Annotated in this window: 55 protein-coding genes (2 of these 55 running past the window's edge); 40 read left to right on the top strand and 15 right to left on the bottom strand. The window is 67.3% G+C overall.

The annotated features are described in order from the left end of the window. From ACO2SS_RS04530 to copM, 19 genes are all read left to right on the top strand, one after another. Positions 1–174 carry the final stretch of an SCO family protein gene (locus ACO2SS_RS04530; protein ID WP_423276399.1) on the top strand. 363 nt of this gene lie to the left of the window's left edge, so 174 of the gene's 537 nt are visible here — the last part of the coding sequence; its start codon lies beyond the left edge, outside the window; its stop codon occupies positions 172–174. Positions 175–223: 49 nt separating this feature from the next. Next, a complete protein-coding gene (locus tag ACO2SS_RS04525; protein ID WP_423276398.1) occupies positions 224–424 on the top strand; it encodes a hypothetical protein in 201 nt (66 codons plus the stop codon). A 314-nt stretch (positions 425–738) separates the two neighbouring features. Then, positions 739–1,719, top strand: coding sequence for an arsenic resistance protein (locus ACO2SS_RS04520; RefSeq protein WP_423276397.1), 981 nt, complete (start codon positions 739–741; stop codon positions 1,717–1,719). A gap of 218 nt (positions 1,720–1,937) precedes the next feature. Then, positions 1,938–2,357, top strand: coding sequence for a MerR family transcriptional regulator (locus ACO2SS_RS04515; protein ID WP_423276395.1), 420 nt, complete (start codon positions 1,938–1,940; stop codon positions 2,355–2,357). Positions 2,358–2,369: 12 nt separating this feature from the next. Continuing rightward, a complete protein-coding gene (locus tag ACO2SS_RS04510; protein ID WP_423276394.1) occupies positions 2,370–2,543 on the top strand; it encodes a hypothetical protein in 174 nt (57 codons plus the stop codon). Next, positions 2,543–2,914, top strand: a complete 372-nt coding sequence (locus ACO2SS_RS04505) for a hypothetical protein (protein WP_423276393.1) — start codon at positions 2,543–2,545, stop codon at positions 2,912–2,914. Before ACO2SS_RS04510 ends, ACO2SS_RS04505 begins: the two co-directional genes overlap by 1 nt. A gap of 202 nt (positions 2,915–3,116) precedes the next feature. Continuing rightward, positions 3,117–3,521 (top strand): hypothetical protein, encoded by a 405-nt coding sequence (locus ACO2SS_RS04500; protein ID WP_423276392.1) that lies wholly within the window; start codon positions 3,117–3,119, stop codon positions 3,519–3,521. Between the two features lie 17 nt (positions 3,522–3,538). After that, the gene (locus ACO2SS_RS04495) at positions 3,539–3,916 is read left to right on the top strand and encodes a hypothetical protein (RefSeq protein ID WP_423276391.1); all 378 of its coding nucleotides are present in this window, start codon (positions 3,539–3,541) and stop codon (positions 3,914–3,916) included. A 119-nt stretch (positions 3,917–4,035) separates the two neighbouring features. Further along, positions 4,036–5,331, top strand: coding sequence for an efflux RND transporter periplasmic adaptor subunit (locus ACO2SS_RS04490; RefSeq protein ID WP_423276390.1), 1,296 nt, complete (start codon positions 4,036–4,038; stop codon positions 5,329–5,331). An 11-nt stretch (positions 5,332–5,342) separates the two neighbouring features. Next, positions 5,343–8,594, top strand: coding sequence for an efflux RND transporter permease subunit (locus ACO2SS_RS04485; protein ID WP_423276389.1), 3,252 nt, complete (start codon positions 5,343–5,345; stop codon positions 8,592–8,594). Positions 8,595–8,876: 282 nt separating this feature from the next. Beyond that, positions 8,877–10,253 (top strand): TolC family outer membrane protein, encoded by a 1,377-nt coding sequence (locus ACO2SS_RS04480; RefSeq protein ID WP_423276388.1) that lies wholly within the window; start codon positions 8,877–8,879, stop codon positions 10,251–10,253. A gap of 86 nt (positions 10,254–10,339) precedes the next feature. Continuing rightward, entirely contained in the window at positions 10,340–11,503 is a 1,164-nt protein-coding gene (locus ACO2SS_RS04475; protein WP_423276387.1) for an adenylate/guanylate cyclase domain-containing protein, read from the top strand. Continuing rightward, on the top strand, positions 11,500–12,411 hold the full coding sequence (locus ACO2SS_RS04470; RefSeq protein WP_423276386.1) for a cation diffusion facilitator family transporter: 912 nt from the start codon (positions 11,500–11,502) through the stop codon (positions 12,409–12,411). Before ACO2SS_RS04475 ends, ACO2SS_RS04470 begins: the two co-directional genes overlap by 4 nt. A gap of 3 nt (positions 12,412–12,414) precedes the next feature. Beyond that, the gene (locus ACO2SS_RS04465) at positions 12,415–12,690 is read left to right on the top strand and encodes a hypothetical protein (RefSeq protein ID WP_423276385.1); all 276 of its coding nucleotides are present in this window, start codon (positions 12,415–12,417) and stop codon (positions 12,688–12,690) included. Between the two features lie 177 nt (positions 12,691–12,867). Then, complete coding sequence (locus ACO2SS_RS04460) at positions 12,868–13,263, top strand: hypothetical protein (protein ID WP_423276384.1); 396 nt, start codon at positions 12,868–12,870, stop codon at positions 13,261–13,263. 63 nt (positions 13,264–13,326) lie between these two features. Then, positions 13,327–15,033, top strand: coding sequence for an efflux RND transporter periplasmic adaptor subunit (locus ACO2SS_RS04455; RefSeq protein WP_423276383.1), 1,707 nt, complete (start codon positions 13,327–13,329; stop codon positions 15,031–15,033). 13 nt (positions 15,034–15,046) lie between these two features. Then, positions 15,047–18,202: an efflux RND transporter permease subunit gene (locus ACO2SS_RS04450; RefSeq protein ID WP_423276382.1), complete on the top strand. Its 3,156-nt coding sequence runs from the start codon at positions 15,047–15,049 to the stop codon at positions 18,200–18,202. Positions 18,203–18,222: 20 nt separating this feature from the next. Beyond that, positions 18,223–18,597 carry a hypothetical protein gene (locus ACO2SS_RS04445; protein WP_423276381.1) on the top strand — a complete coding sequence of 125 codons (375 nt, stop codon included), beginning with the start codon at positions 18,223–18,225 and terminating at the stop codon, positions 18,595–18,597. A 46-nt stretch (positions 18,598–18,643) separates the two neighbouring features. Then, positions 18,644–19,069, top strand: a complete 426-nt coding sequence (gene copM / locus ACO2SS_RS04440) for a CopM family metallochaperone (RefSeq protein ID WP_423276380.1) — start codon at positions 18,644–18,646, stop codon at positions 19,067–19,069. 438 nt (positions 19,070–19,507) lie between these two features. On the opposite strand, the gene ACO2SS_RS04435 is transcribed toward copM, so the two are convergent. From ACO2SS_RS04435 to ACO2SS_RS04395, 9 genes are all read right to left on the bottom strand, one after another. After that, positions 19,508–21,949, bottom strand: a complete 2,442-nt coding sequence (locus ACO2SS_RS04435; RefSeq protein ID WP_423276379.1) for a heavy metal translocating P-type ATPase — start codon at positions 21,947–21,949, stop codon at positions 19,508–19,510. A gap of 487 nt (positions 21,950–22,436) precedes the next feature. Further along, a complete protein-coding gene (locus tag ACO2SS_RS04430; RefSeq protein WP_423276378.1) occupies positions 22,437–23,621 on the bottom strand; it encodes an MFS transporter in 1,185 nt (394 codons plus the stop codon). After that, on the bottom strand, positions 23,618–25,051 hold the full coding sequence (locus ACO2SS_RS04425; protein WP_423276377.1) for an FAD-dependent oxidoreductase: 1,434 nt from the start codon (positions 25,049–25,051) through the stop codon (positions 23,618–23,620). Before ACO2SS_RS04425 ends, ACO2SS_RS04430 begins: the two co-directional genes overlap by 4 nt. Positions 25,052–25,158: 107 nt before the next feature. Continuing rightward, entirely contained in the window at positions 25,159–25,479 is a 321-nt protein-coding gene (locus ACO2SS_RS04420; RefSeq protein WP_423276376.1) for an ArsR/SmtB family transcription factor, read from the bottom strand. Between the two features lie 63 nt (positions 25,480–25,542). Further along, the gene (arsB, locus tag ACO2SS_RS04415) at positions 25,543–26,595 is read right to left on the bottom strand and encodes an ACR3 family arsenite efflux transporter (RefSeq protein ID WP_423276375.1); all 1,053 of its coding nucleotides are present in this window, start codon (positions 26,593–26,595) and stop codon (positions 25,543–25,545) included. An 8-nt stretch (positions 26,596–26,603) separates the two neighbouring features. Continuing rightward, positions 26,604–27,026 carry an arsenate reductase (glutaredoxin) gene (arsC, locus tag ACO2SS_RS04410; protein WP_423276374.1) on the bottom strand — a complete coding sequence of 141 codons (423 nt, stop codon included), beginning with the start codon at positions 27,024–27,026 and terminating at the stop codon, positions 26,604–26,606. Continuing rightward, positions 27,026–27,553: an arsenate reductase ArsC gene (locus ACO2SS_RS04405; RefSeq protein WP_423276373.1), complete on the bottom strand. Its 528-nt coding sequence runs from the start codon at positions 27,551–27,553 to the stop codon at positions 27,026–27,028. The genes arsC and ACO2SS_RS04405 overlap by 1 nt, the downstream gene beginning before the upstream one ends. Continuing rightward, the gene (locus ACO2SS_RS04400; RefSeq protein WP_423276372.1) at positions 27,546–27,905 is read right to left on the bottom strand and encodes an ArsR/SmtB family transcription factor; all 360 of its coding nucleotides are present in this window, start codon (positions 27,903–27,905) and stop codon (positions 27,546–27,548) included. Before ACO2SS_RS04400 ends, ACO2SS_RS04405 begins: the two co-directional genes overlap by 8 nt. A gap of 211 nt (positions 27,906–28,116) precedes the next feature. Next, positions 28,117–28,941: a transporter gene (locus tag ACO2SS_RS04395; RefSeq protein WP_423276371.1), complete on the bottom strand. Its 825-nt coding sequence runs from the start codon at positions 28,939–28,941 to the stop codon at positions 28,117–28,119. Between the two features lie 189 nt (positions 28,942–29,130). On the opposite strand from ACO2SS_RS04395, the gene ACO2SS_RS04390 reads away from it, so the two are divergent. The 6 genes from ACO2SS_RS04390 to ACO2SS_RS04365 all read left to right on the top strand — a co-directional run bounded on the left by ACO2SS_RS04390 (position 29,131) and on the right by ACO2SS_RS04365 (position 35,935). Further along, on the top strand, positions 29,131–31,341 hold the full coding sequence (locus tag ACO2SS_RS04390; protein ID WP_423276370.1) for a heavy metal translocating P-type ATPase: 2,211 nt from the start codon (positions 29,131–29,133) through the stop codon (positions 31,339–31,341). 4 nt (positions 31,342–31,345) lie between these two features. Then, positions 31,346–31,699, top strand: coding sequence for a hypothetical protein (locus tag ACO2SS_RS04385; protein WP_423276369.1), 354 nt, complete (start codon positions 31,346–31,348; stop codon positions 31,697–31,699). 251 nt (positions 31,700–31,950) lie between these two features. After that, positions 31,951–33,321, top strand: a complete 1,371-nt coding sequence (locus ACO2SS_RS04380; protein ID WP_423276368.1) for a phospholipase effector Tle1 domain-containing protein — start codon at positions 31,951–31,953, stop codon at positions 33,319–33,321. Positions 33,322–33,679: 358 nt separating this feature from the next. After that, positions 33,680–33,973: a hypothetical protein gene (locus ACO2SS_RS04375; RefSeq protein WP_423276367.1), complete on the top strand. Its 294-nt coding sequence runs from the start codon at positions 33,680–33,682 to the stop codon at positions 33,971–33,973. 335 nt (positions 33,974–34,308) lie between these two features. Continuing rightward, a complete protein-coding gene (locus ACO2SS_RS04370; RefSeq protein ID WP_423276366.1) occupies positions 34,309–34,656 on the top strand; it encodes a helix-turn-helix domain-containing protein in 348 nt (115 codons plus the stop codon). Continuing rightward, the gene (locus ACO2SS_RS04365; RefSeq protein ID WP_423276365.1) at positions 34,646–35,935 is read left to right on the top strand and encodes a type II toxin-antitoxin system HipA family toxin; all 1,290 of its coding nucleotides are present in this window, start codon (positions 34,646–34,648) and stop codon (positions 35,933–35,935) included. Before ACO2SS_RS04370 ends, ACO2SS_RS04365 begins: the two co-directional genes overlap by 11 nt. Positions 35,936–36,086: 151 nt before the next feature. On the opposite strand, the gene ACO2SS_RS04360 is transcribed toward ACO2SS_RS04365, so the two are convergent. From ACO2SS_RS04360 to ACO2SS_RS04350, 3 genes are all read right to left on the bottom strand, one after another. Continuing rightward, positions 36,087–36,314 (bottom strand): hypothetical protein, encoded by a 228-nt coding sequence (locus tag ACO2SS_RS04360; RefSeq protein ID WP_423276364.1) that lies wholly within the window; start codon positions 36,312–36,314, stop codon positions 36,087–36,089. Positions 36,315–36,762: 448 nt separating this feature from the next. Continuing rightward, positions 36,763–37,650, bottom strand: a complete 888-nt coding sequence (locus ACO2SS_RS04355; protein ID WP_423276363.1) for an Abi family protein — start codon at positions 37,648–37,650, stop codon at positions 36,763–36,765. A 347-nt stretch (positions 37,651–37,997) separates the two neighbouring features. After that, entirely contained in the window at positions 37,998–38,915 is a 918-nt protein-coding gene (locus ACO2SS_RS04350; RefSeq protein ID WP_423276362.1) for a DNA-binding protein, read from the bottom strand. 245 nt (positions 38,916–39,160) lie between these two features. On the opposite strand from ACO2SS_RS04350, the gene ACO2SS_RS04345 reads away from it, so the two are divergent. The 15 genes from ACO2SS_RS04345 (at position 39,161) to ACO2SS_RS04275 (ending at position 54,562) form a co-directional block, all read left to right on the top strand. Further along, a complete protein-coding gene (locus ACO2SS_RS04345; RefSeq protein WP_423276361.1) occupies positions 39,161–39,454 on the top strand; it encodes a hypothetical protein in 294 nt (97 codons plus the stop codon). Positions 39,455–39,898: 444 nt separating this feature from the next. Further along, positions 39,899–40,681 (top strand): DUF6634 family protein, encoded by a 783-nt coding sequence (locus ACO2SS_RS04340; protein WP_423276360.1) that lies wholly within the window; start codon positions 39,899–39,901, stop codon positions 40,679–40,681. Between the two features lie 74 nt (positions 40,682–40,755). Then, entirely contained in the window at positions 40,756–41,166 is a 411-nt protein-coding gene (locus tag ACO2SS_RS04335) for a hypothetical protein (protein WP_423276359.1), read from the top strand. Next, the gene (locus ACO2SS_RS04330) at positions 41,078–42,880 is read left to right on the top strand and encodes an AAA family ATPase (protein WP_423276358.1); all 1,803 of its coding nucleotides are present in this window, start codon (positions 41,078–41,080) and stop codon (positions 42,878–42,880) included. The genes ACO2SS_RS04335 and ACO2SS_RS04330 overlap by 89 nt, the downstream gene beginning before the upstream one ends. Beyond that, entirely contained in the window at positions 42,877–43,803 is a 927-nt protein-coding gene (locus tag ACO2SS_RS04325; protein ID WP_423276357.1) for a hypothetical protein, read from the top strand. Before ACO2SS_RS04330 ends, ACO2SS_RS04325 begins: the two co-directional genes overlap by 4 nt. A 93-nt stretch (positions 43,804–43,896) precedes the next feature. Beyond that, positions 43,897–44,721 carry a 3'-5' exonuclease gene (locus tag ACO2SS_RS04320; protein WP_423276356.1) on the top strand — a complete coding sequence of 275 codons (825 nt, stop codon included), beginning with the start codon at positions 43,897–43,899 and terminating at the stop codon, positions 44,719–44,721. Positions 44,722–44,895: 174 nt separating this feature from the next. Continuing rightward, a complete protein-coding gene (locus ACO2SS_RS04315) occupies positions 44,896–45,339 on the top strand; it encodes a hypothetical protein (RefSeq protein ID WP_423276355.1) in 444 nt (147 codons plus the stop codon). 330 nt (positions 45,340–45,669) lie between these two features. Next, positions 45,670–45,813, top strand: coding sequence for a hypothetical protein (locus ACO2SS_RS04310; protein ID WP_423276354.1), 144 nt, complete (start codon positions 45,670–45,672; stop codon positions 45,811–45,813). 363 nt (positions 45,814–46,176) lie between these two features. Then, on the top strand, positions 46,177–46,329 hold the full coding sequence (locus tag ACO2SS_RS04305; protein WP_423276353.1) for a hypothetical protein: 153 nt from the start codon (positions 46,177–46,179) through the stop codon (positions 46,327–46,329). Positions 46,330–46,698: 369 nt separating this feature from the next. Next, on the top strand, positions 46,699–47,547 hold the full coding sequence (locus ACO2SS_RS04300; RefSeq protein ID WP_423276352.1) for a hypothetical protein: 849 nt from the start codon (positions 46,699–46,701) through the stop codon (positions 47,545–47,547). Next, positions 47,544–48,272 (top strand): hypothetical protein, encoded by a 729-nt coding sequence (locus tag ACO2SS_RS04295; RefSeq protein WP_423276351.1) that lies wholly within the window; start codon positions 47,544–47,546, stop codon positions 48,270–48,272. Before ACO2SS_RS04300 ends, ACO2SS_RS04295 begins: the two co-directional genes overlap by 4 nt. After that, the gene (locus ACO2SS_RS04290; RefSeq protein ID WP_423276350.1) at positions 48,269–50,590 is read left to right on the top strand and encodes a hypothetical protein; all 2,322 of its coding nucleotides are present in this window, start codon (positions 48,269–48,271) and stop codon (positions 50,588–50,590) included. Before ACO2SS_RS04295 ends, ACO2SS_RS04290 begins: the two co-directional genes overlap by 4 nt. Then, a complete protein-coding gene (locus tag ACO2SS_RS04285; protein ID WP_423276349.1) occupies positions 50,583–51,560 on the top strand; it encodes an ATP-binding protein in 978 nt (325 codons plus the stop codon). The genes ACO2SS_RS04290 and ACO2SS_RS04285 overlap by 8 nt, the downstream gene beginning before the upstream one ends. After that, positions 51,557–53,818: a TniQ family protein gene (locus tag ACO2SS_RS04280; protein ID WP_423276348.1), complete on the top strand. Its 2,262-nt coding sequence runs from the start codon at positions 51,557–51,559 to the stop codon at positions 53,816–53,818. The genes ACO2SS_RS04285 and ACO2SS_RS04280 overlap by 4 nt, the downstream gene beginning before the upstream one ends. A 63-nt stretch (positions 53,819–53,881) precedes the next feature. After that, positions 53,882–54,562 (top strand): hypothetical protein, encoded by a 681-nt coding sequence (locus ACO2SS_RS04275; RefSeq protein ID WP_423276347.1) that lies wholly within the window; start codon positions 53,882–53,884, stop codon positions 54,560–54,562. A gap of 27 nt (positions 54,563–54,589) precedes the next feature. Here ACO2SS_RS04275 and ACO2SS_RS04270 read toward each other — a convergent pair whose 3' ends face one another. The 3 genes in view from ACO2SS_RS04270 to ACO2SS_RS04260 are tightly spaced (at most 50 nt apart) and all read right to left on the bottom strand, a layout consistent with a single transcriptional unit that may run on beyond the window. Beyond that, positions 54,590–56,080 carry an E2 ligase fold family C protein gene (locus ACO2SS_RS04270; protein WP_423276795.1) on the bottom strand — a complete coding sequence of 497 codons (1,491 nt, stop codon included), beginning with the start codon at positions 56,078–56,080 and terminating at the stop codon, positions 54,590–54,592. A gap of 50 nt (positions 56,081–56,130) precedes the next feature. Continuing rightward, a complete protein-coding gene (locus ACO2SS_RS04265) occupies positions 56,131–56,640 on the bottom strand; it encodes a Mov34/MPN/PAD-1 family protein (protein ID WP_423276346.1) in 510 nt (169 codons plus the stop codon). Continuing rightward, a protein-coding gene (locus ACO2SS_RS04260) for a putative metal-binding protein (RefSeq protein WP_423276345.1) crosses the window boundary here: on the bottom strand, positions 56,637–56,898 show its 3' portion. It continues 329 nt past the right edge of the window; 262 of the gene's 591 nt are visible here — the last part of the coding sequence; its start codon lies off the right edge, out of view — the gene reads right to left on this strand; its stop codon occupies positions 56,637–56,639. The genes ACO2SS_RS04265 and ACO2SS_RS04260 overlap by 4 nt, the downstream gene beginning before the upstream one ends.

Genomic DNA, 56,898 nt, shown 5'->3' with positions numbered 1-56,898 from the left:
TACGGCGCCGAATACAGGAAGGTCCCCTTGGGCAGCGACAGCTACACCGTCGACCATACCGCGACGGTCTACGTGATGGACCACGCGGGCCGCCTCGCAACCACGCTCGACATGCACGAGCCGCGGGAGACGCGTCTGGCTAAGCTCCGCCGCATCGCCGGACCGCAGCCGTGACGGAGTCAATCACATTGGCATTCGGGTCATGCGGAATGGGGGAGCGGCCTTGAAGCCGGACGCCGGATCGCTCGGGCTCGCCGTACGGAGTGGCGCGATCTGCGGCGCCCTGCTCGGGCTCGGCCGGCTCCTCGTCGCTCCCGAGCCGAACGCGTCCGGCGCCTTCCTCGCGGGCGTGTTTCTCGGCTGGACGGCGCTCGGAGCCCTGATCGGCGCGACCGTCGCCACGATCAGGAACGGGGGTCGTTAGGAGGCGTCCCGGAGAACGCCGTTGACCTGTTCGGCCTTAGCTGGAGGATCTCCTTACGTCGTCGCATCCTCACGATGCTCCCGTGGGTCTCAACCGTGCGCGCAATCAGCGCTCACGCGGTACACGCGAAAGGGCAGGTTCCGGCACTACGTTCTGCAAAACATGGTAGCACCCTTGCGCACCTCCTTGCTCATGCTTGCCGCGCTGCCCAACAATCCTGCCAAGTGCGCGACCGCGGCACCGTCTTCCTCATCCATGGGTGCGGACGCGTGCAAATCACTCCCCCGGTCAACTAAATATCGTTGCGAGCAGCCATGAGCGCGTTGCGCCAAACACTCGAACACCGGCAGTTGACGATTTACTTTGCAGCAATTTCGGCAGGTGCGCTTGCCGCGCTGACCGTGCCGGGCACACAGTCGCTAGAGACAGTCATCAATCCCGCTCTCGCCTTGATGCTGTTCGTTACCTTCCTGCAAGTACCCCTTTCAGATCTCGGAAGAGCTTTTGCCCGAGTGCGCTTCTTCGCCGCGCTGCTCCTCACCAACTTCGTCGTTCTGCCGGTGTTGGTGGGAGGCTTGATCTACCTGTTGCCCGCCGACCCCATGCTTCGGCTGGGCGTACTCTTGGTGCTGCTCACGCCGTGTATAGATTATGTGGTCACGTTCTCTCACCTAGGGCAGGCTGACGGCAAGGTGTTGCTAGCGTCGACGCCGGCGCTCCTCATCGCGCAAATGGCCCTGCTTCCGGTATACCTAAAGGGCTTCCTTGGTGACGACGCAGCGCGTTACGTCCAGGTCGGGCCTTTCGTGCATGCGTTCGTCTGGCTCATCGTGATCCCGCTAATGCTCTCTGCCGCCGTGCAGGTCTGGAGCCGTCGAAGCCAAGCGGGGCGGCGCACCGCGGACGGGCTGGGCGTGCTGCCCGTGCCCATGACGGCCCTGGTCCTGTTCGTCGTAGTCGCGGCCGTGGTTCCGCAGCTTGGGCCAGCCCTCGGCGACGCTCTGCGTGTAATCCCCGCTTACACGGCGTTCGCTCTGATAGCACCCCTGCTCGGCTGGGGGTTTGGACGTCTGTTCCACCTGGATGCGCCGGCCGGTCGCGCCCTTGCCTTCAGCGCGGCAACTCGGAACTCGCTCGTGGTGCTGCCGCTCGCGTTCGCTGTACCAGGGGGAGTTCCGCTCCTGCCAGCTGTGGTTGTTACACAAACGCTGGTCGAGCTCGTTAGCGAGATGCTCTACGTTCGTTTGTTGCCTAAGCTCGGTGCTCCCAAGCCCGTTCCGGTGCGACCCGCTTAGATGGACCAGCACGGATCGGGCCGGCTCCCCGGTGTTCCGGAGGTGACAGATCCTGCCGTTCCTGGCTCTGGGCGGGATGGTGCTCGGAGCCTGATCGCCACGATCAGGGCCGAGACGCCCGGAAGTGTTGGCGGCCGGTTCAGGGACTGACGGCGGTGGCCGGTTCACAAGCGCCGCGACCGGGATTACTCCGACCGAGGCTTCAGGCGGCAGCGATCATGGACTTCTCGATAGGCGAACTCTCGCGCAGAGCGCAGGTTAAGGTTCCGACGATACGGTACTACGAGCAGATTGGACTGCTGCCTGCTCCACCCCGAACCGAGGGCAAGCAGCGGCGGTACGACGAGACCGACGTAGGCCGATTGAACTTCATCAGGCATGCGCGCGAGCTCGGGTTCGAGATCGACGCCATCCGAGAGCTCCTCGACATGTCCGCGCAGCCGGACGGATCGTGCGAAGAAGCCGACGAGATCGCCCGGCGCCATCTTGGCGAGGTCGACCGTCGCATCGCGAAGCTTTCTGCTCTGCGCGGCGAGCTCACCCGCATGATCTCGGAATGCGGGCACGGCCGGGTGGCCGAGTGCCGCGTTATCCAGGTGCTCGCGGACCACGACATGTGCGAGCACGACCGGCACTGAGCCGAACGTCGGATGAGCAAGAAGCTTCGCCGACAGTCCTTTGGCCATCTGGAGCCGGGCAGGTCCGGCCGGCGCCGGCCGAGAACCTTCATCCTGCGCCGGGCCAACCGGTCCTTGTACCTCGTCGTCATCGGCATCCTGGTCATCATCGTCGTATTCGAGGTGGTGATGGCCTGGCGAAGTTGATGGCGGAGACGTCCCGCCTTACGGTCCCCGTCATGATTTGCGGCAGCCCAACGAGGGAGGGACGGGCGCGTTTCGGCGCTGCCTCGCTTCGCCTGTTTTTGGTCCTTCTGACCCTTGCCGCTCTCCTCAGCTACGCCCCGACCCATGTCTCGGCCCAGGAAGTCGGGGCGGGCTCCGTGCTGACGCTGGAGGATCTCGGCGCCGACCCGGAACGGTCCGAGGCGCATTGTCACTGCATGAAGACGAGCCGACTGCCCGAACAGGCCGAGAGCCACGCCCGGCGCGTGACCTACGCGGCGTTCGGGTCAGGTAGTGACCGCCTGGACGCGGGTCGCACCGTCTCGCCCCCTTTGAAGCCGCCGCAGGCCTGAGTACGCGGGCGCGCATGCGTCCGGCACTCATCCCTCGTCTCAGAGTGCGCTCTCCCGGCAGAGGAGGCGCGCGAACTTCAAGGACATCACCATGCCTTCCAGCTCATTTGCGACATTTGCGCCTTCTCGGAAAAAGGGCCTTGCAGCTCTAGCCGCTAGAGACATTACAAGCCGCTTCGGACCCAGGACAGGAGCCCTTCGCGTGCAGCACCTTCTTCGCACCGCCGTCTTCGCAGCTTCCCTCATGGCGGCGCCGGCCGTGGTCTTCGCCCAGGGCGGACACGGCCACTCGCACGCGGCCCCGAACGGCGGCCAGATCCAACAGATTGGCGCCGTCGAAGGCGAGCTTGTCGTAAAGGGGTCCGACGTGACCCTGTTCCTCGTGGACGAGAAGGAGCAGAAGATCGACGCCGCCGCCTATGTCGCGACGGCGTCCGTCCTGGCGAAGGGCAACCAGCAGAAGACGGTCGAGCTCAAGCCCGCCGGCGACAACAAGCTTGCTGCCAAGATCGACTTCCCTGTGGAGGGCAAGTTCCGCGCGTCCCTAACGCTCAAGAAGGGTACGGCGGAGGTCGGCAAGGCCCGCTACAATCTAGACACCAAGTAAGCGTATAAGCCCGCAGGATGACACGAGTCGCGCAGCAGGGACGGAGCTCCGGGCTCCAGGGGGCGGTCGCCCTCTGGCGTCGTGCGCTCGCTTTGCTGCTCTGCGTGTCGTTCCTGATGGGCGCGCTTCAGCCGGCGACGGCCTCCGACGTGGAGCCACGTCGGGACGGAGTGGTGCTCCTGACCGGTTCAGGCGTGGACCACCACTCCGCGAACGAGCCCTCCCACGCCGGAACGGCTCAGCACTGCGCACACTGCGCCTGCCACCAAGCGGTGCCGCTCGCCGCCGGAGAGCCGGAGTTCGTGGCGCACGCGGTCGAGGTCAAGTTCGCCGCGTTGAATGCGTTCGCGGCGGCCCGCGAGCACGAACCGCCCGCCGAACCCCCTAGAGCCTGACGTTCGCCGGCTTCGGCCGGCGTGAGCGCCGGCGCGCCCGCTTTGGCGCGCCGCTCCCCGTGCTCGTCGTTGTCCGTCCCGGACGGACCCGAGCCGCGCAAGTCACGTCAGGACGTCCCATGAAGAAGATCGTTTTGTGCCTCGCCCTCGTCGGGCTGGGGCTGCTCGTCGGCACCTTCGTGCCCGGGGTCTCGAATTTCATCCGCGAGGTAGCGGGACTTGCCCTGCCACCTCCGCCCAAGGCCGCGGACGGTCACGGCCACGGCCACGGGCACGGTGCCGGCGAGAAGGAGGGACCGGAAGGCCACGTCGTCATGACGGCCGAGCAGGTCGAGGCGGCCAAGATCGGGGTCGCCGAGGTCGGCGGAGGGACGCTCGCCCGCAAGCTTAGCGTACCTGGCACCGTGACGACAGACGCCGACCGCGTCGCCCGGGTCGCGGGCAAGGTCGTCGGGACCGTCGCCGAAATGCGCAAGCGCCTCGGCGAGCAGGTAGCCAAAGGCGAGGTCGTCGCCGTGCTCGACAGCCGCGAGGTCGCCGAGGCTCGAAGCGAATACTTCGCGGCCACCACGAACCTCGAACTGCAGCAGACACTGTTCGAGCGCGAGCAGGCCTTGTGGGATAAGCGGATCTCGGCCGAGCAGCAGTACCTGCGCGCTCGCCAGACCTTCACGGAGGCGCAGCTCAGGGTCGAGCTCGCCTCGCAGAAGCTCCAGGCGCTCGGGTTCTCTGAAGGAGAGGTCGGCGATCTCGCGCGTCGCTCCGCACCGGTGCGTACGGCGTCCGCCGGCGCGTCCGCGCCCGTCGCCCGGACGATGGCGGGACTGCAGAAGTACGAGATCCGCTCGCCTCTCGCCGGGAGGGTCATCGAGCGCAAGGTCGATCTCGGAGCGCCGATCGGCGGGGAGAGCGAGGAGAAGGAGCTCTACGTCGTCGCCGACCTCTCGTCCGTCTGGATCGAGCTTTCCGTCCCGAGCGGCGACCTCGCCGTCATCCGCGAGGGACAGGAGGTCGCCATCTCGGCCGGGAACGGCGCCGAGCCCTCGAAGGGGAAGATCGTCTTCGTCAGCCCGGTCCTGAACCAGGAGACCCGTTCCGCCCGTGTCATCGCGTCGGTCGAGAACAAGGACATGACATGGAGGCCGGGCTCGTACGTCACGGCCAACGTCGTCGTCTCGGAAGAGCCGGTCGAGATGAAGGTCCCGCGCGGCGCGCTGCAGGCCATCGGGGGCGAGCAGGTCGTCTTCGTCCGCAACGAGAAGGGCTTCGAGAAGCGTGAGGTCGTCCTCGGCAAGGGAGACGACGCCTCCGTCGAGATCGTCTTCGGCCTCGACCCCGGCGAAAAGGTCGCGGCCACGAACTCGTTCGTCCTCAAGGCGGAACTCGGCAAGGCCGAGGCCGAGCACGTGCACTGAGGGGCGGGAACGTGATCAGCCGCATCCTCGACTTCTCGGTGCGCCAGCGCTGGCTGGTGCTCCTCGTCTCGCTCGTCGCCTGCGCAGTGGGCGCGTGGTCGTTGACCAAGCTCCCCATCGACGCCGTCCCGGACATCACCAACAACCAGGTGCAGATCAACGCGGTCGTGCCCTCGCTGTCGCCGTTCGACGTCGAGAAGCAGGTCACCTACCCGATGGAGACGGCGCTCGCCGGCATCCCGGGCCTCGAATACACGCGCTCCCTTTCGCGCAACGGTTTCGCGCAGGTGACCGCGGTCTTCAGCGAGAAGACCGACCTCTACTTCGCGCGACAGCAGGTCAGCGAGCGTCTCTCGGAGGCGAAGGCCAGCCTGCCGCAGGGAGCCGAGGTCCACATGGGACCGATCTCGACCGGGCTCGGCGAGATCTACATGTGGACGGTCCACTTCAAGGAACCGGGCGACGGCCGCCCCGTGAAGGACGGCCAGCCCGGTTGGCAGACGGACGGGAGCTATCTCACGCCCGAAGGCCAGCGGCTCCGCTCCGACTTCGAGCGGGCGGCCTACCTGCGGACGGTGCAGGACTGGATCATCGGGCCGCAGCTTCGGACGGTGCCGGGCATCGCCGGCGTCGACGTGATCGGCGGCTACAAGAAGCAGTACCACGTGCAGCCTGAGCCGGCGAAGCTTATCGGGCTCGGTCTCTCCTTCAAGGACGTCGCCGAGGCCGTCGAGAACAACAACCAGAACCGCGGGGCCGGGTACCTGGAGCGCAACGGCGAGGGCTATGTGGTGCGCTCGGCCGGACGCCTGGAGGGCATGGAGGAGATCGGCAACGTCGTCGTCGCGACGCGCGGCGGCGTTCCCGTCCGGGTGAAGGACGTCGCGACCGTGACCATCGGGCGCGAGCTCCGCACCGGCTCGGCGTCCGAGAACGGCAAGGAGGCCGTGGTCGGCACGGCCCTGATGCTCATCGGAGGGAACAGCCGCGAGGTGGCAAAGGCCGTCGACGCCCGTATGCGGGACATCGCGCGCTCGCTGCCGCCGAGCATCGAGGCGAAGACGGTTCTCAACCGCACCCAACTGGTCGAAGCGACCGTGCGGACCGTGGCCAAGAACCTGGCGGAGGGCGCCCTTCTCGTCATCGCCGTGCTGTTCCTGCTTCTCGGCAACATCCGCGCGGCCATCATCACGGCCCTCGTGATCCCGGTCGCCATGCTCATGACCATGACGGGGATGGTTCAGGGCCGCATCAGCGCGAACCTGATGTCGCTGGGAGCCCTCGATTTTGGCCTCATCGTGGACGGGGCGGTGATCATCGCCGAGAACTCGCTCCGGCACCTCGCGGAACGCCAGCACGAGCTCGGGCGGAAGCTGAGCCTGGAGGAGCGGCTGGAGACCGTTCGCCGGTCCGCCGAGGAGATGGTCAAGCCTTCCGTTTACGGGCAGGCGATCATCATCCTCGTCTACGTCCCGCTCCTCACCTTCACGGGCGTCGAGGGCAAGATGTTCGCGCCGATGGCCCTCACCGTCATCATCGCGCTCGCGGCGGCCTTTGTCCTCTCCCTCACCTTCGTCCCGGCGCTCATCGCCATCGTGATCACGGGCAAGGTGCAGGAGAAGGACGTGTTCCTCGTGCGCTGGCTGAAGGCGATCTACCGCCCGGCGCTCGCCGGCTCGATCCGTCATCCGGGGATCGTCGTGACCGGGGCGGTCCTGCTCTTCATCGCGAGCGGCCTACTGTTCCTGCGCCTTGGGCAGGAGTTCATCCCGCAGCTGGACGAGAAGAACATCGCCATGCACGCGATGCGCATCCCGTCGACTTCGCTGACGCAGTCCCAGGACATGCAGCTGGCCGTCGAGAAGGCCGTGAGCTCCTTCCCGCAGGTCGCGTTCGTTTTCGCCAAGACGGGCACGGCCGAGGTCGCGGCGGACCCGATGCCGCCGAACGTGTCCGACACCTTCATCATCCTGAAGCCGGAGGCGGAGTGGCCGGACCCGACCCTGCCCAAGGACAAGCTCATCGCCGAGATCCAGGCGAAGGTGGGGAAGCTCGCCGGCAACAATTACGAGTTCACCCAGCCCATCCAGATGCGGTTCAACGAGCTCCTCGCGGGCACCCGCGGCGACCTCGCCGTGAAGGTATTCGGCGAGGAGTTCTCGACCATGCTGCCCGCCGCGAACCAGGTCGCGACGGCGCTCCGCTCCGTCGACGGCGCGCAGGACGTCCGGGTCGAGCAGGTGACGGGCCTGCCGTTCCTGGAGATCGGCATCGACAAGGCCGAGATCGCGCGGCTCGGCCTGAGCCACTTCGCCGTCCAGGATGTGCTCGGCGCGGCCATCGGGGGTCGCGAGGCGGGCGTTCTGTTCGAGGGAGACCGACGCTTCGAGATCGTCGTTCGATTGCCAGAGAACGTTCGCGACGATCTGGAGGCGCTCAAGAACCTGCCTATCCCGCTTGCGCCAGGCGCTACGGGGAAGGCCGCCACGGTGCCCCTCAAGCAGGTCGCGAGCTTCTCCTTCTCGGAAGGCCCGAACCAGATCTCGCGCGAGAACGGCAAGCGCCGGATCGTCGTGACCGCGAACGTCCGCGGACGCGACATCGCGTCGGTCGTCGCGGAGGCGCAGGCGAAGGTCGCCTCGTCGGTGACACTGCCACCGGGCGCTTGGATCACCTGGGGTGGCCAATTCGAGAACCTCGCGGCGGCGCGCCAGCGCCTCGCCATCGTGGTCCCGGGCTGCTTCTTCCTGATCTTCCTCCTGCTCTACCAGGCGCTCGGTTCACCGAAGGACGCGCTCCTGGTGTTCAGCGCGGTGCCGCTCGCGTTGACGGGAGGAATCCTGGCCCTGTGGCTTCGGGGCATGCCGTTCTCCGTGTCCGCAGCGGTGGGGTTCATCGCCTTGTCGGGCGTCGCCGTTCTGAACGGCCTCGTGATGCTCACCTTCGTCAAGCAGCTGGTCGAGGAAGGACGGCCCAAGCTCGACGCGATCATGGAGGGCGCCATGACCCGGCTGCGGCCGGTCGCCATGACGGCGCTCGTGGCCTCGCTCGGCTTCGTGCCGATGGCACTCGCGACCGGTACCGGCGCCGAGGTCCAGAAGCCGCTGGCGACCGTCGTCATCGGCGGCCTCATCAGCGCGACGCTGCTGACCCTGCTCGTTCTGCCGGCGCTCTACGCCCTGTTCGGGACGGCGGACGCCCCGGCTCGGTCCGAAGCGGAGCCGGAGCACGAGTACCGCCCTATCCCGCTAGCGGCCGAGTGAGGGCACAAGCATGTCGAAGACACTAAGGGTCGCCTTTATCGGCGCCGCCGTCGCGGTCTGCTCGCCTTCGCTGGCCACGACGGAACGTCCGCCGATCAGGACGGAGCGCGGGACGTGCATCCCGGGGCCGCATCATCCGCTTCGGGATCGCAAGCTACCGGGCACGCCGGCCATGTCGGACCGCCACCGCGAGCCGGACGACGACGCATTCGTCCACTGCTCCGAACAATCGCCGGAACCCAAGCCGGCGCGCCGTACCAGACCGAACGCGGAAAAGAGCCGATGACGGTGCGCTCCTTCTTTCGCGCCGCGGCGGTGACGCTGGCGCTCGCCGGCACCGCGACGGCCGAGACGCTGCCGTCAGCCCTGGCCAAGGCCTACATGGGCAATCCGGACCTGAACGCCGGCCGCGCCTCCTTGCGGGCCACCGACGAGAACGTGCCTCGGGCTCTTTCTGGGTACCGTCCGACCGTGGCGGCCTCCGCTACCGCCGGCGCGAGTTACGAGACGGGGCGAACAGGCTCGTCCGGTGCGCTCGTGAATACCCGCGACGCTCTGTTCCCGAGACAGGCCGCGCTCCAGGTCACCCAGAACCTGTTCAACGGATTTCGCACCGTGAACTCCGTCCGCGAGGCGGAAAGCGGAATCCTGGGCGCGCGAGAGACGCTACGGCAGACGGAGCAGGAGACACTGTTCTCGGCCGCGCGATCCTACATGGACGTGCTGCGGGACACCGCCACCCTCGATTTGCAACGCAACAACGTCGAGGTTCTCGAAGAGCAGCTTCGGCAAACCCGCGAGCGGCTCGTGGCCGGGCAGATCACGCGAACAGACCTTGCGCAGGCCGAGGCTCGGTTGGAAGGCGCGCGCTCGCAGGTCAGCGTCGCGCAGGCGAACCTCCAGTCGTCCATCGCCACCTTCCGACGGATCGTGGGCGTGGAGCCCCGGCAACTCGCCCCGGGTAAGCCGCCGGACCGGCTCGTTCCCGCGTCCCTCGCCCAAGCCGTCCGGATCGCGTTGGCCGAGCACCCGGCCGTCCTTTCCGCCCTGCACGCCGTGGACGCGGCCGAACTCCAGGTGAAGGTCGTCGAAGGAGAGCTCGCCCCGAGCCTCAACCTCGTCGGAAGCTTCGGCGGTGGATACGACACGTCCAGCCCGGGAGACAGGACGCTCTCGACGTCGCTCGTCGCCCAACTCTCCGTGCCTATCTACGAGGGTGGAGAGACCTACGCCCGGGTCCGGCAGGCGAAGGAGGTCGCGGGACAACGTCGGATTGAGGCCGAAGCGACCCGGGACGCAGTTCGTTCGGCCGTGTTCTCGGCCTGGGGAGCCTTGGAGGCCGCGAAAGCGACCGTCATCTCCGCGCAGGCGCAGGTAGCGGCCAACGAGGTCGCGTTGACGGGCGTGCGCGAAGAGGCGCGGGCGGGACAGCGTACGACCCTGGACGTCCTGAACCAGCAGCAGGAGCTACTCATCGCCCGGGTGAACCTCATCGTCGCGCAGAGGGACCGCGTCGTGGGAGCGTTCTCGGTGGCCCAGTCGGTCGGCCGTCTCAGCGCCGCGTCGCTCGGCCTGTCCGTCCAGCGCTACCGGCCGGGGCAGCATTACGAACAGGTCAGGGATCTGCCATGGGGGCTCGTGACCACCGACGGACGATGAGCGCCAGCGTCTCGGATACGGGGTCGTCAGGCGATAGCGACCCCGGCGTAGCTCATGCCACAACGACTTTGGTTCCGCGCTTTGTCGTGCTCGCCGTCCTCCTCGCATCGGCGGCCCTGGAGGGTGGATCGCAGCATTCCGCCTCGCACTGGCTGGTCGTGGCGGGCTACGGCCTCTGCACGGCGCTGATCGCGTTCGGCAGCACGCCACGCCGCGACTGGATCGCGACATGCCTCGACGGGCTGTTCGCCGGGTACCTGCTCGCTGAGCACGTTTTCGTCGCGAACGACTTCACGCGCTCGGCCGCGCATACCGCCACCTTGGTCCCGGCGTTCCTGCTACTCCTGGCGAGCGGCTTGGCGCTCGAACCAATTCGTACTGCGGCGTTTGCGGCTTTGGTGGTCTTCCCATGGGCCGGCGCGGTCGCCGTCGCTTGGACCATCGGCATGGCTCCATCGGCCGCGTTGAGTGCGCACCTCTTCAGCTTGGCGAGCTTCGTGGCCGCCTCGGGCTTCGTTTTACAGGGGACGGCACGCCTCAGGACGGCGGTTCGCACCTCGATCCGTTCGGAGCGGGAGCGCGCCTTTCTCTCGCGCTTCGTTCCTCCTGGAACCGGCCCGGCCACTGGCGTTCGCCGCCGGCACGCGTGCCTGCTCGCCATCGACATACGGGGCTTTTCTGAACTGAGCCGGCGGCACGCGCCCGACGAGGTCCTGAGCTGGCTGCTGCAGGTTCGCGCGCTCGTGAACGCCGCCATCGGCGAAGCCGGGGGCAGCGTGGACAAGTACGTGGGCGACGCGGTCCTGGCACAGTTCTTCGACGGTGAGCCAACTCGCCAAGCCACCGCGGCACTGAGCGCCGTGCTGATTATCAGGGCGAGGATCGAAGCCTTGAACGGCGGCCGCGCGGTACGAGGCCTGCCCGAGATCCGGCTCGTCGCCGTACTGCACGCGGGAACGCTCCTCGCCGGCATCCTGGACGACGGCTTTCGCGCGGAAATGACTGTTCTCGGCCCGGCGATGAACGCCCTCGGGCGAATAGAGCGCCGCGCGAAGGAGGAGGATCTCGATCTCGTCGCATCCAGGCGCTTCGTCGCCCTACTCGGGTCCGAACTCCCGAACAGCCTGCTCGTCCGCCCTCTCCCGAGCCGAGATGGGGACCGTGAGACCCCAGAACTCGTCGCACTCGCGACCAGCGCGACCGTTCGCACACCCAGCGGGATGGCAGACATGAGATCCGAGGCGGCATGAGCGGCGGCCACTCCCACGGAGGTTCTGCCGGATCGGCGGCCTCCCGAAACAAGCGGGGCATGACCTGGGCCTTGGCCCTGACGCTGACCTACATGGCCGCTGAGGTCGTCGGCGGACTTGTTACCGGTAGCTTGGCGCTGCTTGCCGATGCGGCCCACATGCTGACCGACGCCGGTGGGCTCGCTTTCGCGCTTCTCGCCATCAAGCTCGGCGAACGTCCGGCCACACCGGAACGCACCTACGGCCTTCTTCGGGCCGAGATCCTGACTGCTCTCGGGAACGCCGTCGTCCTGCTCCTGCTGACGATCTACATCCTCTACGAAGCCTACGAGAGGTTCAGGAACCCGCCAGAGGTGCTCGGGCTTCCGATGCTGATCGTGGCCGCCGTAGGACTCGGGGTGAACCTCGTCAGCATGCGGCTCCTCTCCGGCGGATCGGGCGAAAGCCTGAACGTCCGCGGCGCCTACTTCGAGGTGCTCTCGGACATGCTGGGATCGGTCGGCGTCATCGTCGCCGCAGCCGTCGTGATGCTCACCGGGTGGCGGCTGGCGGACCCGATAATCGGGGCGGGCATCGGGCTCTTCATCGTCCCGAGAACCTGGAACCTGCTGAAGGAAGCGACGGCCATCCTCCTCGAAGCTACTCCTGCGCGTGTGGACGTCCTTCGCCTCGACGACCGCCTGCGAGCGATCCCGGGAGTGATTGCAACCCACCACCTTCATGTCTGGACCATCACCTCAGGCATGGACGCGATGAGTGGTCACCTCGTCGTTGCGGACCCGGCCCAAGCCGGGCGGGTGCTCGCTGATGCCCGCAGGCTTGTCGCGGACGAGTTCGGAATCGGCCACCTGACCATCCAAGTCGAGGACGCGACATCCGGGGACACCGAACCGACGCTGCCCGTCTGACCTATGCATCTCATCAAACCCGCCCTACTCGGCACCCTAGTCGTCCTCGCCTTTCCAACGAACGTGCTGGCCGACCATCACCACCTCAAGCGCGCGCTGCAGGTCGCGCGCTGCCTTCCGCAGGACGTTCGGGAAGTCTCGTCCTCGAAAGAGACGGTTGTCTACGAGGCCTCGTGTCGCGAAGGTTCAGGGCGAGTGGTCACGCTCGTCTGCACCCCGACGCGGTGCCTCGTCGACGACCATTCTCGCCACAGCGATGAGGAGGAGGTCGCAGATTAAGTGGAAGAAGCCCGAACGTGGTGTGGCCAGGTTAGGTCGAAAGGAGCTTGACCTTACCCCTGTTGGAAGGTCTACGCCGGATCGGCCCGGGTGAAGGAGAGGTCTGCTTCACGACGAAGTTCGGAACCGCTTGAACGAAGGCCGTGGGATCGAGTTGTCTCCGGCGAGAGGCCAACGTTGCACCGTACGTGGACACATATTCGACGGCTGGTCGCGAGCTTCATGCTCGTGGCCTTTGTGTCGTTCGTGCTCCACGGCTCGGCCATGGCGCGCATCGCGCCCATGCACCCCACCCCCGCCGTCGCGGACCACCACCACGACGACACGAGCGACCACCACCACCACGGTCCGGGCGCCGACAGCCACGGGGGGACCGCCGAGGGGCGGGATCATCACGGTTCGAAGGGTGATTGCTGCGGCAGCTTCTGCGCCACCGCCATCGCGCCCGTAAGCCGTGACGCAGCGGTTTCGCTCGTCGAGACCACCGCCGCGTTGCCGTCCTTCGTCGCCCGTGGACACGGGATCCTGCACGAAGGTCCCAGGAAGCCACCGAGAACCCCCGACATAGCCTGATCGGGCGACCCGGCACCGCCGGGGCGCTCCCGAAGCCATGTCCGCTTTTCGGGGTTCTCGTCCATGTTTTCGTTGCTGCCCGGCCGCCTCGGCCGGTACGGAGCCGTTCTCGTCGCGCTCCTGCTCCTTTCCGTGCCCGTTCTCGCCCACGAAGGGCATGACCACGGGGCCGCACAGGCCGCTCCCGCCGCACCGGCAAACCCTCGCGTCGCGATGTCGTCCGACATCTACGAGGCCGTTGCCGTCCTGCGCGGGGATCGGCTGACCGTCTACCTCGACCGCTTCGGCTCCAACGACCCGGTCACCGATGCGAAGCTCGTCGTGACGCTGGGCGGGGAAGGCGAGATCCCGGCAGACCTGGGCGCGGACGCCACCTATGTCGTCGCCTCGCCGAAGCTCGCCGGCTCCGGGCCGCTTGAGATCCTCCTGGCGGTCACCGGCCCGGCCGGCGATGACCTGTTGATTGGGACCCTGAACCGTCCCGAGGCCGCCGCCCCGGCGATGGCCGCCCCGACGGCCGTCCGGAAACTGGTCCTTGCCGGAACCGAGATCCCGCTACCTTACGTGGTCGCCGGTGTTGCGCTTGCGCTGGGGTTCCTGCTCGGCCTCGCCGTCCGGGCTCGGGGGCGTATGCTCCCCGTGGCCGGCGTGGCGCTGGTTCTCGTCATCGCTTCGACTGCCTTCGCACTCGCCCACGAAGGCGAGGATCACGGGCAGGCCGCGACGCCCCGGGCTACGGCGGGGGTGCCACCTTCCGGCGACCGGCCCGAGCGGCTTTCCGACGGGAGCGTCTTCCTGCCGAAGCCCTCGCAACGCGTCCTTGACGTCCGGACGGTCCTGACGAAGGCCTCGACCGCCGAGCGATCCACCTCCCTGATCGGACGAGTCGCGGCCGACCCGAACCGGAGTGGTCTCGTCCAGAGCATAAACGGTGGGCGCGTCGGAGCACCGGAAGGCGGACGTCTGCCCCAGCTCGGTCAGGTCGTGCGCCAGGGCGACATTCTCGCAGTGGTCGAGACGCCGATCATCGCGGCCGACCGCGCGACGCTGGCCGAAAAGGTCGGGGACATCGAACAGCAGACCGCGCTGGCGGAAGCCCGCCTCGCCCGCGCCCGCCGGCTGCTGGCCACGGGCGCCGGTACGACGGTGGCCGTCTCCGACGCCGAGCTTGAGGTTGAAGGCCTCAGGCGGCGGCGCGAGGCCGTGCGCGAGATCCGGTCCGCTCCGGAAGTGTTGCGCGCACCGGTGGACGGGATGGTCGCGACGAGCCGCGTCGTGGCCGGCCAGGTCGTGGCCGCACAGGACATCCTCTTCCAGGTGGTCGATCCGAAGAGCCTCTACGTCGAGGCCGTAGTCTTCCACGACAGCGACATGCCGTCTTTGGGTGCCGGTGAGGCGAGCGCGACGACGACCGATGGGACGCAACTTCGGCTCCGCTACCAGGGCACCAGCCGCGCGATGCAGCAGCAATCGGTGACCGTTCAGTTCGCCGTGCTCGATCCGCCGCCGAACTTGAGCGTGGGTCAGCCGGTCACCGTGGTCGCCCCGTCTGGCAAGCCTGAGCACGGGATCGTCTTGCCGCGGGACGCTGTCGTGCGCGGCGGGAACGGCGAGACGCTGGTCTGGCGTCACGCCGAACCGGAGCGCTTCCAGCCCCGGCTCGTCCGTGCCGAGCCCTTCGACGCCGGCCGGGTCATCGTGCGGGCCGGAGTGGCCGAGGGCGAGCGCGTAGTCGTGCGCGGCGCCGACCTCGTCAACCAGATCCGCTGAGGGGGGAAAGGCCGTGTTCAACCTCCTCGTCTCCGCGTCGTTGCGGAACCGCCTCTTCGTGCTCGCGGCCGCGCTCGCGCTCATGGCCTACGGCACCTACGTCCTGCCCCGCCTGCCGGTTGACGTCTTCCCCGACCTGAACCGCCCGACCGTCACGCTCATGACGGAGGCCGAAGGGCTCGCGCCGCCAGAGGTCGAGCAACTCGTCACCTACCCGGTCGAGACCGCCATGAACGGAATGCCCGGCGTGACGCGCGTCAGGTCGGTGTCCGGCGTTGGCCTTTCCGTCGTCTACGTCGAGTTCGATTGGTCGACCGATATCTACCGTTCCCGCCAGCTGGTCGCCGAGAAGCTGTCGCTGGTTCGGGACCAGCTTCCGCGCGGGGTCACGCCTCAGATGGGGCCGGTCACCTCCATCATGGGCGAGATCATGCTCGTCGCGGTGACGGGTGACGACAAGACGTCCCCGATGCAGATGCGCGAGCTCGCCGACTTCGTCATTCGGCCGCAGCTGCTGACGATCCCCGGGGTTGCGCAGGTCATCCCTATCGGAGGCGAGGTTCGCCAATATCGCATCACCCCGAACACTGCGGCGATGCAGGCGCTCGATGTCTCGGCTGACCAGATCGAGACGGCAGCAGCACGCTTCGGAACGAACACCGGCGGCGGGTTCGTCAACCAGCACGGCCGCGAGTACCTCATCCGCAACGTCGGCCTGACAGACCGGCTGGAGGACCTCCGCAATACCGTCGTTGCACCCGGAGCACCCGAGGCCGCCAAAGCCTCCGGTGCGACCGGGACCCGGCAGCCCATCCTGCTGCGGCAGGTCGCCAGCGTGGACTTCGCGCCAGCCGTGAAGCGCGGCGACGCCGGCTACAACGGCAAGCCGGCGGTGATCATCTCGGTCCAGAAGCAGCCCGGGGCCGACACGGTCCCGTTGACGCAGAAGATCGAGGAGGTGCTGCGCGACGTCCAGAAGACGCTCCCGGCCGGCATCTCGGCGACGAACGTCCAGTTCCGACAGGCGACCTTCATCGCGAACTCCGTCGACAGCGTGAGGCGCGTTCTGTTCGAGGCGGCGGCCGTGGTCGCGGTCGTGCTCATCCTGTTTCTGATGAACGTGCGGGCGACGGCGATTTCACTCCTCGCCATCCCGATCTCGATCCTGATCACGGTGGTCGTCTTCCGCGCGCTCGGGCTCACAATCAACACCATGACGCTTGGCGGCCTCGCCATCGCCATCGGCGAGCTCGTCGATGATGCGGTTGTCGACGTCGAGAACATCATCCGGCGCCTGCGCGAAAACCGTGCGAAAGCCGCGCCCGAGCCGGTACTGCGGGTCATCGCTCACGCCAGCCAGGAGGTCCGGTCCGGCATCGTCTACGCGACGATGATCGTGATCCTCGTCTTCGTGCCGCTGTTCGCGCTGTCCGGCATCGAAGGCCGGCTCTTCGCCCCGCTCGGGGTCGCCTACATCGTCTCAATCCTGGCGTCGCTCGTCACCTCCATCACGGTGACCCCCGTCCTCGCCTACTACCTGCTGTCCGGGCGAACGAGCGCGCACGAACGGGACACCTGGCTCGTTCGCCACCTCAAGCGCGGTAATCGCCGCCTTCTCGAATGGGCATTCGGACACCGGGCCGTGCTGCTCGGCGTTACGGGAACGGGGGTGGTCGTCGCAGGGCTGTTCGCGACCACCCTTCCGCGCGCGTTCCTGCCGCCCTTCAACGAGGGGACGCTCACGCTCGGCCTTGCCTACGAGCCCGGCATCTCCCTGGCCGAGAGCCACCGGCTCGGCTTGATCGCGGAGCGCCTCATCCTGCAGGTGCCCGACGTCGTCTCCGTCGGCAGGCGCACCGGTCGCGCCGAGCTCGACGAGCATGCCGAGGGCGTCCACTCGTCCGAGATCGACGTGGACTTGAAGCCCGGCGGCCGCCGCAAGGAAGAGGTCATGGCCGACATCCGGGCGCACCTCGCCGTGCTCCCGGCCGTCCTCAACGTGGGGCAGCCGATCTCGCACCGCCTCGACCACATGCTTTCCGGCGTGCGCGCCGAGATCGCGCTGAAGATCTACGGCGACGACCTCGACACCTTGCGCACCCTCGCCGGCGGCCTACGCGAGCGCTTGTCGCGCATCCCCGGGGTGGTCGATCTCCAAGTCGAGAAGCAGGTCCGCATCCCGCAGCTGAGGATCGACGTCGATTACGGCCGTGCCTCCCTCTACGGGCTCACGCCGGCGGCCATCACCCAGGCCCTCGAAGGGCTGTCGAACGGCCGGACGGTCTCGCAGATCGTGCAGGGCAACCGCCGCTTCGACGTAGTCGTCCGCCTTTCGGACAAGGACCGCTCGACGACCGCACTCGCCGACCTTCTCATCTCGACGCCGTCCGGACGCATACCCCTGCACCTCGTCGCGGACGTCACCGAGACGGACGGCCCGAACCAGATCCTGCGCGAGAACACGCGCCGCCGCATCGTCGTCATGGCGAACACTGACGGCCGCCGGGACATGACGGCCATCGTGGCCGACATCCGCCGCGCGGTCGACGAGAGCCGGCTACCGACGGGCTACGTCGCGGCGCTCGAAGGGACGTTCCAGGCCCAGGAGGAGGCGAGCCTGCGGATCGCGCTGCTCTCGCTCGTCTCTCTCGCCCTGATCTTCGTCGTCCTGTTCTCGCGCTACCGGTCCGTGCCCCTCGCGCTGATCGTGATGGGCAATATTCCGCTCGCGTTGATCGGCGCGGTGGTCGCCCTCTGGATCGCGGGGCAGCCACTCTCGGTCGCCTCCATGATCGGCTTCATCACCCTCGCCGGGATCTCGGCCCGCAACGGCATCCTGAAGATCTCGCACTACCTGAACCTGATCCTGCACGAAGGCGAGACGTTCGGGCGCGAGGCGGTGATCCGCGGCAGCCTGGAGCGACTGACACCGGTGCTGATGACGGCGCTCTCGGCCGGCCTGGCTCTCGTCCCGTTGATCCTGGGCGCCGACGAGCCGGGCCGCGAGATCCTGCACCCGGTGGCGGTGACGATCTTCGGCGGGCTGATCAGCGCGACGCTGCTCGACACCTTCCTGACCCCGATCCTGTTCCTCGCCTTCGGGGAGCGCGCGCTCGAACGCATCCGGGAGAGCCACGACGGCGCGCTCAACCCGGCCGAAGCCTTCTGACAAACCAAGGAGACCCGACCATGAGACGATTGCTGATTGCGAGTGCGATGGCCCTGCTGGCCAGCGGCGTCGGCGCACACGAACTGGCGAAGGGACCGAACGGTGGCCCGGTGGTCGATAGTGGCGGCCACCATGTCGAGATGGTCGCGAAAGGGACGGAGCTCGTCCTGTTCCTGACCGAGCAGGAAGACAAGCCGCTCGCCTCGGCCGGCTCCAAGAACGCCCGCGCGGTCGTTCAGGACGGGGGCAAGACGGCCACGGTCGCATTGCAGCCGGCGGCTCCGAACAAGCTCGTCGGCACGCTCGCCCAGCCACTCGGCAAGGGCGCCCGCGTCGTGGTCACCGCCACCATGGCGGACGGCCACGCCGTCCAGGCCCGCTTCGTCAACAACTGAGTTCACCCCGCCGCAAGCGCGGCCACATCAGCAGGAGAGCATCACCATGAAGACCATCAAGAAATCGCTTCTCGCCGCGACCGTTGCGGCCAGCCTGGTAGGGGGCGCCTATGCGCAGTCGACCCATGGCGGCCACGGCTCCACCTCGGCCACCATGCCCGGCATGGACCCCGAGATGATGTCCATGATGGCCGAGATGCAGCCCAAGCCGACCGACACCGCCTCCACCAAGAACTTCAAGGAGGCGCACAAGAAGATGATGAAGGAGATGCACAAACCCTTCACCGGCGACCCGGACGTGGACTTCCGCGTGCACATGATCCCGCACCACCAGGGCGCGGTCGACATGGCCAAGATCGCGCTGAAGCATGCCAAGGACGCAGACACCAAGAAGATGGCCGAGACCATCATCAAGGACCAGGAGCGCGAAATCGGCGAGATGCAGGCCTGGCTGAAGAAGCACGGCAAGTAAGCGGGCGCGGCGGGCGGAGCTAACGGGCTCCGCCCGGTGCCAGACGGATTCCGACATGACCAATGTTTCTCGCGGGCGGAGAAGCCCTCTTGTGTTGGCGCTCGCGACCCTTACGGCCCTCTCGGTGGGCGGTGCCGCGACCGCCAGCGACGCGCCGCTTCAACACGCCCTTCGGGCCGCCCGCTGCCTCTCGTCGTCGGTCAGGCAGGTCGCGAAGCACAGCCACGTGGTGGTCTACGAGGCGAGTTGCTCCGCACCGGCCGCACGCGTGATGACCTTCAGCTGCGACCGGGTGTCCTGCCGCGCCGACGAGCCTGAGGAGGACGCCGTCCTAGGCCCGAACACGAAGACACGAGGGCGGAACCAACCTGAAATTGCAAGACGGGCTTGCGTACCACGATCGTGTTACGCGCCGTGGAACGTTCGGCTTCCTCGCCGCTATAGGGTTGTCGCCCGAAGCCGAAGCGAGTTGGCGATGACGCTCACCGACGAGAGCGCCATGGCGGCGGCCGCGATAACGGGCGAGAGCAGGATGCCGAGGAACGGGAACAGCACCCCCGCCGCAATCGGCACCCCCGCCGCGTTGTAGATGAACGCGAAGAACAGGTTCTGGCGTATGTTGCCCATCACGGCCCGCGAGAGCCTGAGCGCGCGTACGATACCCGTCAGGTCGCCCTTGAGCAGGGTAACGCCCGCGCTCTCCATCGCGACGTCCGTGCCGGTGCCCATGGCGATGCCGACGTCGGCCGCCGCAAGCGCCGGCGCGTCGTTGACGCCGTCGCCCGCCATGGCGACGACTTTGCCCTGAGCCTTGTAGCGGGCGACCACGTCGGCCTTGCCGTCGGGGAGGACCTCGGCCTCGACTGCGTCGATCCCGAGCTTCGCGGCGACCGCCTTGGCTGTCGTCCAGTTGTCCCCGGTCAGCATCACGACGTGGATGCCCTCCTGGCGCAGCGCCTTCAGCGCATCCGGGGTGGTCGCCTTGACTGGGTCCGCGATGCCGAAGGTGCCGGAGAGTCGCCCGTCGACCGCGGCGAAGATCGCAGTGGCGCCGTCAAGCCGGAGCTTCTCGGCCTGATACGCCAGTCCAGTGACGTCGACATCCTGCTCCCTGAGGAAGGCTTGGCTGCCGAGCGCGATCCGGCGGCCCTCGACGGTTCCGAGTGCGCCCCGACCGACCGGGCTGTCGAAATCGCTCACGGCGGCAAGTGCCAGCCCGCGCTCCTCGGCCGCCCTCACGATGGCCTGCCCGAGCGGATGTTCGCTCGCCCGCTCTACGCTCGCGGCGAGCCGGAGGAGCTCGGCTTCCTCGAAGCCTTGCGCGGGCACCACCGCTGTGACTGCGGGCTTGCCCTCGGTCAGGGTGCCGGTCTTGTCCACAACGAGGGTGTCGACCCTCTCCATCCGCTCCAGCGCTTCCGCGTTGCGGATGAGGACGCCGGCTCCGGCGCCACGGCCGACGCCGACCATAATCGACATGGGCGTGGCTAGCCCGAGCGCGCAGGGGCAGGCGATGATGAGAACGGCCACCGCCGCGAGCAGCGCATAGGTGAACCGCGGCTCGGGGCCGAATGCCCACCACACGCCGAAGGCAACGAGCGCGACCGCGATGACGGCCGGGACAAACCAGCCCGAAACCTGGTCGGCGAGGCGCTGGATCGGGGCGCGCGAGCGCTGGGCTTCAGCCACGAGCTGCACGATTTGCGCGAGCATCGTGTCCCTCCCGACCTTGTCGGCACGGATGACGATGCCGCCGCTCTGGTTCAGCGTCCCGCCGATGACTTTCGCGTCGACGTCCTTGCTGACCGGCATGGACTCCCCGGTGACCATGCTCTCGTCCACTGAGGAGCGTCCCTCCAGGACCGTGCCGTCGACCGGGACTTTTTCGCCGGGTCGTACGCGCAACCTGTTGCCGACCTCGACCGCGTCGAGCCCGACCTCCTCCTCGGACCCATCGGACCGGAGGCGGCGAGCCGTCTTGGGCGACAGATCGAGCAGCGCCCGGATGGCTCCGCTCGTGCTCTCGCGTGCCCTGAGCTCCAGGACCTGTCCGAGAAGGACGAGGACGGTGATCACTGCGGCCGCCTCGAAATAGGCCGGCACCGCCCCATCGTGGCCGCGCAAGGCAGGCGGGAAGAGCCCGGGCGCGAGGGTCGCGACGACGCTGTAGATCCAGGCGGCGCCCGTACCGGTAGCGATGAGCGTGAACATGTTCAGGTTGCGATTGACGAGCGAGCGCCAGCCGCGCTCGAAGAACGGCCAGCCGGCCCAGAGCACGACCGGAGTGGCGAGCACCAATTGCGCCCAGTTCGCGTTCTGCTGGCCGATGCGGTCAGTGATCCCGAGGAGGTGCCCGCCCATCTCCAGCAGGAAGACCGGTACGGTCAGGGCGAGCCCGACCCAGAAGCGACGCGTCATGTCGACGAGCTCTTCGTTCGGGCCGGCGTCGGCGGTAGCGAGAACCGGCTCCAGGGCCATTCCGCAGATCGGGCACGATCCCGGCCCGACCTGCCGGACCTCCGGGTGCATGGGGCAGGTGAAGATCGTGCCCTCGGGGACCGGCTCGGCCTTCGCCTTCTCGGGCGAGAGGTATCTTTGAGGGTCTGCCTCGAACTTGGTCCGGCAACCGGCGGAGCAGAAGTAGTAGGGATGACCAGCGTGCTCGGCCCGGTGCTTGGCCGTGTGCGGGTCGACGCTCATCCCGCAGACCGGGTCCTTCGCCGTCCCGGACACCGGGGCGGCATGCGCGTGGGCGCCGTGGCCGTGGTGATGGTCGTTACCTCCGCCGCCGCAGCAGGACGACTTTGCCGGTGCCGCGGGGTGTTCGTCGGCCTCGCGGTGCCCGCCGCAGCAGGACTTGGGCTTGTGCTCGTGCGCCATGGGAGATCCCCTTCTCCCGACCCATGTGGGGTCTCCCATGATGGGAAGGTCAAGGTTCCGCTATCGTCCTCCCTCTGGCCCGTACGCTCCTAACCTCATCCGAGCATTGTTGCCGGAGCTCCCGCATCCGGAGACTGTTGATTTCCCCTCAAACAGGACGTTGGGGGGCGGCGCCGGCCTGAATCGGCGCTCACCGGATCAGGTCAGCGCCGCGTAGGAGCCGATTGCCCTTGTCGCGCCGCGTGCATCAGCACCTTCTTACAGTACGAGCACCCGCCCGAGCCTTGCGCCAGCGGACCCGGCTGGTTCGGCATCCCCATCTACCTCATGCCGTAGCGGGCGACGGGAGGACCGTCGGATGCAGCATGGAGCAAAGTGGCCTTGGGGATCCGTCCGTCCACTCTCGTCGATGACGTCGCGATGCCGACAATCAGAGAGTTCGACGCCGCGAGTTGCCCAGATCGCCGGCGCACCTGAACAGGCAGCCTCAAACTTCCCGTGCTGGGCGAACATGCCGCCACAGGGCCGCGACCAGAGCCAAGTTAGCCATAGCCAGGATGACCAGTCCGAGATACGCGTCGCCCGCGCCGAAGCGGGCGAGGAGAACGGCCCCGAGCGAGGGAGCAAGCGCCTGCGCGACGAGTCCCGGACCAGCTAGACGACCGGCCAGGGCCGGGTAGCGGTCCGGCCCGAAAAGCGCGAGCGGCAGGGCGCCGCGTGCTATCGAATAGATGCCGTTGCCGCCGCCATACAGGATCAGCGCCAGCGCCGGCAGCGACAGCCCGACCCACAGGAGCAGCAGCCCGAGCGCGATCAGGATCATCGCCGCCGCGAGCGTCCAGAACGGGTGGTGCTTTCCCCCGGCCGCCATTTCGATCACCCGGGCGGCCACTTGCGACGGCCCAACCAGCGCGCCGAGGCCGACCGCGGCCGCGAGCGACAGGCCGCTCTCCTGCAACAGGGTGATTAGGTGGACGGAGACGACGGACGTCGTGGCGCCCGCCACCACCCAGATCCCGGAGAGAAGGAGGAAGGCGCGCCATTCCGACCTGGAGAGAGAGACGGTCGACTTCCGCGTCGCCGTCTTGGGCATGCTGGCGTCCGCCGCAATCGTGCGCAAGGTGACCAGGAGGAGCGGCAGCGAGATCCCGACCTGGATCGCCGCGTAAACGAAGCAGGTGCCGCGCCAGCCGAGCCGCTCCACCAAAAGCGCCGACAAGGGCCAGCAGACCGTACTGGCGAACCCGCCCCACAGGGTCAGGTGCGTGATCGCCGGACGGGCCTTTTCACGGTACAGCCAGCCGAGCGCCGCGAAGGCCGCGTCGTACAGGCCGGCGCCCATGCCCGCCCCGAGCACAGCCCAGGCGAGCAGGTATATCCCGAGGTTTGGTGCGGTCCCGAGCAACGCCAGGCCGAACCCGAGTAGGAGCGCCGAGCCGGCGAGGACCGGACGGCCGCCATGGTCGCCGATAAGCCGTCCGACACGCGGCGATACCAAGCCTGCGACCAGCAGCCCGAGCGAGAGCCCGCCGACAACCCAGGGCAGCGGCCAGCCGGTATCATCTGAGATCGGCACGGCGAGGACCGCGAGGAGGTAGTAGGACGAGCCCCAAGCGAGGATCTGGGTGGTCCCGAGGGCGGTGATGACCACCGCCCGGTCGTGCGCGGTCACGCGGCCTTGCCGCAGCAGCCGGTCCTGACCTTGCCGGGCTCCGGCGTCTTCGCCGGCCCGCAGCCGCGACCCTGCCCGGATGTGGCCTTCGCCGTGGCATCGGCCGCGCAGCACGCGTCGACCTCCGCCGGAGCTGGCCCGCCACAGCAGGACGAGACGACGTTCGCGTCCGCGTTCGGCGCGCCCGTGCATACGCCAGTTTCCGGCAGGACGAGCTCGACGTGGTCCGCCCCCGCCAAGTCGCCCGCCAGCGCCGCGGCGATGGAGCGAACCTGTTCGTAGCCCGTCATCATCAGGAAGGTCGGCGCGCGGCCGTAGCTCTTGATGCCGGCCGTGTAGAAGCCCGGCTCCGGGTGCGAAAGCTCGCGGTGGCCGTGCGGGTACACCGTCCCGCAGGAATGCTGGTTCGGGTCGATCAGTGGCCCGAGCGCCTCCGTGCTCTCCAGCCACGGATCGAGCTTGAGACGGAGCTCGCGCGTCAGCGCCGGATCAGGACGCTGGCCGGTTGCAGCGACGACCCGGTCCACCGGGCCGAGCGAGCGGCGGCCCTCCGCCGTGTCCCCGTCCACGATCAGCCGGCCGTCGTCCTCGCGGATCGCGGCGACGCCAAAGCCCGTGACGAGGGTGACGCGGCCGCTCTCCACGAGAGCCTTCAGCGCCGTCCCGAGCTCGCCCCGCGCTTCGAGCTTGTCATTCGCGCCGCCCCCGAACACCCGCATCAGGTTCGTGCCGCGCGTGGACCAGACGGCGTTCGTGCGCGGATCGCGCTCGGCGAGCCGCGTCAGGTCAATGAGCACGTTCGCGGCCGAGTGGCCGGCTCCGACCACCAGCGTCGTCCGCCCCGCATAGGTCCTGCGGTCCCGCCCGAGTACGTCGGGGATGCCGTAGGCGATCCGGTCTGCGAAGGAGTCCTCGCCTTCAGCCGGCAGCCCGCTGGCCCCGAGCGGGTTCGGGCTCGTCCAGGTGCCGGACGTGTCGATGACCGCCCGCGCGAGATCGCGGCGCCCGCCCCGGTCCGAGCGCACATTCATAACGAAGGGTCGTTCCTCGCGGCCCTTGCTGACGACCTTGTCGATGCCGAGCCGGCCGATGGCGCGGACCTCCGCCCCGGTCTCGACGACGGCGGCGATCTCCGCCGTCTCGGACAGTGGCGACAGGTACGCATCCACCAGATCCTGGCCGGTCGGGTAGAGGTCGGCCGGCGGCTCCTGCCAGCCATGCCGCATGAGGATCGCGCGCGCCGCCGGGTCGACGTTGAACTTCCAAGGCGAGAACAGACGCACGTGGCCCCAGTCGCGCACGTTCGCCGCGACGCTCGGGCCTGCCTCGTAGACCTTCACCGGCAGGCCACGCTGGATGAGGTGGGCGGCGGCCGCGAGCCCGACCGGACCGGCACCGACCACCGCGATAGGAAGCTCTCCATTCGACATCTCTGGTCCTCCTAGAAAAATCGAAATATCACGCGTTGAAAAATCGAAATATCAGGCGTTCCCGTCCGGGACTTGCGGGATCGCGGCGGGCGTGGCCCTCTCGACAATCACGCGGCAGCGTCGGTCGTGACACCCACGCAGGCGGCATCGGCGCAGCACTCGTCGGCCATGAAGCCGAGCAGGGCGTCCATGGCCGTGTAGTTCGCCCGCGAGATCAGGGTGGTCGCCTGCCGCTCCTGGGTCACCAGCCCGGTCAGGATCAGCCGGTGCAGGTGATGGGACAGCGTCGAGGCGGGGACGCCGAGCTTCTCCTGAAGACGCCCGACCGGCATGCCGGCGTGCCCCGCCCGGACGAGCGTGCGGTACACCTCCAGCCGGGTCGGGTTGCCCAAGGCCTCAAGCTGCTTTGCCGCAATTTCGACGTTCATAGAAACATGCTGCAGCCGAGCGGGAGCCCCGTCAAGCGGAAATTCGATGGTTTTGGAAAGAGGTCACTCGGCCGGTCGGAGTGCCGATCCGACGGCGTTCCTCTCGTACCAGCCCTGCGACCGGTTCACGATCCAGACAACGGACAACATGACGGGCACCTCGATAAGGACACCGACCACCGTCGCGAGCGCCGCACCCGAGTTGAAGCCGAACAGGCTGATGGCCGCCGCGACCGCGAGCTCGAAAAAGTTTGAGGCCCCGATCAGCGCGGACGGTCCGGCGACGCAATGCTGCTCGCCGGCGAGCCGGTTGAGCAGGTAGGCCAGCCCGGCGTTGAAGTAGACCTGGATCAGGATCGGCACCGCCAGGAGCGCGATAACGAGCGGCTGTGCCAGGATCTGCTCACCCTGAAAGCCGAACAGAAGGACGAGGGTAGCCAGGAGCGCGACGAGGCTGACCGGTCCGAGGCGCTTCAGGAGCGCGTCGAGCGCGGGCTGTCCGCCGGATGCCAGCAGGGCGCGCCGCGCTACCTGGGCGATGATGACCGGGACGATAATGTAGAGCGCGACGGAGAGCACCAACGTGCCCCAGGGAACCGAGATCGAGGAGAGCCCGAGCAGCAGCCCGACAATGGGCGCGAATGCGACGACCATGATCGAGTCGTTCAGCGCAACTTGGCTGAGGGTGAAGTGAGGCTCCCCCCGGGTCAGGTGTGACCAGACGAAGACCATGGCCGTGCACGGCGCCGCGGCCAGGATGATGAGCCCGGCGATGTAGCTGTTGATCTGGTCCGCCGGCAGGTACGGCCGGAACACGTAGGCGACGAAGAACCAGCCCAGCGCCGCCATTGAGAACGGCTTCACGGCCCAGTTGATGAACAGCGTTACGCCGATGCCGCGCCAGTGCCGGCCGACGTGCCGGAGCGATGCGAAGTCGATCTTGAGCAGCATGGGGATGACCATGAGCCAGATCAGGATCGCGACGGGCAGGTTGACCTTGGCGATCTCCGCCGCGCCGACCGCCTGGAAGAAGCCGGGCATCACGTGGCCGAGCGCGATCCCGACGACGATGCACAGCGCGACCCAGAGGGTCAGGTATCTCTCGAAGGTGGACATCGTTGTTCCTAGGCGGGGATGCGGCGGCCGGCATCGTCCGTGACGCGCTCGCCGTCTTCCTTGGCAAAGGCGCCGCGCTGCGGCGGCAGGAGATCGAGGACGAGCTCGGACGGGCGACACAGACGGACGCCTTTCGGCGCGACGACGAGTGGCCGGTTGATCAGGATCGGATTCGCCTCGACCGCGTCGAGGAGGTCCTCGTCGCTCAGGTCCGGGTTCCCAAGACCGAGCTCGGCATAAGGGGTGCCCTTTTCGCGCAGGATCTCGCGAACGTTCAGACCGGCCCGGTCGAGCATCTGGACGAGGACCGCACGCGTCGGCGGCGTCTTCATGTACTCGACCACGTGCGGCTCGACCCCGGCGTTGCGGATCATCGCGAGGGTGTTGCGCGACGTGCCACAATCCGGGTTGTGATAGATCACCACGTCCATCAGGCGACCTCGGGGCGGCGGCTCGTGGCGCCTTCGAGCTGGCCGATCTCTCGCACCCGGCTCGCCAGCGCGAGCTGGTCCAGGCTGGCCACGGGAAGCGAAAGCAGGACGGAGATCCGGTTCCGCAGGTAGCGCATTGCGGTGACGAACGCCCGCTCGCGCTCGATCTCGGCACCTTCGACCCGGGATGGGTCCTCGATCCCCCAATGGGCCGTAATCGGCTGCCCCGGCCAGACGGGGCAGACCTCGCCGGCCGCGTCGTCACACACAGTGATGACCATGTCCATCACGGGTGCACCGGGCTCGGCGAACTCGTCCCAAGTCTTGGAGCGCAGGCCCTCGGTCGGAATGCCCTCGTCGCGCAGCACCTTTAGCGCCAGCGGCTTCGGACCGGGCCCGCCCTCGCTCCCGGCCGAGAAGGCCTGGAAGCGGCCACCGCCCATGTGGTTGAGGAGCGCCTCGGCGAGGATTGAGCGGGCCGAGTTGTGCGTGCACAGGAACAGGACGTTGTAGGGGCTCTCAGGCATCCGCCGTCTCCCTCGTCGGCGGGCAGCAGGTGGCGAGCGCAGCGACCGCTGGGGCGCAGACTTCCGGGTGGCCGCCGCAGCAGTCCCGCATCAGGAACTGAACGAGACCGGACAGGGCGCCGAGTTCCGCGCTGTAGATGATCGAGCGGGCCGCCCGTCGAGATTGCACCAGGCCGGCGCGTTCGAGCTCCTTCAGATGGAAGGACATGTTCGACGGGCTGGCGCCGACCGCCTCGGCGACGGCGCCAGCGGCCATCCCGGCCGTACCTGCCTCGACCAGCAAGCGCACGATCCGTAACCGTGTTTCCTGCGCGAGGGCCGCGAAGGCGTTGACGGCCTGAGCTTCATTCATTTCCATCGTTTCAATATACATTGAATCGACAGGGTTGCAATCATCCAGGCGACCCTTTCAGCGGCGGGCTGTCGAGAGATGTCACCCCTTCAAGCTTCACTGCGGAAGTGTCCGCGCTCAGAGACCATGACGCTGGATGAGCTCTTTTGGCGGGCGCATTGCATTGTGGAGGACATCAGTGCGCCTCAGGCGAAGCGCGACTAAGCCGAAGCTACTTCAGCATCTTGTGCTCGAACGACAGATACAGGAACGCTCCGTAATCCGGCTTCTGCTTGGACAAGGTGATCGGGGCAGCCGCGCCCATCACGACCTGGAGGTCGGCGAGGTTTGGGAAGTTCAGGGCGTACCGGAAACCCGGCGATAGGGTCAGCGTGTTGTCGCGCGTGATCCGGCTGGTCTCGTCCACCTGCGCCTGGCTCTCGGCGACCGCCTCGAACAGGACGTTGAAATCGCGGGTCACGGCATAGACCGCGCTCGCCCCAATCGACGGGCTCGTAGGGCGGCGACCGTTGACGTCGAGCAGCGTCGTCCAGCCCACGTTCGCATGCAACGTGACCCGGTCGGAGACGACCTTGCTGAACGCGAAGTTCGTGTCGAACCCGTGCGACCCCTCCCCCACGCCCTTGAACGAGTTCCCGGTGGGTAGGATGAGGCTGAACCGCGGGGCGATGGCCGGGAGGACGTCCGTCTCGTACTGGGCCTGGTAGCGGTAGTTGACCTGCACGTCGCCGAACCCGCTCGGACGGCGACCGTTGGCTCGCAGGAACGAGTACGGCAACGTGTAGGAGAACTGGTGGTCCTGGCTCCCGAGAGGAATCTCTTGAGTGAAGGTCAGGAACCAGTCCCGACCCTGCTTCTGGGCGGCCGTGATGTGCTGCACGACCCCAGGCTCCTGGTTATAGGCCTCTTCGATCAGGAAGGAGTTATCCTGGATTCCCTTGGCGGGAGGGCCGTCCGCCTCCTGTGCTCTCGCTCCGAAACACGCCAGGAAGGCCAGGCTGAAGGCAGCCACTTCCAGAAGTCCGAAGTCCAACATCAGGGTCCTCGCTCGTAGGTCGCGCGAATCGTCCAGACGGTACGAGGGTCCCAACCTCAAGTCAGGACACAGTCCTGGCGGAGTGCACAGTTGCGAGTTGCGACGTCCGGACGCGAGCAGCGAGCCAAGACCGGCTTGCATCTCTAGCCGCTAGAGGTCGTAGCACGGGCCCGACAGGAGGAGATCGGCATGCCCCACGGAGCCGGAACGGAGTTGGTCGAAGCTGACGAGACGCATCGTTCCCGCTTCCGCGTCGCGGGCATGGACTGCGCCTCGTGCGCATCAAAGGTCGAAAGCGCCGTGCGGCGTCTATCCGGCGTCGCGGACGTCTCCGTGTCAGCCACTGCTGGGACCTTGACGGTGACCCACGGCGGCTTCGTCGCCGACGCGGAGATCGCCGGCGCCGTGAAGGCCGCTGGTTATCGGGTAACAGGCCGGGAAGGCTCGACCGCGGCCTCGGGCCATCACGATCACCAGCATGGGGTTGAGGACGAGGCTGGAGCGGCCGGGCTGCACGGCCACGACCACGACGACTTCGCCGGACCGTGGTGGCGCAGTCCCAAGGTGCACCTGACGGCATCATGCGGGCTTGCGCTCGTGATCGCGTACCTCGTCGGTCGCGCCTACCCTGCCGCCGACCGCTGGGCGTTCCTGGCGGCGCTCGCCATAGGCCTGGTTCCCGTCGCCCGGCGTGCCTTCGTGGCACTCCGGTTGGGCATTTCGTTCTCCATCGAGATGCTCATGACCATCGCCGCGGTCGGGGCCGTCATCATTGGAGCGACCGAGGAAGCCGCCGCTGTCGTGTTCCTGTTCCTCGTGGGCGAGCTCCTGGAAGGCGTCGCCGCCGGGCGAGCCCGCGCCTCGATCCAGGGCTTGACGAAGCTGGTCCCGAAGACGGCGTTGGTCGAGCGAGAGGGCCGAACTGCCGAGGTCCCGGCTGAGAGACTGTCCGTCGGGGAGACTGTGCTCGTCCGCCCGGGTGACCGCATTCCGGCGGACGGAACCGTCGTCGAGGGCGAGAGCGGCGTCGACGAGGCTCCCGTCACCGGCGAAAGCGTGCCGAAGCGCAAAGGGGTCGATGACCCGGTCTTCGCGGGGACGATCAACGGCGACGGCGCGCTACGTGTGAAGGTCACGGCGGCCGCCAGGGACAACACCATCGCTCGCGTGGTGCGCCTCGTCGAGGAAGCGCAGGAGGCCAAGGCTCCGACCGAGCGCTTCATCGACCGGTTCTCACGTTACTACACGCCCGCCGTCGTCGCCGTGGCGGCGCTCGTCGCGGTCCTGCCGCCTCTCCTGGCGGGAGCCAACTGGAACGAGTGGATCTACAAGGGCTTGGCGATCCTTCTCATCGGCTGCCCCTGCGCGCTGGTCATCTCGACCCCCGCCGCCATCGCCGCCGGACTGTCGGCAGGAGCCAGGCGTGGACTGCTCATGAAGGGAGGAGTGGTCCTGGAAAGCCTCGGCCGGATCACCGTCGCTGCACTCGACAAGACGGGCACCCTCACGGAGGGCCGGCCCAAGGTGACCGACGTGGTCTCGTCCGGGCGAGCTGACCGGGAGGTGCTGTCCTTGGCGGCGGCCCTGGAGACGGGCTCCTCGCATCCGCTTGCGAAGGCGATCCTCGACAAGGCCACGGAGGCTGGGGCTCCGGTGCCGCCGGCGAGCGAAGCGTCGGCTCTTGGCGGCAAGGGTGTGACCGCGAAGGTTGGCGGCACGTCCGTGTTCCTCGGTTCGGTCGGTGCAGCGTCCGAGCGGTCCAGCCTGAACGAAGAGCAGAGCGCGCGCGTCGAAGACCTTCGGGGAGAAGGCAAGACCGTCTCCGTACTCGTCGTTGATGGTCAGGTTTCAGGCCTGATTGCCATGCGGGACGAGCCTCGTGCGGACGCGAAGGTCGGGCTGGAGCGTCTGCGTGAACTTGGCATTCGGGCCGTCATGGTCACCGGGGACAACGCCCGTACGGCCGCGGCAATCGCGTCGAGCCTTGGCATCGAGCCGCGTGCCGACCTCCTGCCAGAAGATAAGCAGCGGATCGTGCGCGAGCTTCAGGCCAAAGGCGAGAAGGTCGCCAAGGTGGGCGACGGCATCAACGATGCCCCGGCGCTCGCCGCGGCCGACGTCGGCATCGCCATGGGGGGCGGAACTGATGTCGCCTTGGAGACCGCCGACGCCGCGGTGCTGCACGGCCGCGTGGCAGATATTGCGCGCATGGTCGACCTGTCCCGCCGCACCATGGCGAATATCAAGACGAACATCGGCCTTTCGCTCGGCCTCAAGGCCGTGTTCCTGGTGACGACCATCCTCGGCGTAACGGGCTTGTGGCCGGCGATCCTCGCCGATACTGGCGCGACCGTTCTGGTCACCGCGAACGCGCTTCGGCTCCTCAGCGCAAGGATCTGAGTGGATGACCCGCACCGCTCTCCTGATCGCGGCCGTGCTCATCGTGCCGGCCCCGGCATGGGCGCAAGCCGTCAAGATCGTCGGCATCGGCGCCGTGCCCTGCACGACCTTCCTCCAGCAGGCCTCGGCCGACCCCCGCGCGGGGCGCGAGTACATGGCCTGGGCGCAGGGATACCTCAGCGGCCTGCTGGTCCGCGCTCCGGAAGGTAAGGACGAGAACCTCGACTTGGCGCCGGCCTCGTTCCCGCTGCGGAAACAGGCGGAGTTTCTGCGGATCTACTGCGAGACGAACCGAGGCGCGGACTTCGGCGACGCTGTCGAGAACTTGTATAAGACCTTGCGGGCGCCGCCCGGGTGAGGTCGTCTTCCTTTGTAGGCAGATTCAGCCAGTTGACCGTGGGAGCACCGAGTAGGGTCCTGCTTGTCTCTGTCGTGAAGGCATGGCCGAACACGGTGCCGGGAGGCCTGATTGCCCAAGAACGTCGTGGTCTTCTCGGACGGCACCGGCCAGGACGGCGGCATTAGGCCGGAGCAAAGGTGGAGCAACATCTTCAAGATGTACCGGGCCTCCCGGGTCGGGACGGAACCGGCATTGATCCCAGGGACCAAGTGGTCTTCTATGATCCCGGCCTCGGAACGGAGACCTCCGCGACCGGGTGGACTAACCTCGGGCGCCGTGCCCAAAAGCTGCTTGCAAACGTCGACGGGCGCGGAATCGCCATCAACATCGCCGATTGCTACGAATTCATCATCAATCACTACCAGCCGGGCGACCGGATCTTCCTCTTCGGCTTCAGCCGCGGGGCCTACACGGTACGCTCGGTCGCGAACCTCATCATGCTGTGCGGTATCCCGACCAAGGACGGGGACGGGCCGCTTCCGAGGTTCCGACGCCGAACGAGGCTGATCGCAGAGGAGGCGGTCACGACGGTCCTCGAACACGGCGCGGGACATCCCCGTGGGGAGTTCGAGAACGAGCGGCTTGAACTCGCGCGCCGATTTCGTGAGACCTACGGGTCACAGCACAACACACGCGAGGAGCACCGTTCCAACGTCGCGCCCTACTTCATCGGTGTCTTCGACACTGTGGCCGCACTTGGTGCGCAAGGCGCCTTGCGGACGGTGATCCAGTCGGTCCTGTTCGGGGGAGCGGCGCTCCTCGGAGCGGCAGTAGGCGTCGTGGTCGGAGGACTGCTCGGGCTTCTCAGCTGGGCTCTTGGTTGGTCCTTCCTCTGGGTGTTCATCCCAACGATCCTTCTCGGGGCCGTCGCAGGAGCAGCGCTCATGTGGAAGGCCCAGCGCGGAAAGATCGTGAAAACCATCCGCGACTTCCCGAACCCTGGCCAAGTGAAAACCCATGTGGCTGAGTGGAAGGGCGAGCACTTCGATAGGCTGTTGAGCCGCTTCGTGCCGTATGCCCGTTCGGCCAATGCGATTGACGAGACGAGGGCGGACTTCGCGCGCGTCGGGTGGGCCAACACGGTCGGAGCTCCGGAGACCGTTGACGGCGTCAGGCGACTTCGGCAGGTCTGGTTCGCGGGCAATCACTCCGACGTGGGGGGTAGCTACCCAGAGACGGAGTCCCGCCTCTCGGACATCGCCCTCGAATGGATGATCACGGAGGCCTTGAGCGTCCCTGAACCGTTGCGGGTCGGTCCGGTCATCGTGAACGGCGCCCATCTGGAGAGAAGCGGCGTCGCGGGTCCGGCACTCTTGCTTCACCCGGCCGAGGATGGGCTGCAGCATTGCGAGGTGTCCGGCATGGAGGACACCCTCGACGCCCGGGTGCCATCCTGGTTACGGCGCTTTCTCGGGGTGAAGGGATGGAAGGTGAAGGTCCGCGAGGTCAAGGAAGGGGCGGAACTGCATCCGAGCGTCGCCCGGCGGTTCTCTCTGCCGGACGTTCCGCAATGCGCTGGCAACGGACCCTACCGGCCAAGTGCCCTCAAGGCCTACCCGGGCTTTCGGGAGAGCTACTGACTTCAGGACGTCGCGTCGAGCCGCCGGACTTCGTCCGCCGTTTCGCTCCTAGAGACGAGAACCTCGACCTCACGTGAGATTTCGGTCGTGACCGCGATGGAGTTAGGATCCTGAGAACCGGTCGCGCGGCAGAGTGCGCACCGTGCCTAAACGTCCATGGCGGCGGCGGACCGCGACCACAGCCATGCACCCGCTCGACGCAGAAGGGCGAACAGAGCCGCGAACGTTCGACTTCGAAACACTACGGTTCGACGGGCAGGAGGCTCTGCAAGATCAGCCTCTCTGGACGGAATCCCGTCTCAGCTTCGAGGCAAGAGAAAACCTCGCCCGGCGCCATTGCAAAGGCTGGGAGGTCCGCTTGGCTCGGCACGGGCCGACCTGCGGGTTGATCGTGCGGTACAGCGGAGACAACGTCTACTGGCCCTACGATTCTAAGTTCAGCATGCCGCTCACGTTCGACGGCGACGAACCTTCCATGGACTGGTCATACACCTTGCTTGTTCTCAGCCGGAACCATGTCTGGATGGGAACCGGCGAGTATGGATGGGGCCTCAGGATGCTCGCTGATCTGCTCGCGAGGCCGGACGCCAACCGTCCCTGGATCGACGAGGCCGATGCCGCCGCCCTCGCGGTTGTCGCCGAGACCCGCTGAGACCTTCCGCCGGGCAGGCGCGGTGTCGCACCGGCTGCCTCGCACAATGACCGCATTCGATCTTCGAGACTTCGCTAGGTGTTCGGTCGGCGGAACGCCAACGCACGATGCCCAAGGACGTGACGAGGATCGTGGTCGAGCCCGGCGCTGACCTCTCCACGTGTCATACCGGACGAGCCAGTGAACCGGCTGTGGCGGACTAGAGCTGTCATTCATAAACGACATCATGCGCCATAGTGTCGGTTATACGCGACAAGTTCAGCAACGATCCTTGCAAGCGGCTGTGATGTCGATTATAAGCGACAGTACGGGACTTTCCGTCGCACGGAACAGACATGAGCATCATGGATCGGAAGCGGGGGGCGCCCCTTCCCTACGAAGCCGACCGGGCTCTCAAGTCTCTCGGCCAGAACCTGCGGACGGCTCGCCTTCGCCGTAATCTTACCCTCGACGATGTCGCGAAGCGCATCGGCGTGCACCGCACCACTCTGGCGCAAGCGGAACGGGGCGACCCGACCGTTATGGCAGGAACCTACGTCACTGCCTGCTGGGTGTACGGCCTGACTGCCGAGGTAGCCGAGCTCGCTGCGCCGGAACGCGATGCCGAAGGGCTGGCGCTCGAAGCCAGTAAGGCCCGGTCCCGTGCCCGTCCGGCACTCGGCGGGATGAGCAATGACTTCTAGCGGCTGCTTCGTCTACATCACCCTGCCCGACACGGTCGAACCGGTCGTCGCCGGTCGCTTCGAGCTCCTGACATCGCGCACGGGCAGCACTGTCGGCCGCTTCATCTACGGCAGGAGCTATCTCGCTCGCCCGAACAAGGTGCCCATCGATACGCGACGGCTCGCGGTCCTAGATGACACCGTGAAAGAGATTGCCGGAGCGAGTGCCATCTTCCCCTCGCTACGGGATGCCGCTCCCGACCGCTGGGGCCGTCTGGTCATCGAACGCGAGTTCGGCGGGGAGCTCGACGAGATGGGCTACCTGCTGAATTCGCCCGACGACCGTGCCGGTGCGCTCGGGTTCGGGCTGAACCCGAACCCACCAGCACCGCTGCGGGCTTTCAATCGAACGCTACGCCTCCCCGAGCTCCTCGATGCTGCGGACGAGCTTCTCCGCGGCGACCCGATAAAGGACACACCCGTCAATCGGCAGGTGCAGAAGCTGCACCTTCTCGGAACCTCCATGGGCGGCGCTCGTCCGAAAACCGTTGTCGAGGACGACGAAGGCTTGTGGCTGGCCAAGTTCAGCCGGCCCGATGACGCGTGGGACAATCCTCGCGTCGAGCACGCCATGTTGGAGCTCGCGAGCGAGTGCGGGATCTCTGCTTCACGCTCCAAAGTCGTTCAGGTGGGCGAGCGACCCGTGCTGTTCGTCAAGCGGTTCGACCGCGAGCGTGTCGACGGAGGTTATCTGCGCCACCGCATGATCAGTGGCATCACCTTCCTCGATGCGAGCGAAACCTCTGCTGACCGTACGCGGTGGTCTTACCCGCTCTTCGCGGACGAACTCAGGCGCCGAGACCTCAACGAGGAAAGCGCCAGACGCGAACTGTTCCAGCGCGTGGTCTTCAATGCCCTCATCTCGAACGTTGACGATCACCCCCGCAACCACGCCGTCATCGGCGACGCACGAGGGTGGCGGCTGGCCCCCGCCTACGACCTGGTGCCGACGCCCATGGTCGCCCAGGACGGTCGAACCCTCGCCATGGAAGTCGGAACGGACGGACGGCTCGCCACGCGAGATAACCTCATCTCGGAATGCGGCCGCTTCGCGATGGGGCAGGACGAAGCGTCAGACCTGATCAAGGACCTGCGCGATCTCGTCGAGGCGCGCTGGTATGGCGCGTGTCGGGCCGTAGGGGTGTCACCCGCCGATTGCGAGCTGATCAGGTCCGCATTCGTGTATCCCGGCTTTCAATGGACCGAAACGCCAAACGACGAGAGTGTTCGACAGCCGTGAGGGCTCGACGGCTTCTCCGTCCGACCTGAGTTCGTCGAGACCCTGCCCACGACGGATCCTGCAACCTGACCGCCAGATGCGTGTTAGGCGTACATAGCCCTGGTCTTCGCTTCCGTCGGCGCCAGGCCGGGGACGGCTCAACCGACGGATCTCACGCCGGCTGGAAGTCCGGCAGGAGGATCACGATGGCTGGAAAGACGACCTCGCCCAAGGCAGCATCGTCCGCGTCCAAGACGCTGAGCAGCGGATCGACCGGATCGAAGAGCAAATCGGCGGCAGGATCGGCGCTGTCCCAGAAGGAAAGCACCAACACGAAGAACACCTCGTCGGGGGCAGCGAGCAAGGCTTCGAAGACGCTAAGCGACGGCCGCTCGTCCAAGGCAAGCAAGTCTGCCGCAGGCTCCGCGCTCAGCCAGAAGCGCTGAAGCTGAGCGCCAGGTCACTGGACCGAACCTCTCGAATTCGTGGAGTACCCCGTCACGCCGGATGGCCGGTACTTCGTGGTACGTGGCCGGCTATGGCGAATGTCGAACCCGAGCCTCGGGGAGGACCAGCGTCAGGAGCTCGTGCGGCAGTTGATGGCAGCCCGTTGCGCGGTCGGGGTGGCGAAACGCGCCGGCGACTGCGAAGGAGAGGGTACGGCACGGGGCAAGGTCAACAGCTTGAAGCGGGCACTGGGCGAGCGTGGGCCGGCATGGTGGGAGGACGGAGCGCCTGACCTGAACCGAACCATGGTGAAATCGTCGATTTATGCGACGTGGTATGACGGGCTGACCGGGAACGACGGCCCAGATCAAATCTAGCACTCAGCTGCCGCGCCTCCTGCCTCAGACCGTATGCGGCGCCGGCGTGCTCCAGCGCGGATCACCCTCCCATCCGTCAGGAAAGCCCATGCCCGACAGGGTCACGAAGGTGGGACGCTCCGCAATGAGAAGCTTGAGCCGGTGCGCCCACGGGGAGGTCGGATCGATCTCGGCCAGGAGATGCCTGATGATCCCGCACAGCACGTACAGACGGTCGGCGTCACGCTCGGCCCACTCGCCCCGGTACATCTTCGGCACCTGCGGCTTGATGGTGAAGCGGCGGTTCCAGACCCGGCCATTGTGCGCGCACACGTTTCGACCGAACGCGAGGGCATGAAGCCAGCTCTCCAGGACGTTGTGCTGGACGTTGAACTGACGAGCGACCGCTTGCCTGATGGTACCTTTCGCCCTCCGGTACACCCTCGACACCTTGCCGAAGGACATGACCTCCATGACCATCCAACATGGTGGCCACGCATCCGTGTACTTGCCGTAGAAGTGCTGGATGAAGACCGGGCTGTTGCGGTCGGAGCTATCACCCACACTCTCGATGACGAGGCTCATGATCTCGTCATGCGCACCGCGGTCGAAATGAGCCGGGTCGCACAGCCAGAACGGCCCGCCGACCTGCGCGCCGGCATCGGACAACGTTGCCTTGCTCGCCACCTCGATGCGCTCGAACGCGCGCATGAGAAGCGCCCGGATCTTCCGGTCGAAGTTGTACAACGCAACCACGTCGTCGAAGGTGCGATCCGCACGAAACCGCGCCTCGCTCCCGTTCTGACGTTCGTAGAAATTCCGGAAGTAGCCGGACAGGCGATAGTAGCCGACGTTTCTGATGAAGCGCTCGGCCGCGCCAGGGTCAGGAACCAGCAGCCCGCGCTCGCCAAGGAGCGCCACTTGAGCCGGCACGTCGATGGCCGGCTTCGAGAACGGGACGCCAGAAAAAGAAAAACCCCCCTGAGGCGCTTCCGATGGAGAGGCGTGGGGGGTGTTGTTGCAGCCAATGTCGGGCATCGGTGGGGGTTCGTCAAGCAGGAACGGCGCGGTCTCCCGCTTTGGTGAACGGTCCCCTAGCGGATGCGGCAATCCTACAACTAAGGAGGAGTGCCGGAGGCGGCAAGGCCACCGGGGAGCCCCGGATTTCCGCTTCCTCAGAAGCCCGAACAGGCGAATCGGTCAGGTGCCCGCCGACAGGGCGGATCGGCCTTGCGCACGTGCGGACTTAGCCCACCTTGCCCCTCAGCGGGAGGCACCCATCAACGCCTAGCCGGTCCCGTCCGCCGCCGCCCCGGACCCTCAATCCGCCCGGGCGACCCACCGTCCTCCAGCAGCCCGAAACGACCGTCGTCGAGCAGGCGAAACGATCTGCCGCCGTCCACGCGGACCTGCATCTCCCGACGTAAGACCGCCTCGTCGAGGCCGCCATGCGCAACCGCCTCCGTCCGGCGCCCGGAACTCAGCCCGGCCAGGATCTCCGCGACCCCGAGCGCCCGGTCCTTCGATGCCGCGATCACCGCCGCGGCCTCCTGCATCACCCCGTCCCAAAAAGCTCCCTTGGCCCGCTCTGTCGCCCAGCGCGCCTCCAGCGGTCGCAGCAGAGACTCCATCTCCGCGTCGCGCGCCGGATGTGCGGAACTCCCGCCGTCCCGCACCACGCCACCTCCCCGCCGGAGCCAATCGCCCGGCAACGACCCCACGAAGCCACGCAGGCGCTCAAACTCTTCCGCCTGCTCCGGCGTCTCGGGCGGGGGTGCCGGCGGCGGCGGCCTCGGAACCTGCCACCTCAGCTGGCGCACCTTCAGCGTCAGATCCGTCACGACCTCGTTCAGCCGGTCGACCTCCGCCCACGCCGCAATCGCCTCGCGCTCGTGAACCCGCTCCAGCAGTTCAAGCCTCTTGCGCTCCGCCTCGACGACCTTGTCCGCCTCAACCCTCGCAGCGGCCCAAACCTGCGCCACGAACGCATTCACAGCCCCGGTCAAACCAGCCGGCACCTCGGACGGCAGCTTCCCCGGACGGTAATCCGCATCCACCTTCCATTGCGCCAGAAGCGGACCGATGCTGCCATACGAGCCGCCCTTCGGAAGCTTTCGTCGAACATTGCGGACGGACACCCGCTCGCCAGCACGCCGCAATTCCCGCGCGGCTCTTTCAACCTCGCTCCGTGTCGGCATCGCCGTCCCCTCCACCCGCTGAGAGCTTCGCGGACCAGCCTTTCCAAAGCGTTCTCGGGCGAGCGTAACGGTGCCACGTAGCGCTACGCGTTACTGTTACGGCCGGCGAGTCGCATTTCGCCCAGGCCGGTCCCGTAAACTTGTCCGCATCCGGCCAGGGTGCTGTCCAACAACCCTGGACATATCTCTAGTCACTAGAGCTCCTTCCGTGGCACAATTCGCCTCGTTGCAAAAACGGAGGCGTCATGAACGAGCCGAAGCCGCAGACCAGGGGCGAATTCCAGCCCAAGACCAACGCCGCGCCCGCGCTCCCCCCCGACCGCCGCCGCCGCGCGGCCGTTCGGACCCGCCCCGACCGGCGTTCCCGGATCGCGCCGACGATCCTGGAGCCCGACGTCGAGGACGAAATCCTGCACGCCTCGCCTACGAGCTACGCCGTGGACCCGGACTTCGACGACTTCGGCCAGGACCTGGACGCGGTCCTCGGGCTCGTGCCCGACGCGTTCGCCGATGACGAGGGCAACTGGTTCGGCCTGTAATCCTGACAATTCGTTAACTATAAGCCCACGAACAGAATTGACCAGAGCAGCAACACATTGCATTGTGGCCGGTTTTCGTGGGATAATTCGTTTCTTCTGCTGATGTCGTCATCCGGCTGCACTTGGACGAGCTGAGCTCGCCCGAGCGCGGTCGGATTCCGTTCGAAGGAGGACTTACCCATCTCGATCACCGCCCTCTTCAGCCTAGCCGACCGCAGCGACGCCGCCCACGCCGCCCTGCTGCTCGCCCACGCCAGAAACGCCGAAACCGAAAAGGGCGTCACCCTGGTCAGGATCACGCAACCCGGCGAAACCGCCCTTCCACCCGCCCAAAGACGACTGGGAGACATCCAGGTTGTCGAACGCGAAATCGCCGCCGAGCCCGAGCTCGCATTCCGCGCCGACGAGGACATCGCCGCCGCGCTACGGGACAAGCGCGACGTCGTGCTCGACCTTCCCGGCCCCCTCATCCGCCACGAGGCCCTGCGCGCACGGCTGGATGCTGCGGTCGTGCCCATCGGAACCAACCCGCTCGGCGAACACGCCGCCCGCGTCGCGCTCTCCGGCAACGACCTGGACACACCCGCCGAACGTGCCGTCCACGCCGGATGGGCCTCGCCGAACGCCCGTCAACCGGCACCTGCCCGACTGCTCGCGTGCGGCCGTGGCGGAGGCGCGCACGCGGCGGCCGCCTTCAACCGCAACCTCGGAATCGGCTCTGCGCCGCGCAGCCTGCCGGTCGCCCTCCCGGCCCCGACCCGAGACGAGGCGGCAGCACTCTTCGACGGCAAACCCCTGCCGCACACGCTCCGAACCGGCGCAATCCTTCTCGCCGCGGTCGATGCCGCCTCTCAAAACCCGCAGGCCGATGCCGCCGAGCTCGCAGCCGCCCTGGGCGGCCCGAACGCGCATCCCATCCAGCGTGACAGCCGCTCCCTGCCCGAGCGCCTGCGCGAACTCTCGGACGTGCTCGACGCCATCGCCGACGGCCAGCGCCCCACTCCGGCAGACCTCGCCGACGCCCCCCTCCTGCGAAACTGGAGCCCCGACACCAGAGCGCTCCGGATCGTCACCGGAGAGGTGACCGGCCACCCCGATTTCCCACCCGGCCGGAGGATCTGGACCAGCGATCTCTACGCCGCCGACCCGGCGGGCACTTGGATCCGCACGATGTCCCGCTGGTACCGCATTGCGGAGCCCGCCGGCTCCGCGCCGACCTCGCACTAGCCACTCCCCCAAACCAGCAATGCCCAGCGCCCGGTTCCTGACCGGGACGGCGAAGCTTTGCGCCCGGAGGACCCATGCGAAAGAACACGGCCATTCACGCGCTCGCCGTCTGGCGCTCGCTCCACCCGGACGACATCCGCGCACAAGAACTCCAGTCGGTCCGGGACACCCTCGCCAAGGGACCGCTTCAACTCATGGACCGGCGCTGGCCCGCAGCAGCACGGGGCGAAGCCTTCGCCGCCGTCGGCGTCGGCGTCGACCGCCTGCACGACCGCACCGATCCGCAAACCGCGGCGTTCGATCTCGCCATGACGGCGCTCGTGCAGGCGGCCTGCGGCGGCAACCCGGCAGCCGCCCTCGTGCTCGCCCACGGGCTCGAAGCGCTGGCCCGAGCCAATGGCGACATCCGCGCCGACGCCCTGGCCCAGGCCTGGGCACGGCGCTGCCCGATGGTCGACGCCGTACGGCCCCGCCGGCCGCGCTGAACCGGAGATCCGCCCCTCCGCCCTCACGCAAGGAGCTCCGATGACCAGCGTCCCCCACCACGTCGCGCGCGGGATCGTCCTGCGCGAATTCCCCCGCCTCCTGCGCGCCGCCCATTGCGCTGCAGGCGGCACGGCCGCGCTCGCGCGCGACCTCGTTGCCGAAGCCGGCGCGCTCGATCTCTCACTCGAAGGGCCGCTCGCCCTGTGGGTCGAGCATGGCTGCAGGTTGCCGTCCGGCGAGATCGCCGTCCTCGATGGCCTCGCCGCCACCAGCGACAACCAAGCCGCGCGAGACATCGCCGATGCTCTTCTCATGTTCACGAGCCCGGGCGAAGACGGAGCCGTCACGCGCCGGCTCGCACGGGCCACCTGGAAGGCTCTCGACCGCCTGCCGGAGGTCGGCGCCACGCTGCATCAGCTCGCGCTGGTGTCCGCCGCCGCGCAAACAGACGACGACGAGAACGAGCTCGACGCCGCGTTCGTCACCGATCTCGACACGCTGTTCGCGCAAACCTTCCCGGCCGACCGCGAACGCCGGGCCGCCGCCGTCGTCGCCTGGCGAGAAGCCCTCGGCGAAGCCTTCGACGCCCTCAAGCTCGAATTTCGCCAATTGGCCCTCGGCTTCTCCATCGTGGGCGCCACAGGCACACCGGACCACCTCAGCGACAAGACGCACGGCTACATCGCTGCCGTTCTCGGTCGGGTCGCCACGCAGCCCATCGAGGCCATCGCCACTAAGCGTGAACGGGCGCGGCGCGACCGCCGGACGTCCTGGCCCGACCTCAAACAGGTCCCGACCGAGAAGTCGGTCGAGAAGAAGCCCGCCGATGCGCCCGTGCCCGAAGGCCACGTGCTCGTCTGCGCAGGAGTGGGCGGCAGCGCAGGGCGCCACGGCAGAACGGAATGGGGAAAAGGCTACGAGGACGCGATTGGGCGACCGCTGCCGCTCGTCCCGGTCCCGGATCTCGCCCGGGTCCAGACCGAGCTCCTCGCCGATTTCCCACAAGCAGGGGACGCCATCAAAGTCATCCTCGGCCAAGTCTCGCGCGGACGCTACCTGCGCCTGGACAACCCCATCCTGATCGAAGGCGAACCCGGAGCCGGCAAGTCAAGGTTCGCGCGCCGCCTCGCCGAAACCCTCGGGGTCGGTTTGTTCCGCGTCGACGGTACAAACGACGCGGGAGGTTCTTTCGGCGGAACAGAACGCAGGTGGTATTCAGCCGAGCCTTGCCGCCCCTTCATGGCCGTCGCGCGGCATCGCCAAGCAAACCCGATGATCCTCATCGAAGAGAGCGACAAAGCCGCTGTGCGTCAAGACTACGGCAGACTTTGGGACAGCATCCTGTTGTTCGGCGAACGGGAAAGCAGCGCGCACTTTCAGGACCCTTGCTTACAGGCGGAACTTGACTTGTCGCACGTCCTGATCGTGCTCACGGCCAATCGCCGCGACGGCCTGCCCGGGCCGCTTCTCGATCGCCTCAAGATCGTCACGTTCCCGGCACCCGGGCGCGAGCACCTGCCCGCGCTCGCCGCCTCGGTGCTGCGTGAGATCGCAACCGCGAACGGCGATGACCCGCGCTTCATTGCGCCGCTCGCGGCGTTCGAGATCGACGCCCTGCGCCGCCGCTGGGCCGGCGGCTCCGTGAGGCGGCTGCGCCGGGCCGTCGAAGCCGTGCTGCGGGCGCGCGACAGCCAGCGAGGGCTTCTCCAATGAGAACGGAACCGCCCGCGCAGCAGCCAGGCCTTCCCGGCATTCTCCGCGACGTGGACGACGTCCACTTCCGCCTTTGGGTCCTGACCGACCTGCCTCTCGACGGTCGATCCGACCTTCTTCCGGAAGAAGCTCCGCCCTGCGACGCCATCGTCGTCGCCGGCAGCAGCGGGGCCGCGGGCCTCGCTGGGTCGGTCCGGCAACTCGCCGCCACCTTCGACCGACTGCGCGGCACGCGCGTGCTCGCCTTCGTTCCTGGCGCCGCCGCCTTCGCCGACGGTGCGCCGCTGGACCAAGCCGTCGCCGAAGCGTCGGAGGTGGCCGAGCGGCTCGGGATCGCGCTGCTGCACGACACGACCGTTCGCATCGCCGGCCCGCACGGGATCGGCTTGAACCTCCTGGGAGCGGTGCTTTGGCCGTCCTTCCAGGCCGCCGGGCGGCGGGAGGCGCGCCACGCCCGCCAGCATGCGCGCCACCGCTGGCGCGTGCTGAAGCATTTCCGCGCCAACGGCATCCCTTTCGCCCCGCACGACGCAGTCGGGGCGCATCATCGGTCGCGAGCCTTCATCCAGGACGCGCTCACGAGCATCTCGCTCGGCGAAGGCGGCTTCGGAAACGAAAGCCGTAGCCTCGTGCCGCACGCCAGACCGGGCGACAAGGCCGTCGTGCTGACGGGGTTCCCGCCCAGCCCGCTCTGCCTACCGCGCTGCATCTGGCGGGAAAGCGTCGACCCTCTCTCCGCGGCCTGGCTGACCTCCGACATGGACGAAGACCTGTCGGCACCATGGGCGCCAGCCGCCTGGGTGCACGGCTCGGTGCCGGTCGGCTTCGACTTCAGGATCGGCAGGACGCGCGTCCTCTCGAACCCGCTCGATCCCGCCCACCCCGCGAACGGCGGCGAGCCCGCCCGCATCATCGTCGTGTGAGAGCGTCTCCCCGGCAGCGATGGCCTGTCGCCGATCCCCCGACCCGCCGCACACGATCAACTGTTCGATCCCGCCCTGTCCTGGAGGTCCGACATGCATCTCGACCCAACCGCCGAACCCGCCACCCCAACTTGGCAGACGCCGCGACCGGTCACGATGGGCACCCGGCCGGACAAGCTACTTTGCCTGGATGTCGAGACCGCCGGCGACAAGGCGCTCATCCCGGCCGATTGGGGCGACGGCCTGCCCAAGCCCTTCTGGAACCGGATCGTCTGCGTATCCTTCGTCGAGGCGCGCATCGAGCGCCCCGTCCCGGGCGGACCGGAATCCTACACCGTCGAGCGGGTCGCAAGCGGTGGCGAAGTCGACTGGAGCGAAGCTCGCATCCTCGCCGGCTTCTGGCGCCTCCTCGAACGGGGAAACTACCGGCTCGCGACCTGGAACGGCCGCACCTTCGACCTGCCCGTGCTCCGATGCCGTGCCTTCGTCCACGGCATCCAGACCGCCGTCTGGCATAAGCGAGGCGGCCGTTGGGATGGTTACGCCCAGCGCTACAGCGACGAATACCACGCCGACGTCATGGACCTTCTGTCCGCGCACGGCGCCGCGGCCAGGATGCGCCTGGACGAGGCGGCCAAGGCAGTCGGGTTGCCCGGCAAGATCGGAGAGAACGGCGCCATGGTTGCCGACCTCTACGAGAATGGGGAGCTCCCGCGCATCCGGGCATACTGCGAGACCGACACCATCCAGACCTTCTACCTCTACGCTCGCTGGGCCCTCCTCTCCGGGCGAACGGACCAGGCCGGATACGAAGCATCAATCGCATCCCTGACCCGGTACCTAGAGACGGAGCGGTTTGCGAGGCCTCACCTCGGCATCTTTCTGGATAGTTGGAAGAGCCGCTCCATCGCAACCTGACTTGAGATCCGCATCAACTTAACCCGCCCGCTCTCCGACGAGCGCGCCACCAAAGAAAGAGAGCATTAGGTATAATCGCGGCCAGGCCTACGTAAAACGTCCGTCAGTCTACTTTTTCCTTGTGGACGCTTGGGCTCTCCCCTATGATTCAAAATGGGACGAGGGAGTGGAGACATGATCCCCGAGCGCAGCCTTCGCAGGCTGGAGGAACTGAAGCGGAGCGTCGCCTTCTTCGAGGAGAAGAGGCGCCATGCAGAGGAGGAGATTGTGCGGGCAAAGGTGGAGATCGAGTTGCTCATGCGAGACGATTACCGCCAGGCGCCGATCCCCTCTGCTCCGGCAAGGTCCCACTACGGGTCTGCCGCACCGCCTTCGGTTCCGCGGAGCATGGCCGCTCGGCTCATGATCTCCGCGCTGGAGGAGGCCGGGCCGGCCGGCCTTTCGGGAGGTGAACTGAACGCCGTGGTGATCAAGGGCGGCCTGACCAAGGATGCTGCCGAGAAAGCCAAGGCCCGCATGAAGGAAGCCAAGTACGTCGTTCACGACGGAAAACGTTGGTACTCCCTCTCCGGAGCGCCCCCGGCCATCACAGGCCTCACTGAAAACCAAGGGAGCTAGCGTTGAGAATAGCGAAACCAGCGCGCGGACCGCCGAAAACACAAAAGGCGCACGACATGGTCGCGCGCCTTGTGTGAGCCCATCACCCCGTTGGGGAGTGGACACGTGGACCTCGACGATCTTCCAACCCCGTCAAGGCCCTAGTCCGTATCTCCGACACCGAATTCGCACCCACCCGGGAACGCGATTTCTTCAAGCCTCGGTCGATCCGGCCAGAGGCGGCGTAAGCCGTCCCTGGAATCTGTTCAATACGCCTGTCGGCGCGTTGCGGCAAGCGTTTTCGGACAAGAATGGACCTGATCGGGAGACTTAGCTCCAGGAAGGTTAACAATGTCCGACAACGACTACGTGCAGGTCGACCTCAACATCTTTCAGACGGGCCGGCTCTTCCGTCCGGTTCTGGAAGACGCGGGCGGCGACTTCTACCCGCTCCCTCCGCTCGGCCAGGGCTTCCCGGAGAGCCCGGAAGCCTAATCGCACCAGCCGATTGAGACGGAGAGCAGCATGCACTCGCGTTCGAAACCAGCGCGCGGACCGCCGAAAACACAAAAGGCGCACGACATGGTCGCGCGCCTTTTGTGAGCCCGTCACCCCGTTGGGGAGTGGACACGTGGACCTCGACGATCTTCCAACCCCGTCAAGGCCCTAGTCCGTCTCTCCGACACCGAATTCGCACCCACCCGGGAACGCGATTTCTTCAAGCCTCGGTCGATCCGGCCAGAGGCGGCGTAAGCCGTCCCTGGAGATCCCCTCTTACAGCTGGGTACACTGCCTCGCAACCCTCCGAAGGGCCGAGCAGCCGGAACACCGAGGCATTCCGACCGAAAAGGATAAGGAATGCTGACCGACTTCAATCACGACGACGCCCCATACTGGCTCGACACCCTCCAGGTGCTCGATCCCGACTTCGACGACTGGGGCGATCATCACCCGACAGCGCCGCTGGCTGCCCGCCAGCGCGGGCGCACCGGGCCCTGGCTGTCCGCCTGAGCGCCAGCTGGAGGGTGACCTGCAGGGTCACCCTCCAAGGCCGATCCTCATAGCCGCGTCCGGCGCCGCGCGCCGGCTTTCCCAGACCACGACTGCCACGCCGGGCGCCCCCAAGCGCGCCGGACAGAGAGGTCTTGTTCCCATGAGTAAGCCCAGCTTCGTGCCTGTGCGTTCGCCCGCCCACAAGGCCGCGTTGGAGCGCGTCTTCCGCGGGCTGCCAACCGTGGTCTGGACGGACAACGGTCCGAGCTTCCGTTCCCAGCCCCTCAACGGGCCGGCGGACGCACCCATCGAAGCTCAGCCCCGCCGCTTCCGACCGGCGCCCTGACCCCCGCTCCCCTCCCTTCATCGGCCGACGAGGAGTTCCCCATGTCCGCTCTGCACGCCACCCAGATCCACCGCGTCCCTATGCCCGTTCCGAACCGGACGGTGTGTACGGACACTGTCCGGTTGGACATCATCTTCCTTGACGACAAGTCCGTCATGACCCGGGACCTTCCCGCCGACCAGTTCTCGTCCATCTACCCGGACGATCTCGGCCTCGGTCCGAATGACGCGTTCCGTTGTCCGGCGGCTGCGCGCCGCGACGGGGTTCCGGACGTGGTTCGTTCGGAGAAGCTGCCCAACGGGTACCACGTGACGGCGACGAGCCTGGAGGCGGCTGCGTTCCAGATGCTCGCCTGCGACGCGCAGATCACGCGCATCGTCCCCCGCGCTCACGTCCTCAGCTACCCGTTCAAGGAGGGCGGGCGGACGGTCTTGCGCACCTTCGTGCCCGACTTCGTGTTTGTTCGCACGAACGGCGAGGTTTCGGCCCTGGCGCTCGCCCCTTCTTGGGAGCCCGGCGCGAACGGCAGCCGCCGAGCGAACGAAGCCGACGCGATCCGGGCGGCGTACAAGCGTCACCGCGTCGGTTTCCTCAAGTGGAGCGAGCACAAGCCCTTCGCTCGGCACCCGCGTCGCAACCGCGAGTTCATGCTGCGGCGCGCCCCCGAAGCCACCGATGCCGACCTCCAGAGGGTGCGCGCGGCTCTCGCCCTGCACGGGCTGCCGACGACCGTGAAGGCCGTCCACCGCCGGGCAAAGCTGACGAGCCGCCCCGTGCTCGACCGGGTGCTCGACTGCCTCATGAACCTCGCGCTGCGGGGCGAGGTGGGCCTCGATCTCAGCAAGCCCTTCGACGGGACCACGCGCGTCACCAAGGGAGCGCTCGCGTGAGCGGCGCCCGGAGGATCTCGTCCGTGCACCCCGACGATCTCGGATTGTTTCCGGGAGCGCCGGTCGTGCGCGAGACGCCGCGCTTCAACTACGGCCATGCCATCGATGGCGTCGGCGCGGACCACAAGGCCCTCGGCCCGGCGCCGTTTCGGAGCCTCCTGGAGCGTGACTTGCGCTCCCTGCTCGGCGCCAATCCAGACATCGACCACTACGCCATCGAATCGCACGAGCTCCGGTATTTCACGCCGGACGGGCGCGGCGGGTTCGTGCCCCGGACCTACGTACCGGACGTCACCGTCCGGTACCGGTCCGGCGAGATCGTCGTCCTGGACGCGAAGGCACTCTTCTTCACCACCCTGCCTCAGTGGACGAGCCGCGAGCCCTTCATCACCGAGGCCTATGCCCTCGACCACGGTGTGAACTTCGTCGTCCTCAGCGAGGACGAGATCCGGGCGCAACCCCGCCTCGGCAACGCCCAGATCATGGAACGTCACCGCTACATCGTCCGTGACGAGGCGGCCGTCCTGCGCGTGCGCGACGTCCTCGACGGGCTCCCGTCCCCGACCACGATAGCGGCGGTGGTCACCGCCGCTGACCTCCCGGGTCGGCCCGGCGAATGCCGAGCCTACACGGCGTTGATGAACCTGGCGCTCGCGGGCGAGGTCGCGCTCGACCTCGGGCAGCCCTTGTCCGAGCGCACGGAAATCCGGGGGTACGCTCGATGACGGCGGCTCTCCCTGCTTATCCCAACGATGTCGCTCTCCTGCCCGCTTTCCCCGTGTCGAGCGCGCCCGCGACGACCCTCCGCTTCGACCTGAACGCGAAGGACGTCTTCCGGATCAGTGGCAGGACGTGGGAGTTCGAGCGCCGCCTGGACGACCGGCTCCAGTTCATCTGTCTGTCCGACAAGGACCTGCTGTTCGTCTCGGACCAGCAACTGGCGTTCATGGCCGCGGCGGGCGATGCGAGCGTCCTTCTCGGGAAGGGACGGTACGCGACGCTGAGCGCACCCTTTCCGAACCGCATCTCCCTGACCCCGGAACAGAACGCGGAGGCCAGTCGCAAGCTCGCCTACGTGGAAGCGTGCCTGCGCGGCCATGTCGGGGGGGAGGGTCCCCGGACCCCGTACCGGTTCAAGCGCTCCAGGCGGAAGCTGATGCCTCTGGTCACGAAGGTCGCGGACCTTCGCGGCGAGAGCGCACCCGACTTCACGACCGTGCTGAACTGGATCGACCTGTGGACCCAGTACGGGTCGATCCACGGCAATGCCTGCCTTGTCGGCCTGCACTCGCTCAAGGGCAACCGGCGCACGCCGTTCGGCGGCATCGGGGAGATCGCGCTCGGGCGCGGGCTGTCCTATTGGCTCAACCCCGACGTCACGACCGAGATCGCCTATGCCAAGGTCGTCTCGACGGTGAAGGTCGTCAAGCGCTCCTACCGCCGTTTTCTTTCGGCCGAGGAGCTTGCCTCGATCCCGACGCCCTCCAAGCGCACGTTCCAGCGCCGCTGTGCCGCCGTCGACCAGTACACCCGCGACTACTACCGCATCAGCCCGTCCTTCGCCGCCAAAAACCGGACCTACCAGACGCAGCCCCTGCCCGACCGTCCCTATCAGGACGTCGAGGTCGACCATTGCACCCTCGACATCCTGCTGGTTGACGACGAAAGCGACATCGTGCTCGGCCGCGCCGACCTGATCCTGTTCAGGTGCCGCGCCACCGGCATGCATATCGGGTTCAGCGTCGGCTACGAGGCGCCCAGCTACGCGTCGTTCGTCGCCGGCCTCCGCCATGCGATGTACCCGAAGGACATGGCGCGCTTTCCGGCGATCAACACGCCGTGGCCCTGCTTCGGAAAGATCGAGAACCTCTGGGTCGACAACGGCCTGCACTTCATTGGCAAGGACATCGAGGCCGCCTGTCGCGAATTGAAGATCAACAAGCCCCGGTTCCGGCCGAAGACGCCCTGGTACAAGGGCGCGCTCGAACGATTCTTCGGCTACCAGAACACCGGCCTAATCCACCTTCTGCCGGGCTCGACGAAGTCCAACGCCCTCAAGCTGAAGGACTACGACGAGAACCCCGTCGAAAGCGCAAAGATCAGGTTCAGCGACTTCGAAGCCCTCCTCGCCTTCTTCCTGGTGGAGATCCACAACGCCCGCATCTCACGCGGGCTCGGGCTGCTGCGCGGCGTCGGCGACATCCCGCTGAAGGTCTGGAACGAGAAGGCCAAGAACCAACTCAGCGGACCACTGCCTCCAGCGGAGCTCTTCATCGCCTTGTGCGGCGAATGGGAGATGCGCACGATCCAGAACGACGGCATCGTCTGGGACTACATCAAGTACGAGTCTCCCGAGCTCGTCAGACTGCTCACGCACCCCGAGCACAAGAACGCGAGGCAGAGCGGCAAGGGCACGCGGTACAAGTGCGTGCGTGACCCGAACGATCTCGGCCGGATCTACGTCGAAAACCCCTACGACCCGAGCGGCAGCATCATCGTGGTCCCGGCGACGAAAGCGCACCGGGCATACGCGGAGGGCCGCCATCGACACGTCCACCACCTGGCGGTCGCGCACGCAAAGAGCGCCGTCAAGGAGGCGCTCGATTTCGACGCGCTGATGCGCAGCCTCGCCCATCTTGCCGACCTCGCCGTTGCGGCACGCGCACAGCCCGGCCGAAAACGAGTGCAGCGCCGCCTCGCCCGGTTCCTTCACGCCCAGCGCGTGGGCCGGCTCGCGAGCACGGTCGCAGCCGCTAGGCCAGCGGATGCCGGCACTGCGGCCCACCTGGACCCGCTCGCCTTCGCGCGGCGCATTCGCTCGGGCGGGGAACGGACAGAGGACGCCGGCGAGGCCGTGGCGCCCGCGAGCGTCCCAGCCCTGCCCGCACCGTCCGTACCGACGTCCGACACCCCGACGCCGGAGGCGACCGAAGACCCGGCCCCGACGCTCGGCGCGCAAGGACGACCGTACGAACTCGACGACGAGGACGACGACCTGTCGTCCCTCCGAGCAACGAAGCAGTGGAGTACCGCCGATGAGTGAACCTGCCATGACCGCCCGGGAACGTCGCGACCGTGCGGCACTTCCTGCTCCCGAGAAGCAGTTGATCATCAAGAACTTGTTCGTCGGGCACGACCGGTTCTCGGAAGCAACCGAACAGGTCCGCCGCTTCCACATGCCCGTCGACGGCGGAGTGAACGACACCGGGTCCCTGTTCGCGTTGGCGGGCGAGTCGCGCGCCGGGAAGAGCTACGTGCTCAAGCGCTACGCCGCCGGCTTCCCCGTCGAACGCGGAGAGGAAGGGCTCGTTCGCCGCGTGGTCTACGTGGACCTTCCAGTGGCTTGCAACGAGCGCAAGTTCGTCGAGCGGATCGCGGACGCTCTGAACGTCGGACGCGCCAGCAAGATGAACACGGAAGCCGTGTTCGGAAACATCCTTCTCGGGCTGCAGGAGCAGCGGACCGAGCTCCTCCTGCTCGACGAAGTGCAGGAGGCGTTCCAGTCCGAGCGGCCCGCCGCACTCCGGGCCTGCCAGGGATACCTGCGCAAGATCACTGACCTCGGCACCCTGAACGTTCTCGTCGCGGGCCTGATGGAGACCTACGCGCTGATGGAGGCCGACGCCCAGCTGGAAGGTCGGGGCCTCCTGCCCCACCACATCGTCCTGCCCTATACCTGGGAGAATAAGGAGGATCGTGCCGGCTTCCGGCTGCTCTGCGACCACATCGATACGCGCTTGCCGTTCGTCGAGAAGTCCGGGCTCGGAAGCCAATGGTGCGCCGCCCGGCTGCACTGGGTCAGCGACGGCCTCATCGGCCGCCTGAAGGCCTTCGTCTTCAGGGCCGCCTGCTACGCCCTCAACGAGGGTGCGCCCAAGGTCGAGCCTGGACATCTCGCAACGGCTTGGGACCTGGTGAAGCCGGTCGGGACTACGTTCAACCCGTTCCGCGAGGACCTGTCGGGCGCGCCGCCGCGGCGTCCCGCTTCGAAGACGGCGGGAGCAACGCGATGAGTGCCGTCGCCGGCGCGGCCCCGCGCGTCTTCACGGATCTCGGCGGCCGAAACGAGCCGCCCCTGCCGCAATGGGACAAGCCGAAGCCCGGCGAGCCGGCCCACGGCTACGTCGTCCGCCTCGGCGCGCTCAATCGACGCCCCAGCGTCAGCGTCATGCTCGCTTCGCACGGCCTCAACGGGATCTCCTTGCAGCCTGCGGAGTGCCTCGCTTTCGCAAAGTCCTTCCCGATCCAGGGCAGGGACGAGCTGGCGCAAGCCACGCCTGTGGTCTTCCCCAACCGCGTCACGATCATGGGGCAGGAAGTCCGCCGCAAACACTGGCAGTTGCTGCGGAGGCGCTTCTGCCCGGCCTGCCTGGCCGAGCAGGCGTATCACCGAGCCTGGTGGGACCTGCCGAGCTTCGCGCGCTGCCCGTACCACGACTTGGACCTGGAGTGGCGCGACCCGTCCGGACGCCCGCTCCCATGGTGGTCCCCCTCGTTCACCCACGGGCCGACAGGCAAGGGCATCCTGCGCTTCGGCATTCCGCGGAATCAGCGCCCGACCCCATCGTTCGAAGCCTACCTCCTGGGCCGGCTCGGCGTAGAGGAGGTCGTCCCCGTCCCGCTGCTCGACGCTCTCCCAACGCTCGGGGAGGCCATCGAGATGGTGGAGTTCATGGGACGGATCGTGCTCGGCGGAACGGACCGCCGGCGGCCGACTGTCGACGCCACCCCCGGATTTGAGCTCGGGACCGTGATGAAGGCGGGCTATCCGGTGACCACCGCGGGACGCGACGGCGTGCTGGAACTCCTGCGGGGCGTCGCCGACCACCGGGCGCGCATGCGTGCCGGTCGAGGTCGTGGTGCCTCCTTCGGCTGGATTGACCAGTTGCGGGAGGAGGAGGACAGCGCGCATCGCAGCCTCGTCGACGAACTTCTGCTCCAAGTCGTCGTGGAACGCGGCCAGTTCTCGACGGCAACCTCCCAGGCATGGCGCCGCGGCGTCGAAGGATGGCTGTCCGTTCCCCGGCTCGCGCAGGAGCTCGGAATAACCGAGATCAGGCTGCGACGCATCGCCGAGAAGCTCGGCATCCACGAGCGGCAGTTCGGCAGCGCCCGGAGCCGCTATCGCGCGTTCTCGCCAGAACAGGCCGAACAGGTTCGCTCCACTTTGCGCAGGCTTGTCGGGCGGGATGAGGCAGCGGCACTGCTCGGCGTAACTCGCAGCTGCTTCGACGCCCTCGTCGCGAACGGCGATATCAGTGTGTTCTGCATCATCGGAAAATTCGGCAGTCGGGATCGCTTCGACCCCGAGGAACTCGCGCGCTTCGCCGACGGCATCCTGCGCCACGCCACGCGCATCGAAACGGCCCCACCCGAGACCGTGCGCTTCGGGTTGCTGAACCGAACCTGCAAGACCAATCCCAGCCACGTGCTCGGACCAATGGTGCGAAGCTACGGACCCATCCTCGTGCGCGTCGGGGACAAGCTGGGCGATCTGCTTGTTGCTCAGCCGCGTCGTCATGCGTTGCGAACAAGCGGCCAGACATCCGCTGCCCGCGCCGCGCTCGCCAAGCTTCCCGGCCTTGGTCGGTACCAGGCGGCGACCTTGTACGGCGACCGCGTCCACGTCATCGACGCCCTGTGTGAACAGGGCGAGATCGAGGCCGTTGCGTCGGAGCGGAAGGCGTGGAGGCGGCTGTCGGCGGAATCCGTAGAAGCTGTCTGCCGGTCGTGGGCTCCTACGACCCTCTACGCCGAGGTGCCTGAACTCGCCGGTCGACACGTTCCCTCCCAGCTTCGCGCGCGTGGCGTCCGCCTCTTGGATTTGCCGCTGTCGGACGGATCGTCGACTGTGGCGGTAAACCGGGCGAGCGCGCGCAAGGTCCTCCGGCTACCCTGCGACCCCGATGCCAAGGCGAGCGGAAGCGTCCGGGCGTTTGAGGCGGCGTTCCTGCATCGGCTCGCAGAACGCAACGAGTGGAGCCTTGCCGGGCGGGAACGCGGCTTGTCTCTGCGAACGGGGAAGGGCGACCTCAGAGCGACGGTCGTGTTGGACGCGGACAGGGACGTCGTCGAGATCTCGGCACGAGCCAAACGGATCGACCCTCCCACGAGGGTCAATGAATGGGCGGTCTCGCGTGAGGGCACCTTCATCAGGCTGACCAGATCGCTGCCCGCGCCGGCGGCTACCAGCCCGAGTGCCTGGCCGGCCATCCAGGAACGGATACTCGCCCGCCTGTCGGAAGCGAAGGCGCTTCTGAGCCCCCCGTGACCTCCGGCCCGCGGAGTTGCGCGGGCCTGCACCTCCTTCATCCCTCAACCCAGGAGCATGTAGATGCACCATAAGCTGCGTCGCCGCGTCCTCGGCCGCGCGAACTTTCATCTCCGCGAACTCGCGGGCGCCTCGCCCGCACACGCCCTGTCCTACATGGGGAACGTGGCCAAGAAAGCCGAGGTGCTCTTCGCGATCTGGAACGAGGGCGGACCCGGCTCCGGCACGACGCTGCACCACATCCTCGTCAAGGGCGGGGCGGACCTCACGCCCGCGCAGGCGCGCAGCGCGCTCCGGCGCGACGTCGTCGAGGGCCTGCCCTGCAGAGATCGTTTCGAGGCGGAAGCCATGAACGACGCCTTCGGTGACGGATCGACGGTGGTGGAGGACTACGCCCCAACACCGCCCGAGGTCGCGCCGCACCTCGACCGCCTCCGCGCGGAAGCGGCGTCGGAAGCGGCGCACCTCGACGAGTTGGTGGAGATGGCGAACGCGACCGGCGACCTGATCAAATCCGGCGCGACGACATACGAGGACGTCTTCAAGGCCGCAGACGTGATCCACCTTATCTGGCAAGACGGATCACGCCCGCACGGCATCGGCCAGCTGCTCGCCAAAGGCCAGGACCGCCTCAAGCTTCTGGTGCAGAGGGGGGAGGCGGCTGACCTGAACTTCACAAGCATCCGCTGCCGTGACGCCGTTCACGCGCACGCCATGCGTCAGCTTTACGGTGATGGTCGGTAACGAGACCTATATCTCCAATCACGAGGCTCACAGTGCGTACTTGTTAGTGTAAGCGTCGATGAAGTCGGCATCCTGGCAGATGCAGCGTGGGACAGTCGACCTGCTCGCCTTGAGTGCAGGAACGTTGATGCGATCAGGAAGTGGCCTCATGAGGTCGACGACCGTTCGCGTTGCCCGGGTGGGCGAGCTCAATCCCGCGCAATCCGCGACAATCTCCGCGGAGAGCATGATTCCCGCCATGGCGGACTGAAACGCCAAGGGAACCTCGGTTTCGGCGCCCCCGCCGTCCGCGGCTCGAAGCACCAGCCCGCCACAAACAGCCTTGGCGCGAAACGCGCGAAGCGGGAGGTTGGCGAACGGCTGCAGGGCCGCAGCCTCTGCATTGGTCCTCCCTGCGACTTCGGCAACGAAAGCCGATCCGACGGGTTCGCCGGAGTAAAGCATCGCGCGAATGCGTTGAAGGTCGGGCTCTCCGAAACCGAGCTCCTGCGCCACGATCTCGTCGTCGTTTCGGGTGGCACCGCGGGGGAGATAAAGGCAGCACAGACAAGCGTCGGGTCCGAGAAAATCGTGTCTCGAAACCCCGAGATCGCCGGACTGGGTCCACGCGTTCAGGAGGCGCTTCGGCAGGGATGCCTGCACCTCCAGTCGGTCACGAACGGTGTCGAGCGCCACCGCCACGCGTTCCATCCGGCGGTCATCGAGCCTGCTGACGTATTCCCGCCAGGTCATCGCGAACGGCCGGGCGTCCAGTTCCGGCCGGCGCACCAGGGCGGCCGCATGATCAGCCTTATGCTTCCCCAGGTCCGCCTGGTCGCACATTGCGTAACGCTGCAGGTTCGATAGCTCGACGATCTCCGGATCAACCAGGTCAACCGCTCCACGCAGGCCATGCACGCGGGACAGGGCCCAGAGGGACCCGTTCCCGATGGCTCCCAGGCCCACGAGGCGCAGCAGCCCGAGATCGATATCGTCGATGGCCGGACCGGCAGGCAAGTTATCGCCGACCGTGAAATCCAGGAGCGAGAGCGACCTTTCCCCGTCGAGCGCTGCGCCCTTGAGATGATCGGCGAAGATGGACCGGAAAAGGTTCGCGGCCGCGAGACAGGCCGACGCTCCGGCGCCGAACGGATTACGGCTGGCACCTGAGCCGACCGGAACTCGCGTGGAAACCCTCGCCACCCATCCATCGGAGCCGGCGTAAATCGCGGTTTCCAGACCGGGCACCCGGGACCGGCCGACCACGATCCCGGTAGTCCCGCCCTCGCGCGAGACGTCGATCTCGGGATTGATAGTCCGCGCGAGTTCGACCAGTCGCGTGCGGACGCTGCCTGCCCTGCGTGAGCGTGAGAGCGAGGTGAACGCGAGGTTGGGATAGAAGCGGGCGAGAAGCCGCGTCGTCAGGTCGAGCGTCGCTAAGCCTTCCGCCGAGGCGCAGGCATGCTCGTCGAAGCACAAGCTGACGACCGTTGTCTCCAGGCGCTCCTCGAACCACGCAGGATCATAGGCTTGGAGCACCTGCGCGGCGCTCTGGCGCGCTCGTTCGAAGAAGTTGGCCAGCGCCACAATCAGCCCTCGATCCGGATAAGGCGCGGCGCATCCCCGACGGCCGTCCAACGCGGCTTTTCGGAAAACTGCCACCACGGTCGCCGTTGGAGCCGGTACACGGCGCACGTCTCAACCGTGAAGGGCGCGGCGGCGAAGTCCGGCACCACGAGAGAGAGCGAACCGAGCGCGGTCGCGACCGCGTACTCGTCGTCCATGGCACTGTGATAGGCGTGCGTCGGATGCGAATGGATCTGCGCGATCAGCCTGAGCTCGTTTCGGTGCAGGTACAGGTTGAGGCGGTGCAACTCCGGACCTGCCACCGTCACGGCAACTCCTTGAGGGGTTCTGTGCCCCTGCTGGCGGGGGATGTAGGCTTCCCGCACGTGAAACATCGGCCCGGAATGTACGCCGACCCAGAAGGCAATGCCTTCGAGGCCGCGGCGCCCTGCAGCCCGAAGCTGCTCCATCGTCGCGTCGATTGCCCTGCGCGGAACGACCACCGCGGATACTTCCGTCAGAGAGGTCGTCATCGGGGCACAGCTTGCTGCGAAAGTTGGGCCGAGATGGCGAAGGTCATTACGGTGATCGGGTCGGACCCATAGCGCCAGATCTTCTCCAGGATGTTCCGAAGGTCGCCTTCGCCTGTGGAACGGTGGAGGAACCACGGATCGCCCGAATGCGCAGGATTGTCGTGGTACTCACGCACCCCTGGCAGGCACAGGAACGCCGGCACGCCTGGATATCCTTGCACCAACTCCTGTACCGGCATTGGTGCTTGGCCCGCCATG

Source organism: Enterovirga sp. CN4-39 (assembly GCF_049446235.1).
Taxonomy (GTDB): Bacteria; Pseudomonadota; Alphaproteobacteria; order Rhizobiales; family Beijerinckiaceae; genus Enterovirga.
This window is presented reverse-complemented; position numbering and strand designations above follow the sequence as displayed.

What these genes read in the sequence shown, in the direction of transcription:
- ACO2SS_RS04330 (WP_423276358.1), top strand. Translation starts at nt 41,078, where the DNA reads ATGGCGACATCCGCGCCGACGCCCTGGCCCAGGCCTGGGCACGGCGCT.
- ACO2SS_RS04320 (WP_423276356.1), top strand. Translation starts at nt 43,897, where the DNA reads ATGCATCTCGACCCAACCGCCGAACCCGCCACCCCAACTTGGCAGACG.
- ACO2SS_RS04345 (WP_423276361.1), top strand. Translation starts at nt 39,161, where the DNA reads ATGAACGAGCCGAAGCCGCAGACCAGGGGCGAATTCCAGCCCAAGACC.
- ACO2SS_RS04480 (WP_423276388.1), top strand. Translation starts at nt 8,877, where the DNA reads ATGACGGTGCGCTCCTTCTTTCGCGCCGCGGCGGTGACGCTGGCGCTC.
- ACO2SS_RS04405 (WP_423276373.1), bottom strand. Translation starts at nt 27,553, where the DNA reads ATGCCTGAGAGCCCCTACAACGTCCTGTTCCTGTGCACGCACAACTCG.
- ACO2SS_RS04280 (WP_423276348.1), top strand. Translation starts at nt 51,557, where the DNA reads ATGAGTGCCGTCGCCGGCGCGGCCCCGCGCGTCTTCACGGATCTCGGC.
- ACO2SS_RS04390 (WP_423276370.1), top strand. Translation starts at nt 29,131, where the DNA reads ATGCCCCACGGAGCCGGAACGGAGTTGGTCGAAGCTGACGAGACGCAT.
- arsC (WP_423276374.1), bottom strand. Translation starts at nt 27,026, where the DNA reads ATGGACGTGGTGATCTATCACAACCCGGATTGTGGCACGTCGCGCAAC.
- ACO2SS_RS04325 (WP_423276357.1), top strand. Translation starts at nt 42,877, where the DNA reads ATGAGAACGGAACCGCCCGCGCAGCAGCCAGGCCTTCCCGGCATTCTC.
- ACO2SS_RS04490 (WP_423276390.1), top strand. Translation starts at nt 4,036, where the DNA reads ATGAAGAAGATCGTTTTGTGCCTCGCCCTCGTCGGGCTGGGGCTGCTC.
- ACO2SS_RS04275 (WP_423276347.1), top strand. Translation starts at nt 53,882, where the DNA reads ATGCACCATAAGCTGCGTCGCCGCGTCCTCGGCCGCGCGAACTTTCAT.
- ACO2SS_RS04335 (WP_423276359.1), top strand. Translation starts at nt 40,756, where the DNA reads ATGCGAAAGAACACGGCCATTCACGCGCTCGCCGTCTGGCGCTCGCTC.
- ACO2SS_RS04285 (WP_423276349.1), top strand. Translation starts at nt 50,583, where the DNA reads ATGAGTGAACCTGCCATGACCGCCCGGGAACGTCGCGACCGTGCGGCA.
- ACO2SS_RS04300 (WP_423276352.1), top strand. Translation starts at nt 46,699, where the DNA reads ATGTCCGCTCTGCACGCCACCCAGATCCACCGCGTCCCTATGCCCGTT.
- ACO2SS_RS04420 (WP_423276376.1), bottom strand. Translation starts at nt 25,479, where the DNA reads ATGAACGTCGAAATTGCGGCAAAGCAGCTTGAGGCCTTGGGCAACCCG.
- ACO2SS_RS04505 (WP_423276393.1), top strand. Translation starts at nt 2,543, where the DNA reads ATGGCGGAGACGTCCCGCCTTACGGTCCCCGTCATGATTTGCGGCAGC.
- ACO2SS_RS04470 (WP_423276386.1), top strand. Translation starts at nt 11,500, where the DNA reads ATGAGCGGCGGCCACTCCCACGGAGGTTCTGCCGGATCGGCGGCCTCC.
- arsB (WP_423276375.1), bottom strand. Translation starts at nt 26,595, where the DNA reads ATGTCCACCTTCGAGAGATACCTGACCCTCTGGGTCGCGCTGTGCATC.
- ACO2SS_RS04425 (WP_423276377.1), bottom strand. Translation starts at nt 25,051, where the DNA reads ATGTCGAATGGAGAGCTTCCTATCGCGGTGGTCGGTGCCGGTCCGGTC.
- ACO2SS_RS04520 (WP_423276397.1), top strand. Translation starts at nt 739, where the DNA reads ATGAGCGCGTTGCGCCAAACACTCGAACACCGGCAGTTGACGATTTAC.
- ACO2SS_RS04515 (WP_423276395.1), top strand. Translation starts at nt 1,938, where the DNA reads ATGGACTTCTCGATAGGCGAACTCTCGCGCAGAGCGCAGGTTAAGGTT.
- ACO2SS_RS04290 (WP_423276350.1), top strand. Translation starts at nt 48,269, where the DNA reads ATGACGGCGGCTCTCCCTGCTTATCCCAACGATGTCGCTCTCCTGCCC.
- ACO2SS_RS04510 (WP_423276394.1), top strand. Translation starts at nt 2,370, where the DNA reads ATGAGCAAGAAGCTTCGCCGACAGTCCTTTGGCCATCTGGAGCCGGGC.
- copM (WP_423276380.1), top strand. Translation starts at nt 18,644, where the DNA reads ATGAAGACCATCAAGAAATCGCTTCTCGCCGCGACCGTTGCGGCCAGC.
- ACO2SS_RS04315 (WP_423276355.1), top strand. Translation starts at nt 44,896, where the DNA reads ATGATCCCCGAGCGCAGCCTTCGCAGGCTGGAGGAACTGAAGCGGAGC.
- ACO2SS_RS04465 (WP_423276385.1), top strand. Translation starts at nt 12,415, where the DNA reads ATGCATCTCATCAAACCCGCCCTACTCGGCACCCTAGTCGTCCTCGCC.
- ACO2SS_RS04305 (WP_423276353.1), top strand. Translation starts at nt 46,177, where the DNA reads ATGCTGACCGACTTCAATCACGACGACGCCCCATACTGGCTCGACACC.
- ACO2SS_RS04310 (WP_423276354.1), top strand. Translation starts at nt 45,670, where the DNA reads ATGTCCGACAACGACTACGTGCAGGTCGACCTCAACATCTTTCAGACG.
- ACO2SS_RS04370 (WP_423276366.1), top strand. Translation starts at nt 34,309, where the DNA reads ATGAGCATCATGGATCGGAAGCGGGGGGCGCCCCTTCCCTACGAAGCC.
- ACO2SS_RS04400 (WP_423276372.1), bottom strand. Translation starts at nt 27,905, where the DNA reads ATGAATGAAGCTCAGGCCGTCAACGCCTTCGCGGCCCTCGCGCAGGAA.
- ACO2SS_RS04395 (WP_423276371.1), bottom strand. Translation starts at nt 28,941, where the DNA reads ATGTTGGACTTCGGACTTCTGGAAGTGGCTGCCTTCAGCCTGGCCTTC.
- ACO2SS_RS04265 (WP_423276346.1), bottom strand. Translation starts at nt 56,640, where the DNA reads ATGACGACCTCTCTGACGGAAGTATCCGCGGTGGTCGTTCCGCGCAGG.
- ACO2SS_RS04365 (WP_423276365.1), top strand. Translation starts at nt 34,646, where the DNA reads ATGACTTCTAGCGGCTGCTTCGTCTACATCACCCTGCCCGACACGGTC.
- ACO2SS_RS04350 (WP_423276362.1), bottom strand. Translation starts at nt 38,915, where the DNA reads ATGCCGACACGGAGCGAGGTTGAAAGAGCCGCGCGGGAATTGCGGCGT.
- ACO2SS_RS04495 (WP_423276391.1), top strand. Translation starts at nt 3,539, where the DNA reads ATGACACGAGTCGCGCAGCAGGGACGGAGCTCCGGGCTCCAGGGGGCG.
- ACO2SS_RS04445 (WP_423276381.1), top strand. Translation starts at nt 18,223, where the DNA reads ATGAGACGATTGCTGATTGCGAGTGCGATGGCCCTGCTGGCCAGCGGC.
- ACO2SS_RS04435 (WP_423276379.1), bottom strand. Translation starts at nt 21,949, where the DNA reads ATGGCGCACGAGCACAAGCCCAAGTCCTGCTGCGGCGGGCACCGCGAG.
- ACO2SS_RS04385 (WP_423276369.1), top strand. Translation starts at nt 31,346, where the DNA reads ATGACCCGCACCGCTCTCCTGATCGCGGCCGTGCTCATCGTGCCGGCC.
- ACO2SS_RS04455 (WP_423276383.1), top strand. Translation starts at nt 13,327, where the DNA reads ATGTTTTCGTTGCTGCCCGGCCGCCTCGGCCGGTACGGAGCCGTTCTC.